Source organism: Sinorhizobium sp. BG8 (assembly GCF_016864555.1).
In the GTDB taxonomy this organism is placed as follows: Bacteria; Pseudomonadota; Alphaproteobacteria; order Rhizobiales; family Rhizobiaceae; genus BG8.
Genome location: NZ_CP044011.1, coordinates 1,565,172 through 1,622,842 on the forward strand (window position 1 = coordinate 1,565,172; position 57,671 = coordinate 1,622,842).

Annotated in this window: 45 protein-coding genes and 1 pseudogene (2 of these 46 cut by a window edge); 27 read left to right on the forward strand and 19 right to left on the reverse strand. The window is 64.1% G+C overall.

Annotation, left to right across the window (positions count from 1 at the left end; translation table 11 throughout):
* The 15 genes from F3Y30_RS07250 to F3Y30_RS07320 all read right to left on the reverse strand — a co-directional run.
* On the reverse strand, nt 1-1,630 hold the 5' portion of the coding sequence (locus tag F3Y30_RS07250) for a hypothetical protein (RefSeq protein ID WP_203425803.1). The gene continues 794 nt to the left of window position 1, outside the view; 1,630 of the gene's 2,424 nt are visible here — the first part of the coding sequence; its start codon is at nt 1,628-1,630; the stop codon falls past the left edge of the window.
* Between the two features lie 10 nt (nt 1,631-1,640).
* Nucleotides 1,641-2,018 carry a GPW/gp25 family protein gene (locus F3Y30_RS07255; protein WP_203425804.1) on the reverse strand — a complete coding sequence of 126 codons (378 nt, stop codon included), beginning with the start codon at nt 2,016-2,018 and terminating at the stop codon, nt 1,641-1,643.
* Nucleotides 2,019-2,021: 3 nt separating this feature from the next.
* Nucleotides 2,022-2,309 carry a hypothetical protein gene (locus tag F3Y30_RS07260; RefSeq protein ID WP_203425805.1) on the reverse strand — a complete coding sequence of 96 codons (288 nt, stop codon included), beginning with the start codon at nt 2,307-2,309 and terminating at the stop codon, nt 2,022-2,024.
* A gap of 9 nt (nt 2,310-2,318) precedes the next feature.
* Nucleotides 2,319-3,032: a phage baseplate assembly protein V gene (locus F3Y30_RS07265; protein ID WP_203425806.1), complete on the reverse strand. Its 714-nt coding sequence runs from the start codon at nt 3,030-3,032 to the stop codon at nt 2,319-2,321.
* Between the two features lie 12 nt (nt 3,033-3,044).
* Nucleotides 3,045-4,178, reverse strand: a complete 1,134-nt coding sequence (locus tag F3Y30_RS07270) for a hypothetical protein (protein WP_203425807.1) — start codon at nt 4,176-4,178, stop codon at nt 3,045-3,047.
* Nucleotides 4,178-4,462, reverse strand: coding sequence for a hypothetical protein (locus tag F3Y30_RS07275; protein WP_203425808.1), 285 nt, complete (start codon nt 4,460-4,462; stop codon nt 4,178-4,180). Before F3Y30_RS07275 ends, F3Y30_RS07270 begins: the two co-directional genes overlap by 1 nt.
* 9 nt (nt 4,463-4,471) lie before the next feature.
* The gene (locus F3Y30_RS07280; RefSeq protein ID WP_203425809.1) at nt 4,472-5,119 is read right to left on the reverse strand and encodes a hypothetical protein; all 648 of its coding nucleotides are present in this window, start codon (nt 5,117-5,119) and stop codon (nt 4,472-4,474) included.
* A gap of 11 nt (nt 5,120-5,130) precedes the next feature.
* Entirely contained in the window at nt 5,131-8,586 is a 3,456-nt protein-coding gene (locus tag F3Y30_RS07285) for a DUF4157 domain-containing protein (protein WP_203425810.1), read from the reverse strand.
* Nucleotides 8,583-8,819, reverse strand: coding sequence for a hypothetical protein (locus F3Y30_RS07290; protein WP_203425811.1), 237 nt, complete (start codon nt 8,817-8,819; stop codon nt 8,583-8,585). Before F3Y30_RS07290 ends, F3Y30_RS07285 begins: the two co-directional genes overlap by 4 nt.
* Nucleotides 8,816-10,642 carry an ATP-binding protein gene (locus tag F3Y30_RS07295; protein WP_203425812.1) on the reverse strand — a complete coding sequence of 609 codons (1,827 nt, stop codon included), beginning with the start codon at nt 10,640-10,642 and terminating at the stop codon, nt 8,816-8,818. The genes F3Y30_RS07290 and F3Y30_RS07295 overlap by 4 nt, the downstream gene beginning before the upstream one ends.
* Before the next feature lie 87 nt (nt 10,643-10,729).
* Nucleotides 10,730-11,986 carry a DUF4255 domain-containing protein gene (locus tag F3Y30_RS07300; protein ID WP_203425813.1) on the reverse strand — a complete coding sequence of 419 codons (1,257 nt, stop codon included), beginning with the start codon at nt 11,984-11,986 and terminating at the stop codon, nt 10,730-10,732.
* 2 nt (nt 11,987-11,988) lie between these two features.
* Nucleotides 11,989-12,444 carry a hypothetical protein gene (locus F3Y30_RS07305; RefSeq protein WP_203425814.1) on the reverse strand — a complete coding sequence of 152 codons (456 nt, stop codon included), beginning with the start codon at nt 12,442-12,444 and terminating at the stop codon, nt 11,989-11,991.
* A gap of 269 nt (nt 12,445-12,713) precedes the next feature.
* On the reverse strand, nt 12,714-13,562 hold the full coding sequence (locus tag F3Y30_RS07310) for a hypothetical protein (RefSeq protein WP_203425815.1): 849 nt from the start codon (nt 13,560-13,562) through the stop codon (nt 12,714-12,716).
* A 29-nt stretch (nt 13,563-13,591) separates the two neighbouring features.
* Nucleotides 13,592-14,119: a phage tail protein gene (locus F3Y30_RS07315; RefSeq protein ID WP_203425816.1), complete on the reverse strand. Its 528-nt coding sequence runs from the start codon at nt 14,117-14,119 to the stop codon at nt 13,592-13,594.
* Between the two features lie 11 nt (nt 14,120-14,130).
* Nucleotides 14,131-16,182: a phage tail sheath C-terminal domain-containing protein gene (locus F3Y30_RS07320; protein ID WP_203425817.1), complete on the reverse strand. Its 2,052-nt coding sequence runs from the start codon at nt 16,180-16,182 to the stop codon at nt 14,131-14,133.
* A gap of 722 nt (nt 16,183-16,904) precedes the next feature.
* On the opposite strand from F3Y30_RS07320, the gene F3Y30_RS07325 reads away from it, so the two are divergent.
* The 4 genes and pseudogenes from F3Y30_RS07325 to F3Y30_RS07340 all read left to right on the forward strand — a co-directional run bounded on the left by F3Y30_RS07325 (nt 16,905) and on the right by F3Y30_RS07340 (nt 22,261).
* Nucleotides 16,905-17,162, forward strand: a complete 258-nt coding sequence (locus F3Y30_RS07325; RefSeq protein WP_203426515.1) for a YMGG-like glycine zipper-containing protein — start codon at nt 16,905-16,907, stop codon at nt 17,160-17,162.
* A 292-nt stretch (nt 17,163-17,454) separates the two neighbouring features.
* Nucleotides 17,455-19,004: pseudogene (locus F3Y30_RS07330) on the forward strand (AbgT family transporter).
* A gap of 48 nt (nt 19,005-19,052) precedes the next feature.
* Nucleotides 19,053-20,264, forward strand: a complete 1,212-nt coding sequence (locus F3Y30_RS07335; RefSeq protein ID WP_203425818.1) for a M20/M25/M40 family metallo-hydrolase — start codon at nt 19,053-19,055, stop codon at nt 20,262-20,264.
* Nucleotides 20,265-20,425: 161 nt separating this feature from the next.
* A complete protein-coding gene (locus F3Y30_RS07340) occupies nt 20,426-22,261 on the forward strand; it encodes an SLC13 family permease (RefSeq protein ID WP_203425819.1) in 1,836 nt (611 codons plus the stop codon).
* Nucleotides 22,262-22,304: 43 nt separating this feature from the next.
* On the opposite strand, the gene F3Y30_RS07345 is transcribed toward F3Y30_RS07340, so the two are convergent.
* The gene (locus F3Y30_RS07345; protein WP_203425820.1) at nt 22,305-24,029 is read right to left on the reverse strand and encodes a hypothetical protein; all 1,725 of its coding nucleotides are present in this window, start codon (nt 24,027-24,029) and stop codon (nt 22,305-22,307) included.
* Nucleotides 24,030-24,591: 562 nt separating this feature from the next.
* Between F3Y30_RS07345 and F3Y30_RS07350 the strand changes: the two genes are divergently transcribed.
* From F3Y30_RS07350 to F3Y30_RS07380, 7 genes are read left to right on the forward strand one after another with little or no spacing between them, the layout of a single operon-like run.
* Entirely contained in the window at nt 24,592-25,104 is a 513-nt protein-coding gene (locus F3Y30_RS07350) for a Na+/H+ antiporter subunit E (RefSeq protein ID WP_203425821.1), read from the forward strand.
* On the forward strand, nt 25,097-25,357 hold the full coding sequence (locus F3Y30_RS07355; protein ID WP_203425822.1) for a monovalent cation/H+ antiporter complex subunit F: 261 nt from the start codon (nt 25,097-25,099) through the stop codon (nt 25,355-25,357). Before F3Y30_RS07350 ends, F3Y30_RS07355 begins: the two co-directional genes overlap by 8 nt.
* 5 nt (nt 25,358-25,362) lie before the next feature.
* Nucleotides 25,363-25,692, forward strand: a complete 330-nt coding sequence (locus F3Y30_RS07360) for a hydrogenase subunit MbhD domain-containing protein (RefSeq protein ID WP_246752900.1) — start codon at nt 25,363-25,365, stop codon at nt 25,690-25,692.
* Nucleotides 25,607-25,951 carry a monovalent cation/H(+) antiporter subunit G gene (gene mnhG, locus F3Y30_RS07365; protein WP_203425823.1) on the forward strand — a complete coding sequence of 115 codons (345 nt, stop codon included), beginning with the start codon at nt 25,607-25,609 and terminating at the stop codon, nt 25,949-25,951. The genes F3Y30_RS07360 and mnhG overlap by 86 nt, the downstream gene beginning before the upstream one ends.
* The gene (gene mbhE, locus F3Y30_RS07370) at nt 25,948-26,646 is read left to right on the forward strand and encodes a hydrogen gas-evolving membrane-bound hydrogenase subunit E (protein ID WP_203425824.1); all 699 of its coding nucleotides are present in this window, start codon (nt 25,948-25,950) and stop codon (nt 26,644-26,646) included. Before mnhG ends, mbhE begins: the two co-directional genes overlap by 4 nt.
* A 19-nt stretch (nt 26,647-26,665) precedes the next feature.
* A complete protein-coding gene (locus F3Y30_RS07375; protein WP_203425825.1) occupies nt 26,666-27,034 on the forward strand; it encodes a sodium:proton antiporter in 369 nt (122 codons plus the stop codon).
* Nucleotides 27,028-30,123, forward strand: coding sequence for a proton-conducting transporter membrane subunit (locus F3Y30_RS07380; protein ID WP_203425826.1), 3,096 nt, complete (start codon nt 27,028-27,030; stop codon nt 30,121-30,123). The genes F3Y30_RS07375 and F3Y30_RS07380 overlap by 7 nt, the downstream gene beginning before the upstream one ends.
* A 110-nt stretch (nt 30,124-30,233) precedes the next feature.
* On the opposite strand, the gene F3Y30_RS07385 is transcribed toward F3Y30_RS07380, so the two are convergent.
* Nucleotides 30,234-31,382: an alpha/beta fold hydrolase gene (locus F3Y30_RS07385; protein ID WP_203425827.1), complete on the reverse strand. Its 1,149-nt coding sequence runs from the start codon at nt 31,380-31,382 to the stop codon at nt 30,234-30,236.
* A gap of 686 nt (nt 31,383-32,068) precedes the next feature.
* On the opposite strand from F3Y30_RS07385, the gene F3Y30_RS07390 reads away from it, so the two are divergent.
* From F3Y30_RS07390 to F3Y30_RS07425, 8 genes are all read left to right on the forward strand, one after another.
* Entirely contained in the window at nt 32,069-33,175 is a 1,107-nt protein-coding gene (locus F3Y30_RS07390) for an efflux RND transporter periplasmic adaptor subunit (protein ID WP_203425828.1), read from the forward strand.
* Nucleotides 33,172-36,261, forward strand: coding sequence for an efflux RND transporter permease subunit (locus F3Y30_RS07395; RefSeq protein ID WP_203425829.1), 3,090 nt, complete (start codon nt 33,172-33,174; stop codon nt 36,259-36,261). Before F3Y30_RS07390 ends, F3Y30_RS07395 begins: the two co-directional genes overlap by 4 nt.
* 152 nt (nt 36,262-36,413) lie before the next feature.
* Nucleotides 36,414-36,911: a DUF1269 domain-containing protein gene (locus F3Y30_RS07400; RefSeq protein ID WP_203425830.1), complete on the forward strand. Its 498-nt coding sequence runs from the start codon at nt 36,414-36,416 to the stop codon at nt 36,909-36,911.
* 164 nt (nt 36,912-37,075) lie between these two features.
* A complete protein-coding gene (locus F3Y30_RS07405; protein WP_203426516.1) occupies nt 37,076-38,113 on the forward strand; it encodes an AI-2E family transporter in 1,038 nt (345 codons plus the stop codon).
* Between the two features lie 321 nt (nt 38,114-38,434).
* Nucleotides 38,435-38,791 (forward strand): hypothetical protein, encoded by a 357-nt coding sequence (locus F3Y30_RS07410; RefSeq protein ID WP_203425831.1) that lies wholly within the window; start codon nt 38,435-38,437, stop codon nt 38,789-38,791.
* Nucleotides 38,791-39,936 carry a helix-turn-helix domain-containing protein gene (locus F3Y30_RS07415; protein WP_203425832.1) on the forward strand — a complete coding sequence of 382 codons (1,146 nt, stop codon included), beginning with the start codon at nt 38,791-38,793 and terminating at the stop codon, nt 39,934-39,936. The genes F3Y30_RS07410 and F3Y30_RS07415 overlap by 1 nt, the downstream gene beginning before the upstream one ends.
* Before the next feature lie 186 nt (nt 39,937-40,122).
* A complete protein-coding gene (locus F3Y30_RS07420; protein ID WP_203425833.1) occupies nt 40,123-41,244 on the forward strand; it encodes an efflux RND transporter periplasmic adaptor subunit in 1,122 nt (373 codons plus the stop codon).
* Nucleotides 41,245-41,247: 3 nt separating this feature from the next.
* Nucleotides 41,248-44,436, forward strand: a complete 3,189-nt coding sequence (locus F3Y30_RS07425; RefSeq protein WP_203425834.1) for a multidrug efflux RND transporter permease subunit — start codon at nt 41,248-41,250, stop codon at nt 44,434-44,436.
* A 17-nt stretch (nt 44,437-44,453) separates the two neighbouring features.
* On the opposite strand, the gene F3Y30_RS07430 is transcribed toward F3Y30_RS07425, so the two are convergent.
* Entirely contained in the window at nt 44,454-45,104 is a 651-nt protein-coding gene (locus F3Y30_RS07430; RefSeq protein ID WP_203425835.1) for a TetR family transcriptional regulator C-terminal domain-containing protein, read from the reverse strand.
* Between the two features lie 237 nt (nt 45,105-45,341).
* On the opposite strand from F3Y30_RS07430, the gene F3Y30_RS07435 reads away from it, so the two are divergent.
* The 5 genes from F3Y30_RS07435 to F3Y30_RS07455 are packed head-to-tail and all read left to right on the forward strand — an operon-like array spanning nt 45,342 to nt 52,685.
* Complete coding sequence (locus F3Y30_RS07435) at nt 45,342-47,444, forward strand: FAD-dependent oxidoreductase (RefSeq protein ID WP_203425836.1); 2,103 nt, start codon at nt 45,342-45,344, stop codon at nt 47,442-47,444.
* An 8-nt stretch (nt 47,445-47,452) separates the two neighbouring features.
* The gene (locus F3Y30_RS07440) at nt 47,453-48,760 is read left to right on the forward strand and encodes an MFS transporter (protein ID WP_203425837.1); all 1,308 of its coding nucleotides are present in this window, start codon (nt 47,453-47,455) and stop codon (nt 48,758-48,760) included.
* Entirely contained in the window at nt 48,757-50,775 is a 2,019-nt protein-coding gene (locus tag F3Y30_RS07445; RefSeq protein ID WP_203425838.1) for a CocE/NonD family hydrolase, read from the forward strand. Before F3Y30_RS07440 ends, F3Y30_RS07445 begins: the two co-directional genes overlap by 4 nt.
* Before the next feature lie 55 nt (nt 50,776-50,830).
* On the forward strand, nt 50,831-51,775 hold the full coding sequence (locus F3Y30_RS07450; RefSeq protein ID WP_203425839.1) for an ABC transporter permease: 945 nt from the start codon (nt 50,831-50,833) through the stop codon (nt 51,773-51,775).
* A gap of 1 nt (nt 51,776) precedes the next feature.
* Entirely contained in the window at nt 51,777-52,685 is a 909-nt protein-coding gene (locus F3Y30_RS07455; RefSeq protein ID WP_246752901.1) for an ABC transporter permease, read from the forward strand.
* Here F3Y30_RS07455 and F3Y30_RS26265 read toward each other — a convergent pair.
* Entirely contained in the window at nt 52,679-53,614 is a 936-nt protein-coding gene (locus tag F3Y30_RS26265; protein WP_246752902.1) for a hypothetical protein, read from the reverse strand. The genes F3Y30_RS07455 and F3Y30_RS26265 overlap by 7 nt on opposite strands.
* A 73-nt stretch (nt 53,615-53,687) precedes the next feature.
* Here F3Y30_RS26265 and F3Y30_RS07465 point away from each other — a divergent pair, with 73 nt between their 5' ends.
* The 3 genes from F3Y30_RS07465 to F3Y30_RS07475 all read left to right on the forward strand — a co-directional run.
* Nucleotides 53,688-54,704, forward strand: coding sequence for an ABC transporter ATP-binding protein (locus F3Y30_RS07465; RefSeq protein WP_203425840.1), 1,017 nt, complete (start codon nt 53,688-53,690; stop codon nt 54,702-54,704).
* 45 nt (nt 54,705-54,749) lie between these two features.
* Nucleotides 54,750-56,306 (forward strand): ABC transporter substrate-binding protein, encoded by a 1,557-nt coding sequence (locus F3Y30_RS07470; protein WP_203425841.1) that lies wholly within the window; start codon nt 54,750-54,752, stop codon nt 56,304-56,306.
* 70 nt (nt 56,307-56,376) lie between these two features.
* On the forward strand, nt 56,377-57,671 hold the 5' portion of the coding sequence (locus F3Y30_RS07475; RefSeq protein WP_203425842.1) for a trimethylamine methyltransferase family protein. It continues 238 nt past the right edge of the window; 1,295 of the gene's 1,533 nt are visible here — the first part of the coding sequence; the start codon lies at nt 56,377-56,379; its stop codon lies beyond the right edge, outside the window.

Below are 57,671 nucleotides of genomic sequence, written 5' to 3' on the forward strand. Positions count from 1 at the left end.
CCTCGCGTGGCATGCGCCCATAGATATCGTCGCCGAAGCGCAGGTTCGGAGTGCCGTCGTCATCGACCTCGGTCACGAAGTGCTGGTCGTAGGGCGTGCTGTCGAGCAGATCCGATACCGTCGACCAGGTCTCGTCCTCCTGACCCGCAAAGGACAGGACAAGTTCCACGGCAGGTCCGTTCGCGGTGTGGGTGACGGGTGCGGCAGGCACGCCAAGGGTGGCAATCGGATAGCGGCCTCCGCCTTCGGCAGGAAGGCCGAGTTCGTCGCGCCCGGAGTCGAGCGAGATGGTCAGGCCGTGGTCGGCCGCAACGATGTTGCCGCGTGCCACTGTCACCGGGTCGATCGGAAGGAGATCGCTTCCGACGGCGGAAACCTGGATCGCCTCGGGCAGCGCTTCCGAAACGCTCCATTCCACTCTGAGGAGCGGGAGGGCAGCGTCCGCGATGTTGAGACGTGGAGCAAGAAGATCCGTCAGCGCTTCGTCCGTCGTGTCCGATGTTTCCACGAGCTTTACCACCCACCTGTTCGACGGGTTCGCATCGACCGGCTCTCCAGTGCGGGGGCTTCTGACCTCTTCGAGAAGCAGCAGGTCGGCAGGGCCGAGCGACGGGCGCACCGCCCGGCCGTCCGCTGCCAGATGGAAGAGATAGAGCTCGGTGGTGCCGGCGCCGATGCAGCATTCGGCATTGCCGAAGGTATGGATCCGCAGTTCGTTGTGCTCCGGCAGAACCGCAAGGTCCGTCTCTGTTTCGAAGAGCACGACCTCGGAGAAGGCCGGATCGGTAGAAAAGCCGGAATCGGGCCGGATGACGTTCCCCGGCAGGCCGGTCGATCCGACGAGAGGCCGATCGATCCGGGTGCACATCCGCGTGCCCGCATCCACCGTGCCGGCGGCGATGCAGTTGAGATGAACGAACGTGCGGGCGTTGCCGCCGTCGTGCATGCGGTAGTCGATCAGGCGGGTGTGCCGCTTGACCGAGACCCGGTGCAGCGCCGTATCCAGATAGGCCTCGGTTGCTGCCGCGTCCTGGAAATAGCTGAGATAGTCTCCCGCATAGGCGAACAGCTCGACCAGCGTGACGCCGAGATCGGATGGAAGGCGCTCCGTCCAGTTGGGATTGCGCGCGCTCACGAAGTCGAGAAGCATGCGCCTGAAGCTCTGGTAGTCACGGGCGAGGTAGTCGAGGGCGGGTTCCTCTGCCGGGACCGCCCCGCAGTTGCAGTCCTCGCGGCAATCGAATGGCGAAGGGCATGCGGCCTTGAATCCGAAGCTTGCTTCGCTGAGCTGTTCGTCGACCTCGGGGTGCTCCACCCTTACGACATAGGTCGAGAAGTCGCCCTCCGCGCTCAACATCAGCGTGACCTGCTGCGGGGCTGCGGCCGGCAGCAGGATCGACTCCACCTCGATGCCGGTCACGCGAATTCCGCCCGAGATGCTGAAGTGGCTCTTCTCCAGCGGTGGCGCTGCAGGTCGCGCCTTGACGAAGGTGATGGTCAGCTGCCGCGTGCCGGGTGTCCGCGTGTATTCGACGAAGTCGATGCCGTTCAGCGGATGGGCCGCACTGCTGAGCATCGGCCTTCGCCGGTCCTCTCCGCAATCGATCAGGCCCTGCCGCCATCGCGCCATCGCCGCCTCCTCAACCTGTCGTTTGTCGCACGAAGCGTTCGAACCGGCGTTCTCCGGTATCGATCCGTGCGTAGGTTATGTCGATTTCAAGGGTGGCCTCGCCGGCCTGCACGTCCACGGCCTCGACCGTGATGACGGTATCGAGCCACCGGATCAGCGCGCCGTGGACCAGCGCCTCGACGGCCGCCACCAGCGCGTCCGAGGAGGGGGCGAAGAGGAGCTGCTTGAGCCCGCTGCCGAAATCGGGCCGGTTCACCCGCTCGCCCGGTTCCGTGAACAGGACGAGCTTGATCATGTCGCGGATGTGATCGTCATCGGCGGTGGTGGCGGTGCGCCCTTGCACGTCTATGCCGAAGGGGAAGTCGAGGAAGGTGGACGTAGCGCTCATCGCTCATACCACCTCGATGTTGTTGACGCGTATGGTCGTGCCGCCGATCGCCGGAAGGAGCTTGAACGCCTCCGGATGGGCGGAAAGATGCAGCGCCACGCCACGGGCAATCGCGACGAACATCCGGCGCCGCGCCCGGACCTCCCGGTCGGTGTTGGAGGTCGAAAGCGGCTCCATGTCGTCGAGTTCCAGAAGCTTGTTCAGTTCCTTTTCCATCGTCTCTGCCATGGAATTGACAAACGCCGAGACGTCGGTGGGATCAGCAGAGAAATTGCCCGGTTTGATGGCCATGACGAGCTCCTAGTCCAGCGTGACCTTGGTGGAGAGCAGGGACGGCGGAGGCGGCATCATCTGCACCACCGAGGGTGCCGGCGTCACCGGCAGGATGCCTGCCGCCATCTGTCCGACGTGCATGTGCGTGTTGAAGATCGTCACCAGCGTGTTCAGGTAGGTCATGAGCTGGTCCCCATGGACTGCCGGGTGGAAGGCAACGGCGCTCCCCTCGAAGATCTTGGCGGATTCGAACACGACCTTGGTGATGCCGCGCAGCGTCACCGACGATTCGCGCACGTTCAGAACGATCTGGTTCGCCCCCGCGGGATCAGAAAGGGTGATGGTCTGCGTCTTGTCGTCGAGCGCGATGGTGAGGCCCAGCTCGCTTCGCCACACCTTTGTCATCGGGTCGGCGGGCGAGGCCGGCGGCGCCATGGGGGCTTCACCCAGCCCCCAGTAGCAGCCGGCGAAAATCGGCCGGGAGATGTCTCCCCCTTCGAACTCTATCCATACCCCGGCGCCGATCGGGGGCAGGGAGAAGAAACCGGACGTCGTTCCGCCGTAGGGAGCGCAGGGTGTGGCCCAGCCCGTCTCGAAATCCTCGAGCAGGGAGGGGATGCGAGCCTTGATGCGACCGAGCTGATTGGGGTCGTTCACGTCGGTCGCAATGCCCCGGTACTTGCCGTAGAACGGCTCGTAGTGCGAACGGTTGCGTTCGGCGGCGGCAGGGAAATCGTTCACGTCTCACTCCTCTCATGCAATCGCGGCGAAGGGGTCGATGAAGATCTCGGCACCGGTCAGCCCGACGGCATTGCGCCAGCCGGTAAAGCTCTGGGCGTAGTCGTCGCGCGAAATCCGGTGGGTGACGGAATCGACATAGTAGAGGCCGCTGTTTTCCCGCCCGGCGCCGCGTACGAGGACCGTCTCGCCGCAACGCAGCGCCCGGGCGAACTTGATGCCGTCGATCTCCCCGCTGCAATTGACCGCACGGCTGGAGGCCGTGGCGTGTGCCATCGCGGCGGACTGGGCCTCCTGAGGGCTTGCCGCATCGGTCGCGGCCATCCGGTCGACCGGAGGCGGCAGGATGCGGAGGAGGCTCGGCTCAGCACCCATGGGCATTTCGGTGGCGATGGGTGCACGATAGGGGAGCGGTGCCCGCGTCTTCGGCTCCGAGGTGAAGCCCTGCATCGAGGTCGGGCGTTGCATGTCGTTGTAGGCGTTGAAGGAGCGCAGGTTGGTCTGCCGTCCGAAATCGATCGAGAGAACGCCCTGCGGTACCGGCAGGGTGAGCGGCGGACGGAAATGCCCCATGTCGCGGCCGCTCAGCGGCTCGGGGGCGATGAAGAGGTCATAGCCGTTGCGCCCGGCAAGTTGGGCGAGGTAGACGGAATCCGAACTGCGCTGCGTCGTGGTCGTATCCAGCATGGTGCGCTGCGGCGGCGTCGGGATCACGTCGGGTATGATGCCGTAGCTGGCGAAAATTGCGGCGGCAACCACGCTGTCCGGGCAGTTGGGCCAGGTCTTGGGCGCGCGCCGCTGCCCCAGCAGCGTGCCGAGAGCGTCGGCCGCGACGACCTCGAGGATGGAACGGCCGGGGTCGTTGCTGCCGAGGAGCCGCGCTTCCGTGACATAGGCATTGACGAGCGCGAAGGGTATCGGCAGGCCAAGCGCCAGCCGGATCGTGAGCGGCGTGTTGGGACGGAAGATCGGAAGGGCCACCGCGTCGTAGTCGCCGAGGAAATCCCGGCTGAGATCGAAGCTGAGCCGCACCATCGATGCCCGGCCGACAGCCGTTTCAACTTCGATCGAGCTCAGCGCTTCGATCAGCAGGCGCGGCAGGGGAGCCTTGGCAATTTCGACCAGGAAGAACGATGGCAGGAGCCTCATCACAGATCTCCCGGTGAGGGCACGGCGATGATCGTGCCGGCCTGTTCCGTCAGGTCGACCGGGCGCATCACCCGGTTCGCGTCGCACAGCTGCCAGAACCTTTCTGGATCGCCGAGCGTTGACGCGCTGGCAAGGTCGGGCCGGTCACCGGTGCCCACGACATAGCGCTGGCTGGCGATTGTCGCCGGTATGAAGCGCATCCGCTTGTAGCGTATCACGCGTCCGTCGGCGCCGATGTGCTCGGCCTCGGCTATGTATTCGTAGCGGCTGCCTCGGAAGAACATCGTTACCTCCTATGGGACCAGAGCCTGAAGACCGGAGCGGGCCCCGAACGTGTCCTGCGCTGCCATGGCCTGTTTTTGCGTGAGCGAGGCGAGATAGACGAAGTAGCCGGGATCGGCGACGCTGAGGTCGCGGTAGGTCAGCACCTTGAGCGTCAGGTCGGCGCGCGCACGGATGGGGTTGAGAGCCTGATCGAAAGCTTCCTCGCGCACCGACAGGCTTTCGAGCCGAACAGGCAGGACTCGGTGCGGCCCCCAGACGAGAAAGGCCATGGGGGCATTTTCGGCCAGGATGAAGGCGCCGCCCGCAAGCGCGATGATCTCGTTGGCGAGGACCGCGGAGTAGGGCGGATAGACCAGTTTTTCCAGCGCCGCGAGGGCGGGATGAAGACCGCTCGCGACAGTGGTGGCGTTTTCCGTGGGCTTCTCCAACTGGTCGGCCGCATCGATCTCGACCGAGAAGGTCAGCGTCTCGTCGGGCGGCCCGTTCAGCCGGCGCGCGTCGCCCCGCCCGCCGCCCGAGGCCGAGCGCGCGGAGATCGAGCGCGTCACCTCGTCCGGATTGTACTGGAACGCGACGACGATCGGCAGCGGATCGGGCGGCTGGAACGCGACGATCCCGCCCTTCTGCACTTTCGGCCATCGCGGCGATGCGGTCATGGCAGTCTCCCTCAGGGTTTGGCGCTGGGTGGTGGCGCCTTCTTCAGCCGCGCCGCCTTGATGACGTTCGAGACCGCCTCGGCCATCTCGCGCGGCCAGTAGGTGTCCTTCCAGTATTCGAGGATGCGCTGGGCGGTCTCGTAGGTGTAGAGCGGCGCTTCCTCGGCCGGATTGTTGCCGGTGAGCTTGCGGTTGGCCTCGGCATAGGCCGCGTAGAAGGCGTCACTCACCACGCTGGCAACTGCGCTGCCGAAGGCCTTGGCGGTCGGGTCGACCACGTAGCCCCTCGCACCGATCGCGGCCACGATCGCGTCCACGGTCTCTTTGCGCATGGCCGAGTCAAACACGTAGTGGCCGGCGAAGGAATGGCCCTCCGTTCCCTTGCCCTTGCCGGCATTACCCTCGAATTCGCGCAGCGCGAAGTTGCGGCTGGTATGGCCCACCGTCGTATGGCCCCACACATGCGCGTTCTCGACCTTGGCATCGACCAGCGCATCGCGCACGATCGCCGCCATTGATGTCTTGCCGCCGGATTCGAAGGTGCCCTTCCGCCACTTTTCGTATTCCGTCTCGCCGAGGTTTTCGGTCGGCCCCTTGGCGGAAGAGCAGGTGTAGAGGATGATCCGCACGGTGCTGGAGAGATAGGGAGCGATCGTCTTGAAGATGCCCGGCGCGTTGCTGCTGGTTACCGAGAGGCTGCACCAGCTTTCAGTTCCGTGTGCGAATACCGCGAGCGCGCGGATTTTGCCGGGGGCGGCGGCCGTTTCCGCTGGCAAGCCTGGAGCGGCTGGCACCTTGGCGAGCGCCGCATTGACCAGCCCGGCGATCTTCGGAACTGTTTCCTTGATCGCGTTCGCGCCGCTGATCGCCTTGCCGAACACCAGCGATCCGGCGGTGAATTTCGCATCTTTGATGCCGATCGCGCGCTCGCGGCCGGCGAAGTCGGCGGCGCGCCGCTGCGCTTCCGGCTCGTCCTGGTCGTAGAAGGCGAGGTCGTAGCCGGCGGAATAGCTGGGTTCGCGCAGGCGGGTGCCGACTTCCAGCTCCGGGTCGGCGACCGCGGGCTTCGGGTCGCGCCGCACCGTGCCTTCGGCCTGCTGCTGCAGCGTGTGCGCCAGCTCGTGCGCGAGCAGCCGCCGTCCGGCCACCGTTTCTGGCCTGTATTCGCCGGAGGCGAAGCCGATGTCCTGTCCGACCGTATAGGCGCGAGCGACGATGCGGTCGGCCGCGCGGGCCGCGGCACCGCCGGTATGCAGGCGGACTGCCGAGAGGTCGCGGCCGAAGCGGGGCTCGAAATAGGCGCGTTCCGAAGCGCTCAGGGGGGCTCCGGTCTGTCTTGCGAGAGCGCCGGCCGCGGCTTCCGCACCACTGCCTCTGTCCGCTGCCGCGGCCTTGCGCCGGACGGTCGCGGAAGGTATCGCCGAAGGAGACGCAATCCCGGCGCTGTGGCCGGCAAGCACGCGGTCGGCGGCCCGGTCGGCCTCGCGCTCGGCGGGGTCGTTCACAGCACCCAGCCGTGCCTTGCGCTGCACGGGCGGAACCGCTGCCGGCTGGGTGCGGCAATGGCGGGCGCAGGGCATGGCGCGGGTCGACGTCATCGCCGCCTTCCTCCCCCTGCTATCTGGTTTCCTCGCATCGCGCTCACCTGCTGTAGACGAAATTGAGGCCCACTCGGGCGTAGTGAAGCTTGTCCTTGTCGTCGCTGAAAGCCTGGCCAAGCGCCGCATCGAGCTCCAGTCCCATGCGGCGACCCTGGCGCATTTTGTTGAAGATGCCGATTCTGGCTCCGACTTCGCCGTAGGCCTCCTTGTCCGGCCAGACGATGCCGCCCACGCCGGCGAAGACGCCGATCTTGGCACCGGGGAATGCCGGGTGCGTCTGTGCGGAGAGACCGATGCGGGCTCCGACGAGCAACGCGGATCGCTTGTCCTCCGGGACCCTGAGGTAGAGGGCGTGCAGGCCGGCCTCGAGATTGAAGCGGCGGCTTGTGTCGATCGGCAGCGCGGCGTCCAAGCCTCCCTCGACGGCGAAGCCTGTGCCGAGATTGCCGGTGAAGGCACCCCTCCGAGCGTGAACCGCGCCTCGACGGGGAGACTGCGGGCACGTTTTAGGTCCACCGTGCAGCCCGCGCCGAGTGCAGCCTGCACGAAGACTTGCGCGAAGCGGAAATGCCGATCGTGGAAGGCGGAAAGGCGACCATAGGTCTTCTGAGACCCCATCCGCGTAAAATCGGTCCGGACACGCTCATCGCGAGCCCAATCCGGATTGGCGGTGCGGTTCGCGGGGTTGTTTTCCCGGTACTCGTCGTTGGCGCCGAGCCTCTGGTGGCCACTCTCGTGCACCGTGGTACCCGGGTTGAAGTCTGGCGCGCAGATCGTACCTGCGTCCGCTCGCCCGCCGCGATTGACGACGTTGATGGTGACGTCCGGACTGGTCGTGGTCTGGCTCACCTCGACGCGGATCGGGATATCGCGCCCAGCGCAGGGGTTCTTGCAGCCGGTAACCCTCAGCTTGAACCAGCCATTCAGTCCATCGCGCGTTTCCTTGACGGCTTCCCGTCCGATCTCGGCAAGGCGCGCCGCGCTGACAAGCGGAGCGGCTCCCGCCCCGCCGCGCGTGCAGATGTCTCCCGCGCCCGATGTCGCGGCGGCGACGAAGTTCATCCCGAAGGGCAGGCGCACGACGCAATTCTTGGGATCGTAGATGACGTTGACCGTCTCGTCGCTGATCGTCTGGGGACCCGCGCCCCCGATAGCCGGGGCGACCTCCCGCTTCCGGACGCTGCCGGTGATCGTCCCGTCCGCCTGCGAGGTGGGGCCGGAGGCGATCGAGTCGAGAAATGCGGTACTGCCGCCGCCGCTGGTGTCCACCGCCGCGAGCCCCGCCTGGCGCCGGATGGTCCCGTCCGATTGCTGCACGACATGGGCAAGTTCGTGCGCGAGGAGCGTGTCGTCGCGTTCGCCGCGGGCGAAAGCGATCGAAGAGCCGATGGTATAGGCTCGCGCGCCGATGTTCTCCGCGGCCCGTTGCGCCCCGGCATCGTGGTGGATGCGCACGTCCGAGAAGTCATGATCGAAACGAGGTTCGAAATAGGCCCGCTGCCGGGCACTGAGCGGGACACCGCCGGTACTGACCGCCGCGGCCGCCGCGTCTATGGCAGGCTGTGCCACCGGACCGGCGCCCTTACGCCGCAACGTACCTTCCTCGGCCTCGCAATGCGCGCATTTCCGGCGAACGGTGTGCTTCTCCTCTTCCTCGCACGCCGCGCACTTGCGCTGGGCAACCGAACCGGCCCTGGAAAGGACATTGGCACTGCCACCCGCCAGAACGACGGCCGCCGCGCGATCGGCCTCGTGCTCGAGCGGATCGTTCTCGGAACCGAGTTTCGCCTTGCGGTGGATGATCGCCTTGGGCTTGGGCTGCGGCGCCTTGCCGGCGGGCTGTGCCACGGGATGGGCAAGCATCATCGTTTGACCCTCCCAATGGCACGGGTGATTTCCCGCCGGACAGCCGCCGCCAGCTGGTGAGCGTTCACGCCTTCGCCGACGTGAACGCTGATCTTCGGGATGCGGACGTGACTTTCCGGCCCAAGGCTCTGACTGGCCTGCGAGATCCCGTCGGTGACGGCACGTGCGAACTCCCGCCCGCCTGCGGCAGCCCCGCGGATCGACCCGAGGTGGACCTTCGGAGCGTCGCTCATGACCACCCTCCGAAGTCGCGATCGAGCTTGCGAAACTCCGCCCGTGCAGCCTGCTCGATGTGTTTCATGCTGACGACGCCGTCCCCGGCGGCGGCAAGATAGGCGGCGTTGATGGCGACCACGGCGATGTTGCCGCCGGTGAAGTCGAGCCTGGACAGTGCGGCATAGTCGAGCCCTTCGGTCGGCGTGCCGGCCGGGAATGCGCGTCGCCACATCGTCTCGCGCAGCGCTGCATCGGGCGAGGGAATGTCGACGACATAGCGCAGCCGGCGCAGGAAGGCGGGGTCGAGATTGTTCTTCAGGTTGGTCGCAAGGATCGCGAGGCCGGAGAAGGCCTCCATCCGTTGCAGCAGGTAGCTGATCTCGAGGTTTGCGTAGCGGTCGTGGCTGTCCTTCACCTCGGTCCGCTTGCCGAACAGCGCGTCCGCCTCGTCGAAGAACAGGACGCAGCCGCCGGCTTCGGCCGCATCGAAGACCTGCCGCAGGTTCCGCTCCGTCTCGCCGATGTATTTCGACACCACGCACGACAGGTCGATCCTGTAGAGGTCGAGCTTCAGGGCACTGGCTAGCACCTCGGCGGCCATGGTCTTTCCGACGCCGCTCGGGCCGGCAAACAGGGCCGTGGTGCCTTGTCCTCGCACGAGCGATCGCGCAAACCCGCCACGCCCGAGCACGCGGCTCTTGAAGCGAACCTGCGCCTCGATCGCATGCAGGAGGGCGACGACATCGTCCGGCAGGACGATATCCTCCCAGGAAAGCCGGGGCGCTATGCGCTCGGACAGCCCCGCGAGATCCCTGCCGGCAATCTCGCGGCAGGCTTCCCACAGGGCCTGTCCGTCGAGTGTCGGGTCCGCGGCAAGCCGGGCGATCTCCTGCGGTCCAAGCGCAAAGTGCTCCGCGAGCTCCTCGATGCCGGGGATCAGCCGGTGGACGCTCGGTCCGAGAAGCGAATGCCAAAGCGACATCCGGTCGACCGTGGTGAGCGAGCGGCAATTGCCGGTGGGGACATGAGTGGCGGTGTTCAGCGGACGCGTGCCGACGATGATCGTGAAACCGGCAAAACCATGCAGGAGGTCCTCGGCCGCAAGCCTGCCCTCCGCTTCATCGCAGTCGACCAGTACGGCAAAACGGCCGAGCGCCGCCTCGCGCTCAAGGACGGCGACGAACTCGCGCCTCTGCTCCGGATCGGAGGGGAAGAAGTGGGCGCGCAACGTGCGGATCCCGAGCCCGAAGCGACGGGCAAGCCCCGCCGCGGTTGCATGGCGCCCGCTTCTGCGCTGGCCGACCAGCGCCGCGCAGGGCCGGTCTCTGTCCACCGCCTCGCAAAGCCTTTCGATCATGTGGACGTTGTGCTCGGGAACCGGTCCATAGTCGCACACCTCGAGCGCCTGCTCGATCTCGGCAACGGTCTGGTCTTCCCCCAACAGCAGCCGCACGATCCGCTCGTCGGTCGTGAAGACCGATTGGACAAGCAGTGGGCTATCGGAGCAGCGGATCAGCCGGAAGCGGCGAAGGGGAGCGTCCGGGCCGAACCGGGCAAGAGCGAGGATGCGCGCTTCCAGCGGTTCGATGGCTCCGAACATCGAGAGCGCCATATGGATGTCAATCTTGCCGACGCCCGGAACGACTTGCGCTGCACAGCCGAGCAACAGCACGTCGCAGTCATACGGTGCGAGCGAAAAAAGCGCGGCCAGACGGTCGATGCTCGCGGGTTCGCCCGCCGCGGCCTGCCTGGCCCGCGCCGCATCAAAGGCGCTTCGGAGCGCGTCGTGGTCGTCGGCATCGGTCAGGCGCGCCGCGATCCAGGCAAGCCCAAGTTCCATCGTCGCGGCGTTGGCGCCGAACCAGTCTGCCGGCCCCCTTCCGTTCCCTTCGGTTCCGCTTCGATGACCGTTCTCAGCATGCCTTCCTCACGCGTGTTCATAGATGAGCTCGGGGCCGATGCTGCGCACACCGTCCACGAGAACCGCCACGGGGTAGTCGCCCGGAGCCTGAAGATCGAACCCGGCGACCGGCACTTCGATGCGCGTCGGGGTCGGCGGGTCGGTCGGAGCCGCGCTCGGCGGCTTCACGATGCGCCGCGATCGGTCCCCCAGCACGACCTCCACGATTTTCGCTGCGCGATGCCACAAGCGCGTGCCGTCGAGCCGAAGCACCCGTGCTCCGGCAGGCCCGAGCACAGTCAGTACCGTCAGGTTCGGGACGAGTTGGAGAAGCACGGTGTTCGACCTCAGCCGTCGTGTCGCGCTGCCGGTCGTGCCGCGGTCGAGGGCGCCGGTGATCGTGTCGTTCTCAACCTCGACGACGATATGCAGTTCGAGCGGCCCGGGCTGCAGTCTGGAGTCATCGGGCACGACGAACTCGTAGCGGCCGGTGGACGATGCCGGCAGGGGCACCGGATCCAGTGTGCCGAGGACCGCGAAGACCGGTACTCCCCGCGCACCCTCGGTCTCGATGACAAGCGTCGCCCCGATGGCAGCGCGGATGTCGCCGATCGGTCCGTTTGGCGGCGGAAGGACAAAGGCGGCCAGGATCGCCGGCGCGCGACGCACGGTCGCGGAAATCGCACGCCGCTCCACGGGGGCGGGACGCGTGCGCGGGGAAACAGTCTCGATCTGCACCACGGTCGCCTCGTAGACGACAGAACGACGGAAGTTCGCCTGCGGCATCGCCGACCACACGCGACTGAGGTCGTCCAGGGTCATTGGATGCAGCACGACCTTCAGCCGCTCGAACTCGTCTGCAAGCAGCACATCGATCACCGGATCGCCGATACGTTTGCTGCCGACATTCTTGGTCATGACGAGTTCATCGATGTGAACGCCGAATTCATGCAACACGCTCATCGCGTCGCCCAGCAGCGTCTGCGCGTTCAGGTCGGAGTCGATCGCGTCCTCGGTGGCGCTGTAGGTGGACAGCAGGAAGCGCAGGTCCAGCGACAATGGCGGCCGGCCGGGGCTGCCGGGATGAGCCCTGCCGGGGATGTCCTGATTCTTGAGACCGCCGTTTTCGAGAACCTGGTACAGGTAGAGATTGACGCGGCGGTCGACGCCCTGCGGCGTCACGTCCGGCGGAGCGAGCGTTACCTCGGCCGCCGTCGTCATGCGGTCGAGCAGCAAGTGGCGCAGGGTCCGGCTTACGGCAGCGATGGCTTCGTGCGTTGCCATCTCTACCGCCTCGGTCCCAGGCGCCGCTGCTCGTAGCCTGCAAAGCCGCGCGTGCGTTCAGGTTCGCTTCTGGTGTTGGGTTGAGGCGGCGCGATCACGATCTCGATGTGGCCGATCTCGATGGTGGTGCCGTTGGCCGGGATCGAGGCGTCCTTCTGCGGCGACTGCGCCGGCTGGCGGGATCGCATTGCGGAGGGCGGCCCCTTCGGCCGGGTCTCCTCCGCGGCGATCAAGGCCACGACGTCGACGGCGTCGTCGACCGTGTCGGGAAGGGGAGTGCCGTGGGGCTCACGCGCGACGATGGCGGCGGGGTCGTGCTCGCTCGTCATCGGCTTCGGCGAAACGGCCTGCTCCATGCGCGTCGAGACCGGGAGGGCGGTCGGACTTGCTGCCGGCGATGACCGGACGATCGCCTCCGACGGGGGCAGTATCAGGCCTTGCGCCTCGATCGCGCGCACGGCTGCCCTCGTTGCCTTCTCGACCGCCGGGGCGTCTTGTTTCGTGTGTCGATCGAGTGTGGGGGCAGGGGGTGGAGTCCTTTCTGCCGGGGGGCGATGACGCTTCGATACGGGCGCCTCCGCCACGGCTTCGCGCGCCGGGCCTGGGATGGGGACCGCGCGCGGTAGCGGCTGGGCAAAGCGCGGGCGGGCGGCGACGGTCGCAAACTGCGCCTGACCTGCCGCGGATGGTCCCGCGCCCCGGATCAGCAGAGAGCGGAGGAAACCGGTCATGCCTGTTCCTCCTCCTCGATCAAGGCGAGATAGTCACGGCGGCGATTGCCCGTGAGAGCGAGGATCTCCCGTTCGGTCCAGTGATAGGTTCGGGCAAGGCGATGCACGTCGAGCAGGATGCTCTGGCCGTCCATCAAGGCACCTCGCAGGATGGTCATCGCATCGATCAGAACCTCGATGCCTGCACCGCATGCGGGGCAGGCGAAACGGACAATGCCTTCGGCCGCCAGGTCCGCATGCCGCACATACTCCCCGAAGGCCGCAAGCATTTCCTCGTCCGGTTCAACCGCCTCGACCGGCTGGCCGTTACACGTCGCCCCAACCATGCAGCGGCGTAACAGGAGCATTTCTGCGTCATCACGACCTTCGGATGCTGCCGAAGCGAGGTCGGCCTGGTCACGGCCGGTCGGCAGGCGAAAGCCGATGCGCCAGGCGGCATCGTCGCGTTCATAGTCAAGGTGATGCAACGCCTGCGCAGGTGCCTGATGTGGCGGCGCGACCTGGGCTGCGATGTCCAGTTCGCACACCTCTTCGCATTGCCAGCAGGTCGCGAGCACGTCGATCCTCGACCCGAGGCTCGCCCTGTAGAGTGCGAAGAGCAGCCGTTCGCGATCTCCGACGGTCAGGTCGGCCATGTCTTCGGTTGTCAGCGGGGAGAGCGCACCGATGGCGCCGACCGACGTCGCAAGCAGCCGCGTCGCCACGTCGGCGTTGCTCTGCTGCGCCATCACGCTGTCCCTCAGGTCGGATTCCGCGCGGCCGGTCAGCGGCGCCACCTTGCTTGAGCGATGGAAGACCCCGTTGCGAAACAGTCCCTGCGCGAGTTCGACCTCGATGGTGTCCATCAGAACTCTCCTGGATCGCGGGTGATCGACTAGCCCGGCGGGAATGTGAAGGACGGCTCGCTCGGTTCCGTTACGGCGATGTCACGCTCCCAGCCCTCGTTTTCGAGCTTCAGGGTCTGGATCGCCACCGCATTGGCATTCGCGTCCAGGTCGGGAAGTGCCTGGTACTCCGAAACCCAGCAACGGAAGACATTGTAGGAAATGACCTTTTGTCCCGCCTCGTTGAACAGGTCGATGATGATGTCCTTGCGGAAGTCGGCAAGCGAAAGCTCGGCACCGGGGCCGGCACCGAAATTCCATACCTTGTTCGCCCATTGCTCGAACTCGAGGTCGTGCGTTACGCCGCGTTCAAGCGTGATTGCCTCGTATTTCGTCCGGCCCGGTGACTTTCGGCTGGTGGACGGATCGCCACCCTCGCGGTGCTCCACGACCTCGGTGGAGCGTTTCAAGGCGCCGACCTTGCTGATGCCGGCCACATAGCGACCATCCCACTTCACGCGGAACTTGAAGTTCTTGTAGGGGTCGAAGCGGCGGGGATTGACTGTGAACTGTGCCATCTCGGATTTCCTCAGGCTTCAGGTCGCCGCACGATCTGGTGGATCTTGATGATGACGAATTCCGCCGGTTTCAGCGGTGCAAACCCCACCTCGATGTTGACGATGCCGTTGTCGATGTCCGATTGCGTCGTTGTCTCCTTGTCGCATTTCACGAAGAAGGCATCGCGTGCCGTCGTGCCCTGGAATGCGCCCTGCCGGAACAGGTCGTACATGAACGATCCGACATTCATCCGGATCTGCGCCCAAAGCGGCTCGTCGTTCGGTTCGAACACGACCCACTTGGTTCCCCGGTAGAGGCTTTCCTCGATGAAGAGCGTGATGCGACGAACCGGGATGTATTTGAAATCCGAGGCGATGAGGTCCGCGCCATCGAGCGTCCGGGCACCCCAGCAGATGTTGGAGTAGATCGGAAAGGTCCGCAGCGCATTCACCCCAAGGGGGTTCAGCGTTCCATTCTCGAGATCCGTCATCTGGTACGCGAGGCTCTCGACGTTGCGCAGCCGCGCTTCGGTGCCGGCCGGCGCCTTCCATACGCCGCGTGCGCCGTCGGTGCGCGCCCAAAGCCCGGCAATCGTGCCGGAGGAAGCGACGGAACGCGCCCGACCCTGGTTCAGCGGATCGGCAAGGACTGTGCGCGGGTAATAGACCGCGCCGTTGGGATGGCGCAGGCTTTCGTTGTCGGAGAGCCACGCATGCATCTGGTCGACGAGCCGCACCGCCTCGGGAATATCAACGATCAGCATGGCGCGCCGGTCGCTGACATAGGCCTCGGCCGCGGCATAGAGGGACCGCGCTTCGGACGCGTCGAGCCGAGCCGCATCGGGGAGGCACAGGATGTTGAACAGATCGACGTCTTCCAGTGCCCACAGTCCGGTCCGAGCCCCGGCGTTCCCCTGGTACACGGCGAGCGGCACGGCATAGGTTGCGCCGTCCAGTACGGTTCCGTCGTCACCGCCGTCGAGCGCATAGGCGGCGCCCGGTGTCGGCAGATGCTCCGTAGCATTGGCGGCGGCCGTGGCCGGCTCAAGTGCGTAATTGGCGACGTCGGCGCCGGAGAATACGAACAGGGTGTCGGCGGCAAACGTGCGCGGTCCGACGCCCGGCGTTACCACGAAATGCCGCGGCTGGGCCGCAGTGCCGTCGCCGATGATCGCAACGGTCGCGCCGGAAAGGTAGGTCTGCAGTTCGGGTGCGAAGCGTGGCGCGACGGCGCGGATGGCCGTCTGCAAACGCTGCGCCCAGTTGACGAAACTCGCCTGGGTCTGCCTTTCCGTCGCTGTCGGGTTCGGTGGAACGTCGGGAGCGATGGTGAGCGCCTGAGCGGCCGCGCCGGAACCCGCGATCGTGATCGACAGGCCGTCGAGATCCGCAAACACCGGCCGCGTGCCGCCGAGTTCGCCGCTCACCATTCCCGTTGCCTGGGGGCGGGGGAAGGGGGCAGCCGGCACGACGCCCGCGGCAAGCGCGAGCTGGACCAGGCGTGACCCCTGGTTCACGACGTCGATGACGTTGTTGGCGGTATTGGGTTCGGTGGTGAGATTGTTGAAGGCTTCGCTGGTGACCACGGCGGCCGTGGCTCCGGCGATCCTCAGCTCGCTGACCACGAGATTGAAGGTCGCGTCGTCATCGGTTCCGTTGTGCGTGATGGCGATGCGCAGGTTGTCGCCCCAGGCTCCGGGATTGACCGCGGACTGTCCGCGGATGCGCCGTCCCGCGGTCACGTCGATCAGGTCCGATCCGTCGAGGGCAGGCAAGGTTACCGTCGAGGCCGCGATCGCCGTCGCCCCGCCGCTACCGTCATGGCCAACCCGCACGAGATAGGCGTCGGTGCCCCCGTTCAGGAAGAACTGCTGGACGGCATAGGACGTTTCACTGTTGCGCTCTATCCCGCCGAATTCTCGTTCGAAATCGGATTGGCTGAGCACATGCACGGCCTCGTCAAGCAAGCCGCGGCTGAATGTTCCGATGAAGGCTGTGATCGAAGTGGCGACACCCGCAACGGGGCGCAGGCCGCTTGGAATCTCTTCAATATACACACCTGGATAAGTGGGACGTACGGGCATCGTCAGACTCCGACTCGAGCGTTGGGCACGCGATACGCGTCGTGCGACGGAAATTTCCGGCGAACGGAAGTATTAGGGGGAGCTGTTGATTACGAGAGACAATATTAGTCCAATTCAACCGATGGTCAATACTCAAGTGTAACGACGCCGTATCTCGTATTGATTGTGGTGTATCTTCAACGTGATGCGGCGGAAAATTCGAGCAATATTTTTCGTTAACTTCCGCTGGGTAACAAAATTCTACTTTGAATTGATCTCGTTTCGAGACTATTCATCTCGATCCGGGCGAGGCTGCCGCGGTCGAGCGCAATACGCCGAATGGCGGATGGTGTCAGCTCTGCCTTGCACTTTGGGTGACACGGTCGCAGAGCCGGCCGCATTTCGCCTTCCCGCCGCATATTGGAGACAGATACCCAACCGATCAGTTGTTCGAAGAACTGCGGACGGGTGCTCAAAATGTGTTCAAGACATCATCCTTGAAGCAGCAAGAGCATCTGGCGGAATCGTCGCCATGTGCCCGCCGCGCCAACGTTTTTTCGACGCCGGCATGTCTTTCCGTTTTCATGGCGAGGTCGAGAAATTTGAACTCAGAGCTTGGTTTTGGGATTCTATGCCGATCACAGACAGTCGCCGGCAACATAATACTTAAAAAAACGACGCTAGTGGCTTGCGTTACCGCGGCCCGATTTGCTGACCTGACATAGGGGAGAGTAATGAGAGCAATCAAGGAGGTTCTGCTGTTTTCGTTGGTGGGTCTGTCGCTTGCAGGCTGCACGGCAACGGAACGGGGAGCGGGCATCGGTGCCGCATCCGGCGCCATCATCGGTGGCGCGGTGACCAACGACGTCCGTGGGGCCGCCGTGGGTGCGGCGATCGGCGGCGTTTCCGGCGCTCTAATCGGCAACGTGGCCGGTCAGCCCGGTCAGTGCTACTACCGCGATCGCAACGGCCGTCGGTATGTCGCGGCCTGCCCGCGCTGAACGGCCAGGCGACCAATAATGACGGTCGGCTCCTTCGTGGCCAGCGCGTCCGGCGTCTTTGACACGCCGGTGGGGCATGCTGACCGCGCCTTCCTGCTCGCAACGCTGAGCCTCTCTATTTCACATTGCGTTCCGTGTCGGACATGGGCTCGCGGGGCGCGGTGGACGGCAGCGGGTCGATGTACGGGAGACATCGGGCAAGGCTCGTCCGCCTTTCGCAGTGCGTAAAATCTAGACTCTGGTTCCAGCGATCTCTTGGGACGCAGTGCTTCGGCTCAATGGGAGACAAGACATGGCCACCGCCAGCGCCGCACCAAAGACCACGATGCAAAGATTTCTCGACGGCGTCGAGAAAGTGGGAAACATGGTTCCCCATCCCGTGGTCATCTTCCTGATCCTTATCGGGATTGTGATTGTCCTGTCGGCTCTGCTCAGCGCTTTCGGGGCGGCGGTCACCTATGAGCGCATCAATCCCGACACCCACGAGATCGAGAGCGCCACGACGGAAATCCGTAGCCTGCTGAATGTGGAAGGCATCCGCTTCCTCTACTCCTCGCTTATTCCGAACTTCATGAGTTTCACGGCCGTGGGCCTGATGATCGGCGCCATGATCGGTGCCGGCGTCGCGGAAGAGTCGGGCCTTGTGACGGCGCTGATCCGCAAGCTCGTCATCGTTTCCCCCGGTGGGCCCTGACCTACATTCTCGCCTTTGTCGGTATCCTCGCGAGCATCGCGGCGGATGCAGGCTATCTGGTGCTGATACCATTGGCGGGCATCGCCTACCTGGCCGTCGGGCGACACCCGCTCGCGGGCTTGGCACTCGGCTTTGCGGCGGTCGCCGGCGCCTTCACGGTGAACATGCTGATCAAGCCTCTCGACGCCGTCCTCGTCGAATTCACCAACGATGCCGCGCGGCTCGTCGATCCCAACCGCTCGATCGGCCTTGCTTCGAACGTCTGGTTCTCCATCGCATCGGTACTGTTCCTGACCTTCGTTGTTGCCTTCATTACCGACCGGATGATCTCGCCGCGCCTTGGAACCTATGACCCGGAAAAATCGGCCGAAGGCGTTTCCCAGGACCATGGCGCCGCACTTTCCGAGCAGGAATCGCGTGGGCTGCGCTACGCTCTCTATGGCCTGATCGGCCTCATCGTGGTGTTCCTGCTGCTGACGGTGCCGTCGGGCGCGCCACTGCGCAATCCGACCACGGGCGAGCTCATCGGCAACTCGCCCTTCATGAACGGGCTTATCGCGCTTATCATGCTCATGTTCCTGGTGACCGGCTGGACCTACGGAATCGGCGCCGGCACGCTGAGGACACTCTCGGAAGTCATTGCGGCCATCGAGAAATCGATCAAGAACATGGGCGGCACGATCTTCCTGTTCTTCGTTCTCAGCCAGTTCGTGGCGTATTTCACCTATACCAACATCGGTACCGTCATGGCGCTCAGCCTTTCGGGTGCCCTGCAGGCCGCCAACATCGGGCCGTTGCCGCTGCTGCTCGGCTTCATCGTCGTGGTGGCCATCATCGATCTGCTGCTGACAGGTGCCATTGCCAAGTGGGCAATCTTCGCTCCGGTCTTCGTGCCGCTCCTGATGAAGCTCGGCGTCGAGCCTGAAGCGGTGCTTGCAGCCTACCGGGTGGGAGACTCGCCGATGAACGCGATCACGCCCCTCAACGCCTATTTCGCACTCGTCGTTGGTTTCGCCCAGAAATACGACAAGTCCGCCGGTGTGGGCACGATCGTCTCCCTGATGCTCCCCTACGTCGTCTGGATGTTTGTGCTTTGGACGGCTCTCTTCGCGGTCTGGAAAATGCTCGGCCTGCCGTGGGGACTGTGACGGCCCCGGTCTCGGGCAGATGAAAACTCAAAGAAACGGAGGGACACCATGAACAGCAGTACCATCCCCCTCGACGTCGCTGCAGCGGAAGAACATCTCATGCGATTTCTCTCCGTCGAAGGCGTCACCGGCCATGAGGCCAACATCGCCGCTGCCGTCACAGACGCGCTGAAAAAGATCGGCGTGCCGGAATCGGCCATCCGGTTCGACGACGCCAACAAGCGCATTCCGCTCCCGACCGAAACGGGCAACCTGATCGTGGATCTTCCCGGAACGCGTCCGGGACCGCGGCTTCTGTTCTCCACGCATCTCGACACGGTGCCGCTGTGCGCGGGCGCCAAGCCGCGGCGGGAGGGCGACCGGATCGTTTCGGACGGCACCACCGCACTCGGCGGCGATGCCCGCACCGGTGTTGCACTCCTCGTCGTGCTTGCCGAAACCCTCATCAAGAACAAGCTCCCCCATCCGCCGATTACTCTCCTGTTTACAGTGCGGGAGGAGAGCGGGCTCCACGGTGCGCGGGAGTTGAAACCCGCCGATCTCGGCGGCGCGGTGATGTGCATCAATGTCGACGGCCAGCTCGCGTCCGATCTGATCGTCGGTGCCGTCGGTCAGGAGAACTGGGAGGTCGAGATCACCGGCCGCGCGTCCCATGCCGGCGTTGCACCGGACAAGGGGATCTCCGCCACGCTGGTCGGGGCGATCGCGCTGACCGAGGCGCAGCGTGCCGGCTGGTTCGGAAAGATCATCAAGCCCGACGGCCGCGGCACGAGCAATGTCGGCATCTTCGGCGGCAAGGACAACAAGCCGGCCGGTGACGCGACGAACGTGGTCACGGACTTCGCGTACATCAAGGGAGAGGCACGCAGCCCCGAGGCTGCCTTCGCCACCAAGATCGCCGAGGGCTACAAGCAGGCATTCGCCAAGGCGCAGGGCGAGGTGAAGGATCACGAGGGGGTGACGGCCGAGGTGAAATTCACCCACAAGGCTTCCTACCCGCCCTTCGAGCTGGGCAAGGACAGCCCGGTGGTCAAGCGTGCGACGAAGGCTCTCGGGATACTGGGTATCGAACCTGTCTACGTGTTCTCCAACGGAGGACTGGACGCCAATTGGCTCGACAAGCACGGTGTTCCCACGATCACTATCGGCGCCGGCCAGGCCGAGATCCACACCATCAAGGAATATGTGAATCTCGCGGAGTACGAGAAGGGTTGCCGGCTCGGGATCCTCATGGCGACGCTCGATGAAGCGGCCACATGAGTTTTCATTGCCCCGCCATGCCTTCCGCGGTCCCGCGCTTCGCCGCGCGGGCCGCGGCACGCGTTTGCGTGCACCGAGGCGGCCGGGCCTGTTTCCATCAGCGAGTACACGGTCGAGTGATCCGGGCGGATTGAACAGGGCTAGATGAAGGAGCAGAGCGATTGAGTCCGATAGCCTACATAGCCATCATCATCGTCGTCGCCGTCGTCCTGTTCGTAACGAACAAGGTGCCGGTCGTCATTGTCGCCATGCTGACCTCGTTGGCATTGTGGGCGACCGGCGTCCTGACGCTGGGCCAGGCGCTCGGCGGCTTCGGCGACCCGGCGGTCATCTTCATTGCCTCGCTCTTCGTCATGAGCACAGGGCTTGAGGTCACCGGCGTGACCGCCTGGGCCGGCCAGCTCCTGATCCGCGGCGCGGGCGAGGAAAGCCGCACGCGCCTGCTGTTGTTGACGATGTCTCTGGTCGCGCTGCTCACGGCTCTGATCAGCGTCAATGGCGCTGTTGCGGCGCTGCTGCCCGTGGTGGTGGTCATCGCCGTCCGGCTGAGGCGGAATTCCTCGCAACTGCTGATGCCTCTCGTCTTCTCCGCCCATGCCGGTTCCATGCTCGCATTGACGGGAACGCCGGTAAACGTGCTGGTTTCGGATGCGGGGATCGATGCCGGCGTCGGCGGGTTCAATTTCTTCGAGTTCGCGCTCGTGGGCGTGCCGCTCTTGGCAGGGACGATGGCGATCATCATCCTCTTCGGCAAGCAGCTCCTGCCCGAACGCAACGGCGCGACGATGCCTGCCGATTTCAGCCACCACGCCAAGACGCTCGTCGAGCAATACGGCCTTGCGAGCGGCGTATACCAGATGCGCGTGCGGGCAAGCTCGCCCTATGTGGGCAAGCCACCGGCCGAGGTCGATCTTGCGGCATATCCCGGGCTGCAGCTCGTTTCCATCCAGGAAGGCGATACCGCCGGGCCGTTGCGCCGGCAGCAGGTCGCGGAAGGGGACCATTTTCTGGTGCGCGGCGAAGCGGAAGCCGCCGCCGCCTTTGCCGCCACTATGCATCTCGCCTTTCGCGACAAGGCGGAGTCCAGCCAGGGACAGGATACGCTGTTCAACCGCAGTTCAGGGCTCGCTGAGGTCGTCATTCCGCCGCGCTCGGGACTCATTGGCGAGACCGTCTTCCCCGGTATGGTGACCGAAAGCGGCGACCTCATCGTGCTGGCCGTGCAGCGCGCAGGAACGGAAATAACGGCTCGCCAAGCGACACAGGTGGCTGGCGGCGTCGTGCTGCAGGCGGGCGATACCATGCTGCTCCAGGGAACATGGAAAGCCCTTGATGTTCACCTGGATGATCCCGATGTGCTGGTCGTCAATTCGCCTGAGCTCGTCCGTCGTCAGGCGGTTCCGATGGGGCCGGGTGCACGCCAGGCCGTGGCTATCCTGCTCGGGATGGTGCTGCTCCTGGCGACGGGTATCGTTCCGCCCGCGGTGGCGGGCCTTCTCGCTGCCGGTGCGATCATCCTGACCGGGATCATGAGTGTCGAGCAGTCCTATCGCGCGATCGGCTGGACGACCGTGATCCTGGTCGGCGCGATGATGCCGTTGTCGACCGCGATGGTGGAAACCGGAGCCGCAAAGCTGATGGCGGAGCACCTCGTGAACCTCGTCGGCGATGCGGGGCCCGTCGCGCTGCTTGCCGGGCTTTTCATCCTCACGGCCATATTGGGGCAGCTCATAAGCAACACGGCGACTGCCCTCATCGTCATTCCGATCGGTGTGGCGGCTGCGACCGCCATGGGCGTGTCGCCGCGTCCGGTTCTCATGAGTACGGCTGTCGCTGCAGCGGCCGCGTTCCTGACGCCGATCGCGACGCCCACGAACCTGATGGTGATGGGTCCGGGCGGCTACGCCTTCAGCGACTACTGGAAGCTTGGGTTGCCGCTGCTGATCTGGTTCTTCGTCGTCTCCGTCTTCATCGTGCCGCTGATCTGGCGTTTCTGAAGATAGGTCCTCCAAGACCGGTGCCGGTTTCCGGAGACATCGTTCAATTGGACTTGACGAGACCCGAGAACCCGGCGACCGCGAGCAGGCTCAATGCCCAGCCGACGACGGACTGGAAGAAATAGTAATTGAGGGTGAAGGATCCGTTGGGCTTGGAAGGATCAGGCCGCCAGTATTCCTTTTGCCCGATCGCCAGCACCGGCAAAAGCACATCCAGCGAGTACATGACCGAATTGAACTCGGGATAACTGGACGCTTCCGGCTGATCGCGGAAGCAGGAGAGCTGGTTTTGCCCCGCCGCTGCTCGCCCGGGCACGGTTTGCCCCGTCGAGGGCATGTACCGGCTCTCGGTCTGTTCCAGTGCGCACGTCGTCCACTCGAGCGAGCGAAGCACCACCGGGCTGTTGGGCTTGATGGCGCCGTTGCGTTCGGCAACGGCGAAGACCACCACGCCCACCACCCAGAAGAGCAGGAGCCACAGCAGCGCAAGGAGAGGCTGGCGCCCGTAGCGCAACGTCACCGCGAGGATGCCGTCGCTCGCCGCCAGTACGGCGCGCAGCAGAGGGTTGCGCGCCCGCGCCCGTCGCGCCCGCCGCTGCAGCCGTTCCTTCGCGATCAGGACGGCGCGCGCATCCTCGTTGTGGCCCATCTCTCGAAGCACCATCGAAAGCTGCTCGTAGGGCTGCGGCCAGAAATCCGCTTTCCACCGCTCCGGTGTCAGGCGGGAAAGCCAGTCGATCCGGCTGGCCGCATCGACCGGCCCGCCGATGAATGCGCCGTACTGGCAACGATTCAGGAGCAGGTCGCCGGCCTTGGGCCAGCTTGCCTGGTCGTCGTCGATCGCGCCGATCGAGGTGGCCGTCAGGTCGAGCGTCCCCGTAATCGACGCCTCCTGCCTGAGGAAGAAGGCGCCGTCTATCGTCGCCCGGTCGAGCCTGAGCGCATAGCCGTCGGCTTGTGAAAGCGTCGAAGAGGTGCAATCGACGTCTCCCCCGAAACGCGCGCCGAGCAGGCGCGTTTCGCCTTTGATCGTCGCGCCCCTCATCGCCAGGTCGCCTCCGGCCACGATCCCGTCGCCGTTGAGAGCGACCTCGCCGGGCCGTTCGATGCGTGCGCCGACAGCGTTCACGTCTCCTCCGAGCCGTGCTGACGAGAGGTTGATGCCTCCCCGCACGTCGGCGCCGCGCAGCAAGAAGCCGCCGCGCGCTTCCAGTCCGGCGGCGTCGATCGCAATGCTGTTGGGAGAGATGATCGAGACCCCGTCGGCCTCTATGCTGCCGCCCGACCGAGCGCCGGCGAGACGGATCTCCCCGTTCACGGTCGCTCCGCGTATCGAGATGCAGCCACGGGCTTCCAGCCGATCGGCCTGCAAGCCAGGCAGCGCCGAGCCGTCGAGAAACAAGTTGTCGATAATGGCGGAACGCAGGATCGGAGGGGAGTCGAACCGGCAATCCTTGAGGCCTATGTCGCGGGGTATCCTGCATCCCTCGAGGTCGAGAATGCCGGTCACCCAGGCGCCGCTGAGCCTCAGGCCCTTCTCGTGGGATCTGTAGTCGTCGCTTCCGAGCATGAGGAAGCGCAGGAGTTCCGCGCGCACCGTGCGCTCCGCATCCTCCGTCTCCGGGCGCAGGCCGTCACCCAGCCGGTCAAAATCTCCGAGTTTCAGATGCGCGACGATCTTCGCTTCGGCTGCGCTGAGCGGCTGAAAGCTTGCAATGCTGGATGCGACGGGGATGACATATCCGGCGTCGGGGGCTTTCTCGTTCATCGGCTCGGCGTCCGTTCGGGTCCGGTTGCGGTCCGCTTGGGCAATCGAGGAGCTTGGCGAGACGGAAACTGGATCGCAACGGACCATCCTGTTCCGGAGTGGGCAATCGAGGCGTCTGTGCTCATGCCGTTGTACCTCTGCCATCGCAATCGGCCGGATCCGGTCCGAACCCCGAAGCGCCGTATGCAATCTTGCGACGAGCGCTTTCATCGGGTTCCCGACCGAGCCAGCAGGTGCCATCGAGGCTGCTGCGGGCCGATCCAATCCGGCGAGTGCGCCGTCGATGCGACCGCGGCCGACGTCCGTCCGGCTGGTCGACACCACGAGCGATTGATTTCTCCGTTTTCAACGCCGGTCAAGAGTTGTTGTCCGTTTCGAGCCGACCCGGCGCGTAAAAGCACGGCGCCGCAACCGCTTATCGGACCCGGAGCATAGTTTCTGGATTCAGTGCCGATCACAGCCTCGCGAACACGATGCTAAGATACGCTTTGCCTGCCGTGATTGCCCGCCCAATTACCATGTCAGCTTTCGAGAGCCTTCGCGGATGACAGAAAACCACGGAATGAATGAGCGACGTGCATCCGGGCTGCCGCAAGGCTTCTTCCTGCTATGGATCTTCCTGCTTGCCGTGTGGCTGATCATCAACTCATCGATCGCACTGCCGGTCGTTGTGACCGGTACTCTCGTCTCGCTGGCCCTGTCTTTCATCTTCATTCGCCGGGGTGACGTGTGGCGGATCGAGGCCACGCCACGCAAGGTCTTTCACTTCCTCGCCTACACGGGCGTGTTCTTCGTCGAGCTGGTGAAGGCGAACATCAACATGCTGCGCTACGTCTATGCCCCGCGCATCGACATTCGCCCCGGCATCGTGAAGGTCAGGGTGCGGCTCAAGTCGCCCATCGGCCGGCTGGCGCTGGCCAACTCCATCGCCCTTACGCCGGGCTCCCTTGTGATGGACATCGATGGCGACGCGCTCTTCATTCATTGGCTCGACGTCAAGACCATCGACCCGGATAAGGCGACCCCGATGATCGTCGGCCCGTTCGAAGAACATCTGGGGGCGGTTTTTGGCTGAGACAATCCTTCAGATCGCCGTCGTCCTGATTTTCCTTAGCATCGTGCTCGGTGTCGTTCGGCTGATCATCGGCAGGACCGTCATCGACCGCGTGGTCGCAATCGACATGCTGACGGTCGTCACGATCTCGCTGATCGCGCTCTACGCTCATGTGTCGGGTCGCTTCGTCTATATCGACGTCGCGCTCGTCTACGGGCTCCTGAGCTTCCTCGCGGTTCTCGCCATCGCCCGCTTCCTGGAAAAGGGACCGTAACCGCCATGCTGGAACTGCTGATCCTGTTGGTCTGTGGCAGCATTCTGGTGAGCGGCGTGCTCGCGGTCGTGCTCGACAACCTCATGGCCGCGATGATCAGCGCCGGGCTGGCGAGCCTGTTTGCAGCGGCCTCCTATGTCCTTCTCGCCGCTCCCGATGTCGCGATGGCGGAGGCTGCCATCGGCTCCGGCCTCGCCACGCTGATCTTCCTCTATGCGATCCGCAAGACAAGCGGCGGGGGAGCGACGCATGACCGAGCTGATCGGAAGCATCGTCGTCCTCGTCGGCGCGTTCTTCCTGTTTTCCGCAGGGCTGGGTCTGCTGCGCATGCCTGATGTCTATACGCGCATACAGGCCGGCACGAAGGCCTCCACCCTCGGCAACATTCTGGTTCTCGCGGGACTCGGCATCATCCATCCCGACTGGGCGCTTAAGCTGCTCATAATCGCCTATTTCGTCCTGATGACCAATCCACTGTCCTCGCATGCGCTGTCGCGGGCAGCCTACATGATCCGTACGCCCATGGCGCGGTCCACGGTAGCGGACGCCCTCGCCGACAGGGACAGGACCGCCTCCCGGGAGAAGCGCCGATGAGCCGCCTTCTCAACCTCTTCGCGGTCGCGGTGTTCGCTGCCATCTTCTTCGGGCTGGTCGCCGGCTATGGCGAACGCCAGACCCTGTCGCCCCTGGCAATCCACTATCTGACGCAGGTTCCGGCGGATCTCGGAGCCCCGAACGTGGTGACCGGCATTCTGATCACGTTGCGCGGTTTCGATACGCTTGGAGAAGTCGCCGTGCTTTTCATGGTGGCGGCGAGCGTCGGCGTCCTCCTTGCGGGCAAGCCGGACGACAGGCGGCCCGGGCAGGAAGGGAAAGCCGACCAGGCACGTCGACCGAGCGAACTGGTGCGCAACGGCGCGGAGGTGGTGCTTCCGCTTATCTTCCTGTTCGGTGCCTATGTCATCATGCACGGACATCTTTCGGCAGGCGGGGGCTTCCAGGGCGGGGCGATCGTGGCCTCCGGCGTCATGCTGTTCATGCTCGCCTATCCGGACGGGCGGGTCCACCACGGGTTTCTCAGCATCACGGAATCGCTCGCGGGTGTTGTCTACGTTTCCATCGGCATACTGGGCATCATTCTCGCCGGTGGCTTTCTCGACAGCCACATCCTGCCGCGCGGCGAGTTCGGGGCGTTCGTCAGCGCGGGCGCCATTCCGATCATATCTGCCCTGCTCGGGATCAAGGTCGGCGCCGAATTGAGCGTCATTATCGACCGGTTCCGCAGTTGACCAGCAGGGGAGGGGCACCATGGAACTGCCAATTTCGCACATCCTTCTCGCCACCGGCTTCACACTCGTGCTGATCGGCTTCTGGGGCATTCTCAAGCATCGCAACATCCTGCGGATCATCATCGGCTTCTCGCTGATCGATACCGGCATGCACATCGTCCTGGTCGCTACGGGCTACGTCACCGGCGGAACGGCGCCGATCATCGACGAGGCTCTCGAGAAGGCCGATGCCGTGCGGCGTGCGGTCGATCCCATTCCTTCGGCGCTGGTGGTGACGGCGATCGTCATCGGCTTCTCGGTGACCGCGATCATGCTCTCCTTCGCGATCCGCCTACACGAGACGAGGAAGACCCTCTCGATCGACGCACTGACGGAGTCGAAATGGTAGAAGGCCTGCTCCAGCCGCTGAACATCTTCCTCCTCGGCCTTGGCGGCGGCTTTCTCATCCCGTTGCTCTACCGTATCGCCAAGCCGTTGCCGGCCGTCGGTTTCGTGGTGGCGCTTGCGGGGATGACGGCGATTTCCGCGGTCTGCCTGTGGCGGCTCCTGCATGGCGGGCCGACCATCGAGATTTTTACCGCAGGCAGCATGCCGCCGTTCTCGATCAATCTGCGCTTCGGCCGCTGGGAGGGTTTCTTCTCCCTCTGCGTCAATGTCGTCGCGCTCCTCGGGGCCTGGCACCAGTGGGACCGGTTGCGCACGAGCTATCCGGCTCTGCTGCTCTACCTGATCCTGGTCATGGGCATCAACGGCATGGTGATGACCCGCGATCTGTTCAACCAGTTCGTATTCCTCGAGATCATGTCGATCGGTACCTACGGTCTTCTCGGGTTCGAAAGGAAGCCATCGGCGCTCGCAGCGAGCTTCAAGTACATCATGGCGACGGTGATCGCCTCGTCCTTCTTCCTGCTCGGCGCCGGCCTTCTTTACCACGTCACCGGCACGCTCAATATCGACGAGATGATTGCGAACCGGACGCTGATCACGGGCCCCATCGGCACGACGGCGCTGCTTTTCGTGCTCGCCTGCCTGATACTCGAGCTGAAGCCGTTCCCGGCCAATGGCTGGGGGCTCGACGTCTACGAGAACGCGAGTGGCGGTCTTGCCGCACTCGTCTCTGTCGGCGTGTCCGCTGGCGTGTTTTTCGCGCTCTTCAAGCTGCTGCCGCTCTTTACGGACCACCTCGGCATCCTCGCCTTGTCGGGAGGAGTTACCTTCCTCTTCTCCAACCTGATTGGCCTCCGGCAAACCAGCGTCCAGAGAATGCTCGGCTATTCCTCGATCGCGCAGATGGGGCTCCTGATGTTTGCCCTTTCTCTGCTGACCCAGCTTGGCGCCAACCAGGCCCTGCCGCTCGTCGTTGGCGGCCTGTTCATCAACCACCTCTTTGCCAAGGCCGGCCTGTTCTGGCTGGCTGGCATCGTCGAGCGCGACGAGATTAACGGTTGGGCCGCTGTCGCCGGCAATCGTTGGGTGCTTTCAGTCCTGGCCATGCTCCTCGTGTCGATTGCCGGCCTGCCGCCTTTTCCGGGCTTTTGGGCGAAGTGGGAACTCGTCATGCGGGCGACAGCAGGGCAGCAGTTCGTCTGGGTCGCCGTGATCCTGATCGGCTCGCTGCTCGAAGCCGCCTACATGTTCCGCTGGTTCAGGATGGCGAGGGGCTCCCCCGGCACGCAGGCTACGATCCCGGCAGAGCCGGGCCGGCTTGTGCCGGCCATGACCGCTGCAGCGCTCCTCTTTGCAAGCGGCTACGTCATGGCGAACCTCTCCGGCACCGTGTCGCTCCCGCTCGTCATACCGCTTGGCATCGGCGCCGCCATCTTCCTCTTCGACCGGCTTCCCGGGCAGGCTAAATCTGTCCTCATGCTGCTGTCGGTTGGCCTTGCCGGCTGGTGGATCGTTCGCGACACGACAGGCATCAACGAGCTCTTCGCGGCCACCCTGCTTGCCGGCGGACTGGTCGTCGGCTTTGCCGGACTCTATCGCGAGGACGCGCGCCCGGGCTTCCATGCGTTGATGACGGTCTTGCTCCTGTCCATCGCCAGCCTGCTGCAAGCCTCAACCAGCCTCGAATTCTTCTTCCACTGGGAGATGATAACCCTCTCCTCCTATTTCCTGATCGCGCAGGGTCGCAACGCCGAGTCCCATACCCTGCCGTTCCTGCTGTTTTCGCTCGCCTCGGCCTATTGTCTGGTGGCGGGCTTCGCTCTCGCCGCAAGCGCGAACGGCACAACCGAGCTCGCAGCGCTCGAGACCGCCGGCCGCGCCGCCGTGCCGGCTTTCGTGCTGCTGGCCGTGGGTTTCCTGATCAAGGCGGGGGCCGTGGGCTTCCACGTCTGGCTGCCGGGAGCCTATGCGGAGGCCGACGACGACATGTCAGCGATGCTCTCCGCCGTCATCAGCAAGGTGGCTGTGTTCGGCCTGTTCATGGTCACGTACCTTGCCATCCGATCTGAAGCCGGGCTTTCGATGGCCCACGTGATGGGGTGGATCGGCGTCCTGACGACGATCGGCGGTGCCGTGATGGCTCTTCAGCAGACTGACGTGAAGCGCTTGCTCGCCTATTCGAGCATGAGCCAGATCGGCTACATCGTCACGGCAATCGCGCTCATGAGCCATCTCGGCTGGGTGACGGCCCTCTATCTCGTCGCAAACCATCTGATGGTGAAGGGCATCCTTTTCCTTGCCGTCGCCGGCGTGATCCTGCGCACCGGCACAAGACTGCTCGACCGGACGGGCGGCCTCGGAGCGAAGATGCCGTTCACCTTCGCTGCCTCCATCGTGGCACTTGTCTCGATGTCGGGGCTGCCGCCACTGGCGGGTTTCGGCGGCAAGTGGCTTCTCCTCAGCGCCATGGTGGACAAGGGCTGGCTCGCGCTCGCGGTCCTCACCGTGCTCGCGACCTTCATAGGCTTTCTCTACATGTTCCGCCTCGGCTACGCCGTCTTCCTCGGTCCGCCGCAAATTCCGCAGGGCAGCATTCGCGAGGCGCCGCTTGCGTTGCTCCTGCCGCAATACGTTCTGCTTGCCGGAATCCTGGTCCTTTCCTTTTATCCCAAGCTGGTCATGGATCCCGTATCGGCCGCGATCGATCCATTTTTCGCCTCCACGCTGGTGTGGCAGGGCATGTCCCTGGAAACCATCTATGGCTACTGGAACCCCATTCCGGTCATGGGGGCTGCCGCCGCTGCCGCCGCAGTTCTTCTCGTGCTGTTCCTGCTCGCCTACAAGATGGGGAGGGGGGCGTCGCTGCCCACGGGGGTCTCGCACTTCTATGCGTTCCACCGCTCCGTTCTTGCGCCGCTCGTCACGCCGCTTGCCAACTGGCTCTGGGCCGGCGTCTGCGATCTTGTCCTGGGCGCGGCGGGATTGGCCCGGAGGGTCTACACCGGGAACGGCCAGACCTATGCGCTGCAGGTGCTCTACTACGTCATCGCCCTCTATGCGCTCGACGTTTTCGGCCTCCTCCGCAACTAGGATCCTTCCGCGCCGGATGGAAACAATCCCGCCGACTTGCTTAGTGCTTCTTCGATGAAATCGGCCATTCTGGCATCACGGCCGGCCGATCGGCGTTCCCGAGGGAGGGATCACCGTGCAACCACCGCACTCGCCACGCCGCCGATAATTCGCGCCGGCAGGAAGATCACCAGCGATGCCGCACCCTCGATCACCGACGTACCGTCGGCGAGCATGGTCTGGCTCGCCGGGATCTGATCGTCCGCAAGGACGCTACGCATCAACTCGTTGTTGTTCACCACGTCGATCATGGTCTGCGAGCTGGCAAAGACGTTGTGCCGGCCGCCGTCGAGGTCCGAGGCATCGATGACCGCAATCTCCTTGGCCTGCAGCATGGCGATGTCGGAACCGCTGCCGACCCGCGGATGACCGCCCGCCAGCCGCCTGGAAATGCCGAGCGCGCGGTCGCGCCGCGAGACGATGATCGTGAAAGGTCGTGGAATCTGTCCCATGTCCTCCACCTGCGTCTGGAAGACGTCGACGTCGATATCGGGTGCAGCGAGAACCACGCCGCCCAGTCGGTCCAGAACCCAGCGGCGGCCGGTGATGGCGAGGTCGCGTAGCGCCTCCGTCACGACATAGGCACCCATCGAATGCCCGACGAGCACGATCCGCCGCGCCTTCGTCCGCGCGGCGATCTCGAGGGTCTCGGCAAGGCCTCTGCGTGCAACGAGGGCGCTGTCGCGGTCGAAGACGTAGAGCGGAATTGCTCCGCCCGAGGGCCAGGCATAGTGAAGCGAGACCGACTTGATGTTGTAGTCATAGGTAATTTGGGCGTTGCGGAAGATACTGTCGGCGAAGTTGTTGTTGTAGCCGTGAACGAAGATGAAGATTTCCTGGTTCTCCGGCGCGCGCTGCGCAAGCGCCGCATTGAGCGCGGCAATGAACCGCTCCCTGTCCTTGATCTGCTGGTAGGTCACTGCCGTGAAATGGCGCGCCGGATCGGGGACGCGGCCTGTCTTTTCCACGTGGCCGGGCACGTGGGTCTTGGGTATGCCGATGTCGAACTTCGCGAAGTTGAGCGTCGGTGACCGTCCGGCCGAATAGGGCAGGGAAAGATTGTCGGAGCGCATGCGTGTGGTCGCGACATAGATCGGAACGATCGCCGCAGGCTCGGCTGCATTCGAGGCCACGGGTAGGCCGAGCGTTGCACGGGGTCCGCCACAGCCGGCAAGGCACGTGAGCATGATCAGAAATACACACATTCGCAGTGGAGACATGACCAAGCTCGGATTCCTGCACGCGCCGCCAATCTATGAACGGCAAACCATGTTGCAGACAACCTCTCCGCTTTGCTTTTGCCCGACTTTCGCGCCGGGGACGAGGCGAGTGTGTTCTTGCCGCCACGCAGAATGCGCGAATTCTCCCGTAGTTCTGGGCCCTCTGCAGACCTTGAGAAAGATAAACCGCCGAAGCTTCCGCTGCCGAGGAAGAATGGGCTGGTTCAATCCGGAAAAGTCCAGCGTTTCAATTCGCTATAAGAAGAGCTCTTGCAGCTGTTGACTGAGAAATTCCGGACGCTTTGCCTGATTGCGGGATTCTATGCTGATCACATCGCGTCTTGAACCGCACTATAGTCTCGACGTGAGCGCGACGTTTCCGAACTCCGGGAGATGGCGCGCGAGACGGATGCAGGCGTGTAGGGGAGCATTGTGACTTGGCCGGTTCAGGGCTTTTGTTGTTCGCGTTGGCCATCATGACAGTCGGATCGATGATCGGCGGTCAAAATCCTCCCGTTGCCTTGCACCTGCGTCGCGGACGCCTCGCCGTTCGGCCCGTGGATGCCTTTCCACGATGCGCCCTCTCGCCACAGACCCACCGAGCCTGTTCAGTCCGACAGGTTTCTTCAACGATCAACGCGTGGCAGTGAGCCGTCGCGCCGGGAAACTATTCGGGGAAGCCACCCATGAACCTACGCCTTGCTGCATCGAGATCCAGCGCCATCATCGGCGCGTCGGGCGCGGTTCTGGCCGCATTTCTCCTTGTCGGTTGCCAGGGGGAGGACGAGGTCGCGGAGCTGCCGCCGAGACCGGTCAAGACGATCGCCGTTTCGTTCAATCCGGAAGATACGTTCGGATCGCTCGTCGGAGAGATCCGGCCGCGCACCGAGACCAACTTCGGTTTTCGCCAGGGCGGTGAGATCCGCGAGCGCGACGTCGAAGTCGGCGACATCGTAGAGCCGGGGACCGTTCTCGCCCGTCTCGACGAAGAGGATGCACAGGACGCGCTGCGCAAGGCGGAAGCAAATCTCTTCGCCGCCCAGGCGCAGCTCCAGAACGCCGAGACCGAACGGGCCCGTCAACAGCAGCTCTATCCGCGAACCTCGACGCGCCAGGCTCTCGAGAGCGCGATCGCGCAGGCAAGCACGGCACAGGCCGGCGTGGATGCCGCCCAAGCCGGGCTGCGGATCGCCCAGACCAATGTCGACAACAGGGTGCTCAAGGCAAATGCGGCAGGCGTCGTCACCGCGGTCGGCGGCGAGGTCGGGCAAGTCGTCGGTGGTGGCCAGATGGTCGTGCGCGTCGCCCAGCTTGGTGACCGCGACGCCGTGTTCCAGGTTCCCGAAGCCACGATCCAGACCACCGGCGGCAACGCCCGCGTCGACGTGCAGCTGCTCAGCAACCCGAATGCCAAGGCGACGGGAACGGTCCGCGAGATTTCGCCGACGGCGGATCCGGTCACCCGCAATTTCACGGTCCGCGTCGGGCTGGATTCCGCGCCGGACGATTTCCGCTTCGGAAGTGCCGTGCGCGGCACGATCCGGCTTGCGGGCGCACCGGCAGCCCGGTTGCCCATCACCGCATTGTTCAGCCAGGGCAACCAGTCGGCAGTCTGGATCGTCGATTCAGCCGATAGCACCACCAAGCTGGTGCCGGTGGAGGTTCACCGCTTCGACACGAGCGATTTCCTCGTCACCAAGGGGCTGGCGAGTGGAGACAACGTCGTCGTCGCCGGCGTCCAGCAGCTTCGCCCGGGCATGGCGGTCCGCTTGCTTGAAGGAAGCTCAGAATGAAGGGCGGCTTCAATCTATCGGAGTGGGCGATCCAGCGACAGAGCCTGGTGATCTTCCTCGTGCTGCTCAGCGCTGTCGCCGGGATCATCGCCTACATCAATCTCGGGCGGGACGAGGATCCGGAGTTCACCTTCAAGACGATGGTCGTTTCCGCCGCCTGGCCGGGCGGCACGATCGAGCAGACGGTGGACCAGATCACCGACCGTCTCGAACGTACGCTCGAGGAGGTCCCGCATCTCGACAACCTGCGCAGCCTCACCTCCGCCGGGCAGTCCGTCATCTACGTGACGCTGGACGATGCGACGCCGCCTGATCTGGTGGGGGAATCCTGGTACCAGGCTCGCAAGAAGGTCGGCGACATGGTGTCGACGCTGCCCGCCGGCGTGCGCGGCCCGTTCTTCAACGACGACTTCGGCGACACGTTCGGCATCATCTACGCCTTCACGTCCGACGGCTTCAGCGACCGGGAAGTCCGTGACTGGGCATACGAGGCGCGCAACCGCCTGCTGAAGCTCGAGAATATCGGCAAGGTTCAGCTGCTGGGGACCCAGGACGAGACGATCTACATCGAGTTCTCGACCGAGCGGCTGGCGAGCCTCGGTCTCAGCGCCTCGACGGTGATCTCCACGATCCAGGCGCAGAACGCCGTCCTGCCTGCCGGCCTCATCACATCCGGGCAGGATCGGACGATCCTCCAGGTTTCCGGCAGTCTCAGCGACGAGAACACCATTCGCGCCCTGAACATTCCGACGACCGCGGGCTTCGTGCGCCTCGGGGATATCGCGAGCGTCGTGCGCGGGACGGTCGATCCGCCCCAGCCGCGCTTCCGCGTCAAGGGCAAGCCGGCCATCGGCATCGCTATCTCCATGGCCTCGGGTGGCGACATCCTGCAGCTCGGTCAGAATATCGACGCGACAATGCTGAAGCTGGAGAACGATCTGCCGATCGGCATCAACCTGACGCACGTCGCGAGCCAGCCAACCGTCGTCAAGACGGCGATCCGCAGCTTCACGACGTCGCTGGGGCAGGCAGTCGTCATCGTTCTCGGCGTGAGCTTCCTGGCGCTTGGGCTACGCGCCGGGCTCGCCGTCGCCGTGTCCATCCCGCTCGTCCTGGCGCTGACCTTCCTGTTCATGGACATCACCGGCATCGCCTTGCAGCGCGTTTCGCTCGGCGCGCTGATCATAGCGCTGACGCTGATGATCGACGACACGATGGTGACGGTCGAAACCATGATGGCGAAACTCGAACAGGGCTACGAGCGCGTCAAGGCGGCAGCACATGCCTATACATCGACGGCATTTCCCATGCTCGCGGGCACGCTGGTCACGATCGCCGGCTTCATTCCGGTCGGCTTCGCAAGCTCGTCCTCGGGCGAATATGCGCGTTCGCTGTTTCTGGTGATCGGCTTCGCGCTCATCGTCTCGTGGCTGGTCGCCGTGCTGCTCACGCCCGTCGTCGGCCTTGCCGTTCTCAAGTCCGGGACCGGGGGTGGCACAAAGCAGGACGGAGCGCTGATCCGCGGTTTCAAGAACTTCCTGCGCACATGCATGCACATGCGCCTCGTCGTCATCCTTGCCACCGCCGGCGTTTTTGTCTTGGCACTTCTCGGTTCGTCGCTGATGAAGCGACAGTTCTTCCCACCATCCGACAGGCCGGAACTGATCCTGCAGCTTACCCTGCCACAAAGCGTGTCGCAGGAGGCGACCGCCGCGGAGGTTGCCAAGGCGGAAGAGATACTTGCCGCCGACGAGGACGTGGCGGACTGGAGCTTCTACATCGGTTCGGATCCGATCCGGTTCTATCTGTCCATGGATCTTCAGCCGCCGGCGCCTTCCCGCGCGCAGGCCATCGTGATCGCCAAGAGTGTCGGCGCCCGTGACGCATTGCAGAAGCGCCTCCAGCAAGCTCTGAATGAACGGTTGCCCGACATCGTTGTTAGGGTCTCGCCGCTCGAAATGGGGCCGCCGGTCGGCTGGCCCGTGCAGTATCGAGTGAGCGGACCCGACATTCCGGGTGTCCGGGCGGTTGCCTGGCAGGTCGCCGACGCCCTCAGCAAGATGCCCGGAGTGGTCGAGCCCAACCTCGACTGGAACGAGCCTATCCGCAAGGTCGTGATCAATGTCGACCAGGATCGCGCCCGGCTAGTCGGCCTCAATTCGTCGGTCATTGCCCAGACGCTATTTGCCACCGCGTCCGGCATCCCGATCACGCAGGTCAGGGATTCGATCTATCTCGTCAATGTCGTGGCAAGGGCGACGGGCGAGGAACGCGTCGACATCAGTACGCTGCGCTCGCTGCAGATCCCCGTCGGACCCAACCACACGGTACCGCTCTCCAGCATTGCGTCGATTGAGTACCAGGTGACCCAACCTCTCATCTGGCGGCATGAGCGATCCACGACCATAACCGTCCAGGCGGACACGGCGGAAGGCGTGATGGCCGCCGGTGTCGTCGACGCCGCGTCCGGCAAGATCGAAGAGCTCCGCCGCGCCAACCCGAATTACCAGATTGAGGTCGGAGGTGCGGTCGAGGGAGCTGAGGAGGGGTTGGCCTCGGTGGTCGAGATGCTTCCGGTCATGGCGATCATCATCCTTATCGTGCTGATGTTCCAGCTGCAGAGCGTGCAGCGTCTGTTGCTCGTCGTCAGCGTCGTGCCGCTGGGGCTGATCGGCGTCGTTCTGATCATGCTGATTACAAACACGCCCGTCGGCTTCATCGCGGTTCTCGGCATGATCGCACTCATCGGCATGATCACCCGAAACTCCGTGGTGCTCATCGACCAGATCGATCAGAGGATGGAGGAGAAGGGCAAGTCATGGCAGGGGGTCATCGATGTCACGGCCCAGCGCCTGAGGCCGGTGTTCCTGACGGCTGGTTCGACGGTCCTCGGGATGCTTCCGATCATCCGCGACCCGTTCTGGTCGCCCCTCGCATTCACCGTCATCGGAGGCCTGGTCGTTGCCGCGGCACTGACGCTCGTCTTCCTGCCGGTGCTTTATGTCCTCTGGTTCCGCATCCCTGCGGAGCCCGAACCGGCCAAGGTCGATGCGGCGGTACCGGAGCCCGTCGCGGCCGGCGGCTAAGCGGTGGCTCGGAGGTCGTGTCGCGCTCGCGGCAGCAAGAAAGAGACGCAATGCAAAGCCCCGGGACTGCATGCTAGTTCCTTCGCTGCATTCCTCGATATGATCTGGTTTCAACGTTCTACGCATTGAATGCTTTGTCCCTCGGAGGTGTCATGTCTGATCTGATTGCAATCGTCTATCCGACCGAAGAAAAAGCCGAAGAGGTGCGCAAGCGCCTGTTCGAACTTCAGAAGGAGTATCTGATCAAGGTCGGTGATGCCGTGATCGCCACGAAGTCGGAAGACGGAAAGGTGAAGCTGAACCAGCTCGTCAACACGACCGTCGCCGGCGCTGCCTCGGGCAGCTTCTGGGGGCTTCTGGTCGGCGTCCTGTTCCTCAATCCGCTGCTCGGCGTCGCCGTCGGTGCCGCCTCCGGGGCGCTCGGCGGCGCCCTGACCGATGTCGGGATCAACGATGACTTCATGAAGGATCTCGCCGGAAACCTGCAGCCTGGCAATGCTGCCCTGTTCGTCCTCGTCAAGGAAATGACCGCAGACAAGGTGCTCAAGGAAATCTCCGGCTATGGCGGCGTGGTCCTGAGGACCTCTCTCGACGAGACCAAGGAGCAGGTCCTTCGCGACGCATTGCAGAAGGCAACTGCGGCCGGATAGCCCGATCTCCCGATGCGTCTTCCGAGCGGAATGGGTCGCGGCCCTTTCCGCTTGCGCAAGTGCTGGACGGCCGGGTCAGGGAAAAAGCCTCTGCCCCGGCGGCAGAAGTCTGGCACAATGCCCAGGGATTTCAGGTGAACTTGAAAGCAATTGCAGCGGTGAGCATGACGGGGACGGGCGGCGGTCGAATGGGTGTTTCATTGGTAGCAGGCATCCTTGTGCTCGCCCTTTTCTACGTCGCGCAGTCGATCTTCGCGCCGCTGATCTTCTCCCTCATGGTCATCGCGCTGGTCTGGCCTTGCCAGGCCATACTGGAACGTCGATTGCCGAGGCTTCTGGCACTCCTTGTCACGCTCGTCGTCACCATGTCCGTCATCATCGCCATCGGCTCATCGGTGGCCTGGGGGTTCGGAAAGCTCGGCCATTGGCTGTTTCTGAACGCCGACCGCTTCCAGGCGATCTACGTCGACTGGACGGACTGGCTGGAAGAGCATGGAATTGCCATCGCAGGGCCGCTTGCGGACCGCTTCGACGTCACCTGGCTGGTGGGCTTCGTCCAGAGCATGGCCGGGCGGGTGAACAGCTTCGCCGGTTTCGCGCTGCTCGTTTTCATCTTTGTCATGCTTGGCCTGCTCGAGGTCGAGGACTTCAACAGGCGCCTTCGCGTGCCGGCTGCCCAGCCCTACGGCGAGCGCATCCTGACCGCAAATCGCATCGTTGGCGCCAAGCTCAGGCGGTTCATGGTCGTCCGCACCTTCGCCAGCATTCTCACCGGCATCGTGGTCTGGATCTTCGCGCTGGTCGCGGGGCTGGAACTTGCAGGCGCATGGGGAGCGATCGCGTTTGCGCTCAACTACATTCCCTTTCTCGGCCCCTTCGTCGCGACCGCGCTTCCCACGCTCTTCGCCATCGCCCAGTTCGACTCGTGGCAAATGGCGGCCGTGGTCTTCCTGAGCCTCAACGTCATCCAGTTCATCATCGGGAGCTATCTGGAGCCGCGGCTCACCGGAGCTTCGCTGGCGATATCGCCCTTCGCCGTCATATTCGCCGTGTTCTTCTGGAGCTTCATGTGGGGCATTTCGGGCGCTTTCATCGGCGTGCCGATCCTGATCGCGTTCATCGTTTATTGTGCGGGCGTACCGTCTTCCCGGTGGATCGCAGTCCTGCTTTCCGGCGGCTCCAAGCTTGATCCGGACAGCTGAAGCAGACGCGCGCATGGCATGCTGCAACGCGACCTCGCGCCGTTGCGGCCCGTTCGCGTGTCCAGAAGTAGATTAGCATAGTTTGAAATTAGGTGCATCTAGGGGTTGAGAAAGAGGATCTAAACGGTTAGTCTTGTTTTCGTGGAAAATGGTTATTGGAGACAACGCGCTGCCATTTTCTAAAGCAGTTCTGAAGCAGAAAAGAGAAACATTTAGAAATGTTCGAATGAAGCGCCTGGCGATTGGATTCTTTAAAGTATCCATTTAGGATCATTCTGGCGTAAGCATTATCCAGTATTTGCCTTGACAGGAAAAGTACGAATGAAGTTTGCGGTTTTATCGACTGAAGATCTGAATACATTGGTGTTTTGCAGTCTGGAATCGCGATCCCTTCTTTTGACAAATGTCAAATTTCCCAACAGTTCCCCTCCGCGAGAGCGCTCGGAATTCCACGCTCAAGGCTTACTCAGGGTGGAATCCTCGATGGCGCAGGACAACGTAACCTTGACGATGGCGCCGGTCTTGTCCACCATGCAGGGCCGTGAGAAGGCCGTGCCGTGGGAGAAAGGGGAAGCTCTCGACGCGCTGTCAGGAGTCGATTCACAAACCGTAAACAAGAACATTCCGGCACTCTCTGACGGATCGGGCACAGCCATCACCCGACTGGAGGCGATGTGATGAGAACCAATCAGGCCATGAGTAAGGCTGCGGGACTCGACGGCAGTCTGAACTACGAGACATTTCCCGTTTTGGACCGCCATCTGGCGGATCCGGAACCCTCTATGGACAAGGCACCGCCTTTGCCGTCCTTCGAATTCTCGACGGAGGGGTTGCCGCGATCGGACCAGTTCGACGCATGGCGCAATAGTTTCGCCCCCATGCTCGAACTGACACCGTTCGACGATACGGCGACCGATTTCCGCGGGAGGCAAAAACTCTGGGATCTCGGCAGCCTCATCTTTGCGCAGATCAAAACGGATCGCCTGGCGTTTGCCAGCCTGCCCGGACATGTGCGCCGGGAGCCTGTCGACCACTGGGTGCTGACCCTGCTGCAGACCGGAACGATCCGCACCGAGACCCCGAGAAACGCGTTCAAGGCGGCCGCAGGCGATGTTCAGGTGCACTCGCTCGGCCGGGATTTTTCCGGCGAGACGTCCAGAAGCGAAATGCTCATGCTGTTCGTGCCGCGCGATTTTTCCACCGAAACGGCAGCAACCCTTTCTGCGGCGGAGTTCTCCACGCTTGCGACCGGCATGGGGCGGTTGTTCTCGGACTATCTGATTGGTGTCGCCAACCGTCTGCCAACGCTGACGATGGCGGATCTGCCAGGTCTCGCGGCGGCCACGCGTGCGATGATCCTTGCATGCGTGTCTCCGTCCGCCGATCACATCGAGGCGGCCGAGGGGCCGATCGCGACAATTCTTCTGGAACGCGCGCGCCAGTTCGTCCAGAGCAGGCTGCTCGATCCGAAGCTCGAATGCGAGTCGGTGCGGCGCGAACTGGGTATTTCGCGCACGAGGCTCTACAACCTGTTCGAGCCCTTCGGCGGGGTCATGCACTACATCCAGCATCGCAGGCTGATCAGTGCCTATTCGGCGCTGTCGGATCCCAACGATCGCCGTCTCATCTTCGAGATCGCCGAGCAGCGCGGCTTCAGCGATGGCGCGGAATTCAGCCGCGCCTTCAAGCGGGCATTCGGCTACAGCCCGAGCGAGGTCAGGAAGCGCGGCGGGGGAGGGATTCCAAATCGTCCGGCAAGAAACGATGAGGATTGCCCGTCGGAGGAGCGTCTGGGCCTGCTGCTGCGCCGGTTGCAGGGATAGGGCATGCGAGCATCTGGCGGTGTTGCCCGAACCAACGCATCGTCCTGCCCCTATTGCAAACAGAATAACAGCGCCATACGCTGACATGATCTCGGGAAGCATCGGAATGAGCATGCTTCCATTTCTTCGCCCGCAGTAAAAGTGACAGAAAATACAGAGCCAAGCAGTATCGTCTGGAGACGTTGCATGGGGAAGTCGAAAGTTCTGGTTGCTGCCCTTGCGTTCCTTTTCTGTGCGGGCCCGATCTTGTCCGGCCCGGCTTGGGCCCAGGCCCAGGCGCAGCAGGCTCCCTCCGTCATCGTGGCGCCGGCAAAGATCATGGACCTGCGCGAAACCGCCGATTTCACCGGGCGGGTCGTCGCAATCCAGAAGGTCGGGATCCGTGCCCGGGTTTCGGGTTTCCTCGAGACCGTCAACTTCAAGGAGGGGCAGAAGGTCCCCACCGGGACGGTCCTCTACGACGTGGAGGATGGCGCGTACCGAGCCTCGGTGCAGGAGATCGAGGGATCGATCGAAGCGGCCGAGGCAACCAGGGACCTTGCCGTCATCGAACGCGACCGCGCGAACAGGCTGCTGGCCAGCAACACGATTGCCCAGGCTCAGGTCGATGCTGCGAAGGCCCAGGTCAACAAGGCCGAGGCAGATCTCGTCCGCCTCCGCGCCACCAAGGATCGCGCCGATCTCGATCTGTCCTACACGCGGATCGTTGCCCCGTTTGAAGGTGTGACGGGACTTTCCACCGTCGATGTCGGGGCTCTAGTCAGCCCGGATTCCGGCGCCCTCGTGACGCTCACGCGGCTCGATCCGATCTATGTCGAGTTTTCCGTCGCCACCTCGCTTCTGCTCACCTATCGCGAACAGGTCCGCAGCGGCCAGATCTCGGGCGGCGCCAATGTGACCATCGTGCTGCCGGACGGCACGACCTATCCCTCGAAGGGTATGGTCAACTTCATTGCCAGCGATGTGTCGCAGGGCACCGACACCGTCATCGTGCGGGCGGAGTTCCCGAATCCTGATGGGATTCTGCTCGATGGCACGCTGGTGCGGGTCGTGCTCGAACAGACCGACAAGCAGGAGGTCCTGGCCATTCCGCAGCAGGCCATACAGCGCGACCAGCAGGGCGCCTTCGTCATGGTGGTTGGCGCCGACAAGAAGGTCGAGCTCCGCCGGGTCGATGTCTCGCGTACCGCGCGAGGGCAGGCGGTGATCGCCAAGGGCCTGAAGGAGGGCGAGCAGGTCATCACCGAGGGGGTCGGCAAGGTGCGACCGGGCATAACCGTCGACGCCGCTGCCGTGACGGGCGGCTAGACCATGATCTCAGAGATCTTCATCGACAGACCCCGTTTCGCCGCGGTCATCTCGATCGTCCTGACCCTTGCCGGCCTGATCGCGCTGACCAGGCTGCCCACCGCGCAGTTCCCGGATATCGTACCCCCGCAGGTCAGCGTGACCGCCAGCTATCCGGGGGCGGGCGCCGAGGTGGTCGAGGCGACCGTCGCGCAGCCGATCGAGAGCCGGATCGTCGGCGTCGACGACATGCTCTACATGAAATCGACCAGCGGTGCGGACGGGTCCTACAGCCTGACCGTCACCTTCGCGGTCGGAACCGATCCGGACATCGCGACCGTCAACGTGCAGAACCGCGTGTCGCTCGCCGAGGCGGGCCTGCCGACCGAGGTCAAGCAGAGCGGCGTCAGCGTACGCAAGAAATCGTCCGCCCTGATGCAGGTAATCGCCATCCATGGCGACAAGGAAGATTTCGATTCCCTGTTTTTGTCGAACTACGCGACCATCAACGTCCTCGACACGATCAAGCGCGTCCCTGGCGTAGGCGACGCCTCGCTGTTCGGCGCTCAGGACTATTCGATGCGCGTCGTACTCAACGTCGATCGGCTCACCAGCCTCGATCTGACGCCGACCGACGTCGTCAACGCGCTGAGGGCGCAGAACGTCCAGGCTGCGATCGGGCGCATCGGCGCCCAGCCGATGACCGACGATCCGCTGTTCCAGCTGAACCTCCAGACCCAGGGCCGGCTCTCCGATCCATCCGAATTCGAAAACATCGTCCTGCGGGCAAATCCGGATGGCTCGTTCGTGCGCATCCGCGACGTGGCGAAGGTCGAGGTGGGCGCTGCCAGCTACGATTCGACCGCGCGCTTCAACGGCAAGCCGGTCGCGATGATCGGTACCTATCAGGCGCCCGGCGCAAACGCTCTTGCGGCGGCGAGGGGCGTTCAGGAGGCGATGAACCGCCTTTCCCAGGCCTTCCCGCCGGGACTGACCTACACCATCTCCTACGACACTTCCCAGTTCGTGGAGGCAAGCGTCGAGAACGTCGTTCACACGCTTATCGAGGCGTTCGTGCTCGTCATCATCGTCGTGTTCCTCTTCCTCGGAAACTGGCGCGCGGCGCTGATCCCGCTGATCGCCGTTCCGGTGGCGCTCATCGGCACCTTTGCCGTGATCCTCGCGATGGGCTTTTCGCTCAACACGGTCTCGCTGCTGGCTCTGGTGCTTGCGATCGGCATCGTGGTGGACGACGCGATCGTCGTGGTGGAAAACATCGAGCGCGTGATGGAGGAAAATCCCGGCATGCAGGCGCCGGAGGCGGCGCGCCTCGCCATGGGGGAAATCACCGGCGCGATTGTCGCGATCACGCTTGTCCTGTTGTCCGTGTTCGTGCCGGTCGCCTTCATTCCGGGCCTGAGCGGCCAGCTCTTTCAGCAGTTCGCCGTGGCGGTTTCCGTGTCGATGGTGTTGTCCGCCATCAATGCGCTGACCCTCTCACCCGCGCTTTGCGCGGTTCTCCTGAAGCCGCACCACGGCCCCAAGCGAGGAATTCTGGGCTGGATTTCTCGTGGCATCGACGCAGGGCGTGACGGCTATGCCTATGTGGCGGGTGGCATTGCCCGCCGGGCGGTGATCGGCCTCTTGCTGCTGGCCGCTGCCGGCCTCGCGAGCGGCTGGCTGTTCCGCATCGTGCCAACGGGGTTCCTGCCCGCCGAGGACCAGGGCGCCTACTTCGTCGAAATGCGCCTGCCCGAAGGCGCGTCGGTCAACCGGACGGATGAGGTCGTCCGCCGGGTGCAATCGATGCTTTCCGAAATCGAGGGGGTCGCGAACGTCATCACCGTCACGGGCTACAGCTTCCTGGACGGTCTTGCGAAGTCGAACAGCGGCTTCGCAGTGGTGACTTTGAAGCCCTTTTCCGAGCGGAAGGACAGGTCCTCGTCCGTCTATGCGGCGATCGCCACCACCATGGCCAAGGGGGCGGCCATTCGCGAGGCGCAGGTCTTTGCCTTCAATTTTCCGCCGATCATGGGGCTGGGTACGGGCTCCGGCTTCGAGTACCAGCTGCTGGACCTTCAGGGGCGCCCGTCGGCTGATCTCGCTGCCGTGGCAGGGGGGCTCATCATCGCGGCGAACCAGAATCCGCTGCTCGGCCCCACCTTCAGCACCTTCTCGGCGAGCGCTCCTCAGCTCTACCTCGATCTCGACCGCGACCGGTTGCAGGCGCTGGGCGTCTCGGTCAGCGATCTCTTCGCCACGCTGCAGGGCACGCTGGGATCCTTCTATGTCAATGACTTCAACCTGTTTGGTCGCAGCTGGAAGGTCACGCTGCAGGCTTCCCAGGCCGATCGCGCCTCGGTGAACGACATTTGGCGCCTTCACGTGCGAAACTCGTCGGGCGGCATGGTGCCCGTCGCATCCGTGGCCCGCATCGAGTACATCGTCGGCCCGCAATCGATCGTACGATACAACAATTACCGCTCGATCACGCTGAATGGCCAGCCCGCGCCGGGCGTTTCCTCCGGCCAGGCCCTGGCGGCGATGGCGGCCCTGTCGGCGGCGACGCTTCCGCCCGGCTACAGTTACGAGTGGACGGGTACCGCGCTTCAGGAACTGGAGGCCGCGGGCCAGACGACCGTGATCCTGGCGCTGGCCGTCCTCTTTGCCTACCTCTTCCTCGTCGCGCTCTATGAAAGCTGGACAATACCCATCCCCGTCCTGCTTTCGGTGACGGTCGGCGTGGCCGGTGCGCTGGTGTCGGTCATCCTTGCCGGTCTCTCGTTCGATATCTACGCCCAGATCGGCCTCGTCGTACTCATCGCGCTTGCCTCCAAGAACGCTATCCTGATCGTCGAGTTCGCGAAGTTCCAGCGAGAGAAGGGGGTAAGCATCGTCGATGCCGCCGTCGAGGGTGCTCGGACACGTTTCCGCGCGGTGATGATGACGAGCTTCGCCTTCATCATCGGGCTGGTGCCGCTGGTGATTGCCCAGGGTGCCGGCATGCTGAGCCGACGGGCAGTCGGTACCGGCGTTGCGGGCGGCATGCTTGCCGCGTCCCTGGTCGGCATCTTCATCATTCCGGCGCTCTACGTGGTCTTCCAGTGGCTGCGCGAGCGCGGCCACAAGCTTGCCGGCCTCTCCCTTTCGCGGGAGGCCGGGGAGCCCGCCGCTGCCGCCGAGAGCGAGAAAGCGGATGCGCCTACGCACTGACAGGTTTTCGAGCCAACTCAGGCGTAGGCGCCGCGTCTCAGGCCCTCGATCCAGTTGCGGCACAGCTGCACGCCTTCGTCCGGCCGGAAGGCGGCGGGATTCAAGCACCACGCCAGCCAGAGGCCGTCGAGCAGGGCAGTGAAGGCGATCGCCGTAAGCCGGATGTCGCCGACGGAAAAATTCTCCGCCTCCGCCAGATTTGCGATCAACCCTTCCACTGTCGCGACATAAGCGGAATATTCCCCCTGCTGGGAGACGCTCATGCGGGGCGAATGCAGGATCAGGCCCCAGAACACCACCCACACACCCAGCACGTCGCGATCGAAGAGGAGCGGCGAGAACGACGCCTCGATGAAGGCCTCGAGCCGCGCCTTCGGATCGCCGGGAGCGTCGTCCACGGCCTTCATGATGCTGGCGAGAATACCGTCCGACATGATGTCGAAGGCATAGGCGACGAGTTCGTTGATCTCGCCGAAGTGATGGGTGATGAGGCCCTGGGTAACGCCGGCTTCAGCAGCGATCTGGCGAACGGAGACGCCGGCATTGCCGTGCTTGACGATGCAACGCAATGCGGCCTCGCCAAGTTGCCGGCGGCGCTCTTCTGGCGTCTCGCGGCGAAATCTTGCGCGTGACCGCGGCGCCTGTCTCGTGCCGTTCGTCTTTCTCATTCAACCTGCCTGTCCGGGCTCGCGCGTCCGCCGATTTCAAGCGGGAACCGCGATGCGCTTTACATCGATGAAATGCATATCTCTTTTACTTTATCGATGCAACCTATTAAAAATAAAGAGATTAATTCGTTATTATACGATCTTATAATTTCTCTTGCGCTTCATTTTTTTCATGCCTATCCTGCCTTCATAAACGACCCGCCGAAAACGATGCGGGCAGGGAACGAGACCTCAGCCATGACCCGCGACAGCCGCTATGACGTGCTTTTCGAACCCGTGAAAATTGGCCCGGTGACCGCGCCGAACCGGTTCTACCAGGTGCCGCACGCCAGCGGCATGACCAACGCCCTTCCGAGGGTCCGCGCGGCATTTCGCGAGACGAAGGCGGAGGGTGGCTGGGGTGTGATCTGTACGGGGGCGTGCTCGATCGATCCCTCGTCGGATGATGCGCCGCTGCCGTTTGCGACCATATGGGACGCCAATGACATCCATGCCCATGCACTGATGACTGACGCCGTCCATCGCCATGGCTCGCTTGCCGGCGTCGAGCTGTGGCATGGCGGCGCCTCGGTCATGAACCGCGCCAGCCGGCTGCCGCCGCTTTCGCCGTCAGGCATTCCATGGATGGCGACACATGTCGGCTTCATGGGTAATCTTCGCCCAAAAACCATGGACAAGGCCGACATCAAGGCCGTGCTGAAGTGGCAGGCGGAGGGCGCGCGGAAGGCCAGAACTGCCGGTTTCGACATCGTCTACGTCTATGCCGGCATGGGCTATCTCGGGTATGAGTTCCTGCTGCCGGAGTACAATCATCGAACCGACGAGTACGGCGGCCCGATCGAGAACCGCGTGCGTTTCGTCCGCGAGTTGCTCGACGTCACCCGCGATGCCGTCGGCAAGGATTGCGGCGTGGCGCTCCGCGTCAGCCTCGAGGAACTGCGCGGCCGCCCCGGGCGCAACCAGCCCTCCGAGGCCCACGAGCTCATCGAGATCCTTTCCGATTATGCCGACCTCTTCGACGTGAAGATGGATTCGAGCCCGACAGACTGTTCCGCCTCGCGCTTCACCGGCGAGGGCAGCCATGAGCCGGTCATCGATTTTGTAAAGAGGATGACGAACAAGCCGGTCGTCGGCGTTGGACGCTTCACCTCGCCCGATACCATGGTCTCGCAGATCCGCCGCGGCGTTCTCGATTTCATCGGCGGAGCGCGTCCCTCGATCGCCGACCCTTTCCTGCCGGCGAAGATCAGGGAAGGGCGGATGGAGGAGATCCGCGAGTGTATCGGCTGCAACATCTGCATCTCGAGCTGGCACGATGGCGTGCCCGTCCGCTGTACGCAGAACCCGACTGCAGGCGAAGAGTGGCGGCGCGGCTGGCATCCCGAGCGTGTCGAGCCGGCAGTGAAGAAAGAGAAAATCCTCGTCATCGGTGGTGGACCAGCGGGTCTCGAATGTGCGCTGACGCTCGGGAGGCGCGGACACGAGGTCACGCTTGCCGACGCCGGCAAGGCGTTTGGCGGGAGGCTTGCATTCGAGACCCGGTTGCCCGGTCTCGCCACCTGGGGCCGCGTGGTGGACTACCGCCTCGGACGCCTGAACGAGATGACGAACGTCTCCATGTATCTCGAAAGCGAGCTGGGCGTGGACGAGATCGTCGATCTCGCGCCCGGCCATGTGGTTCTCGCCACCGGCGCGAAATGGACCCGCATGCTTTATTCGTCGATGGAAATCCCGGTCGGCACGCTTGAGCATCCCGAGGTCTACACGCCTGACGATATCGCGGCCGGCCGGCTGCCGCAGGGCCCGACGCTCGTCTTCGATTTCGACAACTACTACTACGGCGGAGTGCTGACGGAATATCTTGCATCGAAGGGCGTGCCGGTCTCCTACGTCACGCCCGCGGGCCAGGCATCCGCCTGGACGATCATGACCAACGAACTGCCGCTGGTACATCGGGCGCTGGCGTGGCGCCAGGTACCGGTGACGACGCTCGCCATGGTCACCGCCTTCGATGGTGAGAAGGCGACGCTGGCGCATGTCTTCACCGGCGAGGAGACGACTGTCGAGTGTCGTTCGCTGCTGATTGTCGGCTTGCGGCTGCCGCGCACGGAACTGCAGGATGCGCTTGCCGCAAGGCGGGCAGATCTCACAGCCGCGGGCATCCGGAGCGTGACGGCGATCGGGGATGCTCTGGCGCCGGGCGCCATCACCCATGCGGTCCACAGTGGCCACAAGTATGCGCGCGAGCTCGGCGCGATCGGCCTGGTCCAGCCCTACAGGAGAGATACCCCCATTGTCGATCGCGAGCCCGGCTTCGAGCCGCGCGCGGCCGCGGAATAGAGGCGGCGATGAGCCAGTCCCCCTCGAGCGTGTCACGGTTTTCCATTGCCTCGCCGCTTGCCGGGGGTGCCCTGCACGCGGTCGGTTCGGGATTGTTCCACACGCTGTTGCCGCTGCGCCTGGTGCAGACGGGGCACAATGCCGATGCGGTCGGGCTGGTGGTGATGGCCGAGGGCGCGGGTTTCCTCGTCGGTTGCATCGCATCGGTAAAGCTGGTGCGCTCCGTCGGCGAAGTCCGGGCCTATGCCGCCTTCTCCGCTTCCTCGGCGGTCCTCATCCTGGCGCTGGGCGCGAACCCCAGCCTTGCCGCGATCATGGCGATCCAGAGCGTCGTCGGCTTTGCCAATGCGGGGCAGGCGGTCATCATCGAGAGTTGGCTGAACGCCATGGTCCCGAACGAGGGCCGCGGGAAGACCCTAACCCTCTATGTGCTGGTCCTGGGGCTCTTCTATGGTCTGGGTCAGTTGCTCGGCCGCGAGGTGGATCCGGGCGGGCAGGCGATGCTGATGATCACCGCCGCCTTCTACGCACTGGCGCTCGTCCCGGTCACGGCTATCTGGGTCGGGGAACCGCAACTTCGTGCGCCCGTCGGCATTCATGTGTTCCGGGCCTTCAGGACCTCTCCACTCGGCACGCTCGCCTGCCTGATGACCGGGCTGGTCTCCTCCACCTTCTCGAGCATCGGGCCTCTCTACGGGCTTGGGCTCGGGTTCACGCAGGACCGGATCGTCATCCTCATGGCCGCCGTGCAACTGGGCGCGCTCTTCCTGCAGTTTCCTCTCGGCTACCTCTCGGATCGCCTCGATCGCCGTGCGATGATGCTGTGGCTGGCGGTCGTTCTTGCCGTCGTCTGCGCCGCCTTCCTGCTTGTCGACGGCCAGACGCCATTCTGGCTGCTCCTCGTCCTGTTCTCTGTCTTCGGCGGTATTGCCGAAATCTTCTATCCGCTGGGCGTCGCGCATGCGAACGACCGTGCCAAGCCTTCGGAGTTCGTGGTTCTGTCCTCCAACCTCCTGCTCATCTGGGCGCTCGGAGGTACCTTCGGTCCGCTGGTGGCCGCAGCCGGCGTGGAGCGGCTCGGTCCCAGCTCCTTCTTCTGGTACGCGATGGCGCTGACGCTGGTCTTCGCGGCCTTTGCGATCTGGCGCCGCGCCCTTGAGCCCAAGGTTGCGATGCGCGACGAATTTGTGGCCTACCCGCAGACATCGCCCGTCCTCTACGAATGGGCGCACAGGGAAGATGGGGAACCCGCCGGTGATGAACCGGCTGGCGATGAACAGGCTCCATCGGCCGAAGACGGGGAGAAGGACAAATGACGACTGTCGTCGAAACCTTCCCGCGCACGGTGACCTGCCTCGATCCGATGTTCATCCCGATGTCGGACGGCACCCGGCTTGCTGCCACCATCTGGTTGCCGCAGGACGCCGAAGCAAATCCCGTCCCCGCGATCCTCGAGCTGATCCCCTATCGCCGGCGCGACGGCACCGTCTTCCGCGACACGAAGATGCATCCCTACGTGGCCGGCCACGGCTTTGCCTGTTGCCGGGTGGATATACGCGGCTCCGGGGATTCCGAAGGCATTTTGTCGGACGAGTACACCGAGCAGGAACAGAACGACGCCTGCGAGATCATCGCATGGCTCGCCGCGCAGTCCTGGTCGACGGGCGCCGTCGGAATGACAGGGATTTCGTGGGGAGGCTTCAATGCCCTCCAGGTCGCCGCCCGCCAGCCGCCGGCATTGAAGGCGATCATCGCCCTTTGTTGCTCGGACGACCGCTATGCTGACGACGTCCACTATTTCGGCGGCTGTCTCCTGACCGAAGACGGCATGTGGTCCTCCCTCATGCTGGCCATGAGCGCGCTGCCGCCCGACCCGCAGATCGTCGGGGAGCGGTGGCGGCAGATGTGGCGCGAGCGACTCGAAGCCACGACCTGCTGGTCCTCGACCTGGATGTGCCACCAGCGCCGCGATGCCTACTGGAAACGTGGGTCGGTCTGCGAGGATTTCGCGAAGATCAGGATTCCGGTGTACGCGATCAGCGGCTGGGACGACACTTATTCAAACGCGGTGCCGCGACTGCTCGAAGGGCTCTCTGTGCCGCGCAAGGGGCTGGTCGGTCCATGGACCCACGCCTATCCGTTCCTTGGCAATCCCGGACCCGCAATCGGCTATCTGCAGGAAGCGATCCGCTGGTGGCGGCATTGGCTGGAAGGCGTCGACACCGGGGTCATGGACGGTCCTTTCTACACCGCCTGGATCAACGATCCGCACGCGCCGGCGCCTTTCTACCCGGAACACGCTGGCCGCTTCGTGGGCGAGCCCTCCTGGCCTTCGCCAAACGTCAAGACCGAGGTCTTCCACCTCAATGCCGGCGGGCTCGGAAAGGCGGCGGAAGGCGGTCGCGACCTGCTGCTGCGTTCGCCGGTGACCGCGGGCCGCGATTGTGGTCGCTATGGCGGCTACGGCGGCACAGTTCCCGACATGCCAGTGGATCAGCGCCGGGAAGACGAACTTGGCCTCTGTTTCGACACGCCGCCGCTGACGGAGGATCTCGAGCTGCTCGGCGCGCCGTCAGTGCAGGTCAAGGGCGTCAGCGACAGTGCCGGGGGCTTCATCGTCGCAAGGCTCTGCGACGTCGCGCCGGATGGAACCTCGACGCTTGTCACCTGGGGGGTACTCAACCTCGCCCATCGGCACGGACATGACGAGCCCGAGCCGCTTCTTCCGGGCGAAACCTTCAAGGCCCTTATAGAACTCAACCACGTCGGTCGCCGCTTTTCGGCGGGAAGCCGGCTCCGTCTCGTGCTCAGCAACCAACACTGGCCGATCCTGTGGCCGTCGCCGGAGATGCCTGCAATCACCCTCGAAAGCGGAGCCTCGCGTCTGTCACTTCCCGTGCGCGGGCCGGTGGCGAACGAGATCCCCGTGGGCTTCGAACCGCCGGAAATCTCGGCGCCCGTTCCCTCTGTGGAACTCAATGGCGAGGAGCACAGCCGCGAGATCGAGGTCGACGGCGAGACCGGATGCCAGACGATCACGCTGACGAGCGACGAGGGCCGCCATCACCTGACGGACAGGTCGATCGTCACGGCCTCACGCGTCGTGGACCGCATGTCGATCATCGAAGGGGATCCTCTTTCCGCCCGTCTCGAGACGGGCTGGGACCTCAGCATCAAGAGCGGCGAGGCCGATATCGAGACGCGCTCGCATCTGGCCATCAGCACGCAGGCCCATCGTTTCCGGCTTTCCTGGCGGCTGGAGGCATTCGAACGTGGTAGACTGGTCTTCGAACGGGGAGGGGACGAATGGATCCGTCGCGATCACATCTGACCGGCCGCGCCGCGATAGTCCCTGCTCCCTTGCGCGCACAAGCAAGGAGCCGCCGATGATCGTCTTCCTGATCCGACGCGCCGCGCTCGCCGTTGTCATCCTGCTTATCGTCGCGGTGCTGCTGTTTTCGATGATGCACCTCATTCCCGGCGATCCGACGGTAGTGGCGCTCGGCCCGCGCTCGACGCCGGAGATGCGCGAGGCCTTCCGCGAGATGATGGGGCTCGACCGGCCCATCATCGAACAACTGGGCCTCTTCCTCGGCCGCCTCGCCGAAGGGGACCTCGGGCAGGACGTCTGGAGCCGCCGCCCGGTCCTGACGATGATCCTCGAAGTGCTTCCCCATACGGTCACGCTGGCGCTCGCGAGCTTCGCCTGGGCGGTCACCCTGGGTGTCTTCCTCGGCTGCGTCGCGGTCGTCTATCACGGAAAATGGGCGGACTGGCTGATTGGAATGGTTTCCGTCGGCTTCGTGGCAATTCCGTCCTTCGTGGTGGCGCTCTATTCGCTGCTGATCTTCGCCGTCAGCCTCAACTGGCTGCCTGCCATCGGGGCGGGCGAGCCGGGCGATCTCGCCGGCCAGATACGGGCGCTGATCCTGCCCTCTTTCGCCATCGGCCTCGGCTGGGTCGGCTACGTCTCACGTCTCGTGCGGGCCGCAATGATCGAGGCGATGGGCGAGGACTACGTGCGCACGCTTCGTTCCTTCGGCGTCAGCGAGAGCCGCATCATCTATCGCTACGCGCTGAAGCAGGCCCTGCTCGCCGTCCTTTCCGTCATCGCCATCGGCTTCGGCGGGTTGCTGACCGGCTCGGTCTTCGCCGAAATCGTCTTCACCCGGCCCGGTCTCGGCAAGATGACCTACGATGCGGTCGTGACCCGCAACTATCCGCTGGTGATGGGCACCGTGCTGGTGACCTCCGGGCTGTACGTCACCTGCATGATTATCGCCGATCTCGTCACGGCATGGCTCGATCCCCGCGTCAGGAGCGCTCTTTGACATGGCGATGACGATGTCGGGCATAGAGGCAGAAGCACACGCCGGAAAGGAGCCCGGCTGGCTGCGTGGGACGGGCCGCGTTCTGGGCCTCGTCTTTTTCACTCCGCTCGGCGGGATCGGCTGTACGCTGGTGGCCCTGATCGTCCTCACCGCGCTCTTCGCACCGTGGCTCACGCCCTACAATCCGACCGCCATCAGCGTCAAGGAGCGCCTGGCCGACCCGTCCTTCGCACACCTCCTCGGCACCGACCAGCTTGGCCGCGATCTCCTGTCGCGTATCATCATGGGCACGCGCACGGCTATGACCGTGGCACTGACGGCGCTTTCGATCGCCCTTGTCGCGGCTTTGCCGCTCGGGCTCATCGCCGGCTACGGCCCCCGCTGGCTCGATGCACTGCTGATCCTCGTTTTCGACAGTCTCAGTTCCCTGCCGATGATCATGCTGGGACTGGCGATCGTCGTCCTCATCGGGCCGGGCGTGTCGACGGTCATCCTGGTGATCGTGCTCTATTCCGTCCCAAGCTATGCGCGACTGGTGCGTACCCAGACGCTGAGCCTGAAGTCGCGAGAATTCATCAAGGCGGAGCAGGCGATGAATGCCTCGACGCCGCGCATCCTGTTCCGCCATCTCCTGCCCAATGTGGTGGGCCCGCTTCTCATTCTCGCCTGCCTCGACATCTCGACCGTCATCACCCTCGAGGCCGGCCTTTCCTTCCTGGGCCTCGGCGTCAAGCCGCAGATCCCGAGCTGGGGCAACATTCTGAGCGACGGTTTCGCCGTCATTCGCAACACGCCGCTTCCGGTCATTGCCGGCGGTGCGCCGCTCATTCTTGCGACGATCGGGTTCACCTTCTTCGGCGAGGCGCTACGCGATGCGCTCGACCCGAAGCTCTCACGGGAGCGTCACTGATGAATTCCAGCGCCGGAGCCGCAGCAAGGGTATCGACCGAGGATCCGGCTCCGGTTCTGGAGATGAGGAACCTTTCGGTGACCTATGGCGGTCTCGTCCCCGCGGTCGCAGGCGTCGATCTTCAGATCCGCCCGGCCGAAGTCATGGGGATCATCGGCGAAAGCGGCTCGGGCAAGTCGACGCTCGCCCACAGCATTCTCGGATTGCTCCCGCCCGCGGCGGGTGTGAGCGGCGAGCGTTTCCTCCTCGACGGCCACGACATGCTGGGCGAGGGGAAGGAGGATTACGCGTCGCTGCGGGGCCCTGCCGCCGCCATGGTATTCCAGAACCCGATGACCGCCTTCAGTCCGCTTCATACGCTTGGCAGGCAGCTCACGGACCTCCTCTGGCGGGACCGGCGTCAATCGGCCGACGAGAAGCGGGAGCGCATCATTGCAGTGCTGAGGGAAGTCGGCCTTCCCGACCCTGCCGGCAAGCTGGATGCCTATCCCTTCCAGTTTTCGGGCGGCATGCTCCAGCGCGTGGCGATCGCCGCGGCGCTCCTGATGCGCCCCGCGCTTCTCATCGCCGACGAACCGACCACTGCGCTTGATGTCACCATGGAAGCCCAGATCCTGCATCTGATGCGGGAGCTTAAGGAGACATCGGGCGTATCGATCCTGATGATCTCGCACCACCTTGGCGTCATCGCAGAGATCTGTGATCGGGTCGCGGTCATGTATGCGGGCCGGATTGTGGAGGAGGGAAGCGTCGGGGAGATCTTCGCGAACCCGCGCCATCCCTATACCCGGGCGCTCTTTGCCTGCGAGCCCGCACTGATCGGCGGTGGCGTTTCGAGGCTTCCCGTCATCGGCGGCGAGGTGCCGCGGCCCAGCGGTGCAGGCTGCGGGTTCGCCGGTCGCTGTCCGGTCGCGGAGGCCCGATGCCACTGCGAGACGCCTCCTTGGGTCCCGCTCCCGGATCGGGGGAGCCCCATTTTTCCCGTTGCCATCGGAGCGCACCATGACATCGCTGCCGGCCATGATCGAAACGAAGGGGCTTTCGGTCTCCGTGCGGACCGGCCGGTGGCTTCCGTTCAAGGCGTCGAAGTCGCTCGATATCCTGATCGACGTCTCCGTTGCGCTCCGGCCCGGCGAAGTCACCTGCATGGTCGGCGAGAGCGGATCGGGCAAGACGACGTTCGGTCGTGCGCTCGTGGGGCTCGTTCGGCCCTCGGCGGGGGAGATCCTGCTCGATGGGGCAGCACTGCCGGACTTTTCCAGTCGCAGCTTCCGCAGGGTCAGAAGCCAGGCAGCTCTTCTGTTCCAGGATCCGGTCACGTCCTTCAACCCCCGTCAGAGGATAGGATCCATCATCGCCGAGCCGCGCCGTATCGCATTCGCCGGCAGCACGCGCAGCGAGGACATCGCCGCGCTTGCGCAAAAGGCTGGCCTCGCGAGGCCGCTGCTCTCACGCTTCCCCCATGCGCTCAGCGGAGGGCAGGCGCGGCGCGCGGCGGTCGCCCGTGCCCTTTCGGTCGTGCCGCGGCTCATCATTGCCGACGAACCGACGGCGGGTCTCGACGTTTCCGTCCAGGGCGGCGTCCTCAACCTGTTCCTGGACATCCGGGACGAGTTCCGCACGGCGTTCCTGGTCATCACCCACAACCTGTCGGTGGCACGCCATATCGCCGACCGGATCGTCATCCTCTATCTCGGCCGCGTCGTCGAAAGCGGTCCGGCGGCGGCGATCTTCCGCAATCCTCAACACCCCTATACGCGGGCCCTGCTCGATTCCGAGCCCGTTCCCGATCCCTCGAAGCGCCGCCAGGAGCCCCCGGTCATCGGAGAAGTGCCGAGCCTTGCCGCCCGTCCAGGCGGGTGCGAGTTTCATACCCGCTGCCGTTTCGCGCAGGCGCGATGCCGGGTCGAGCCACCGCCGCGCACCAATGTCTCAGCAGATCATGAGGTGGCCTGTCATTTTCCGCTCGCAGAGGTGAAGCCGGCAGCTGTCCCGAACCTTCGCCTCGTATCGAGGTGACCGAGCATTAGACGATCAATCATAAAAAACAGAGGGATCAGAAGAATGAGCGCATTTTCGATGAACAGAAGGCAATTCGTGCTCGGAGCGGCTGCCGGCATGTCCGCGCTTGCACTGCGTCCGGGCCTTTCCTACGCGGTGGAAGGTGACACGCTGGTGGTCCGCGGCGCGTCCGACATCGAAATTCTCGATCCGGCCTTCCAGAACGGCCTGCTCGAGGAGGAGGTCGGGCGCTGCCTGTTCGTGTCGCTGAACCGGCTGAACGACGTGCGCGACGGTGCCGGCTGGACGCCCTATGCGGCAAGTGAACTCACGGAGAAGTCTCCGACCGAGATCGAGTTCAAGTTGCACGACTGGCTCGTATGGACCGGTGATTTCGGACCGGTAACGGCCGAGGACGTCAAGTACTCGTTCGAGCGCGTCGCAAATCCCGCCAACGCTTCGGCCTGGGCCTATGCCTTCGATGCCCTGAAGGAGGTCGAGGTCACCGGCGAGAGGAGCGGCATCATCCGCCTGAAGTCGCCTTCGTCGCCCTTCTGGGTAACGACGTTGCCCTATTACATGGGCCACATTGTCTGCAAGAAGGCGGTCGAGGCCGCAGGCGGCAAGTTCACGACCGAGGTGCCCGCAAGTGCCGGCCCCTATGTGATCGAGAAATGGGTGCTCAAGCAGAGCCTGTCGCTCGTGCTCAATCCGGCATGGAAGGGACCGGCGCCGACCTTCGCGAAAGTCAGGTTCGAGATTATCAGCGACGACGAGGCCGCGGCGCTCGCGTATGAATCGAAGGCGATCGACTACTCCAAGATCAGTCTCAACACGCTTGCGACCTATCGAGACACGTTGCCCGAGAAGAGTTCCCTCATCCAGATGGATGGCAACCGCTTCGTGTGGCTGGCGATCAATCTCAACAATCCCAAGTTCGCCGACGAAAAGGTCCGCCGCGCGCTGCAATATGCCCTCGACGTTTCCCAGGTGATGGACGGGTCCTATTCCGGGCTCGCGGCTGCGGCAACCGGCGTGGTGCCGCCGTCGATGGTCGGCCATCGCGACGCCATCCTCTATCCCGCCGATGCCGGCAAGGCGCAGGCGCTTCTCGACGAGGCGGGCATATCGGGCCTGACGATCGAGCTTGCCGCTCAGAACGACAAGACCAGCCAGCTGACCTGCCAGATCGTGCAGGCGCTGTTCGGTGCGGTCGGGGTGACCGTGGATATCAAGGCCTATGACGATGCCGTCTACTGGACGCTTGGCGACAAGTCCGCGGGAGACACTTGGAAGAACCTTGAAATGGTGCTGATGAACTTCGCGGGCGGCGTCGATCCGTCGGAAAACCTCACCTGGTTCCGCCCCTCGCAGATCGGCGCCTACAACTGGGGCCAGTTCGACAGTCCCGAATTCGAGGATCTCTACCAGAAGGGAATGGCCGAGACGGATCCGGAAAAGCGCGGGGTCATCTACCGCAAGATGCAGGATCTCATGGAGGAATCGGGCGGCTTCATTTTCCTGACCCACGAGACATTCGCCGCGGTCGTGCGCGAGGGCCTGAAGCCCTACATCATGGCCGACGGCTATCTCTACATTCCGAAATTCACCAGGGCGTAAGGCGCACCGCCTGGCGTGCCGCCGCGTTTCCAGCGGCGGCACGGGCAATCCTGTACCAGAGGAGTTTCTTATGGCCCGCAGCATGGCAAACCGGCGCGAGCGCCGCATCGCAGCAGGAGCAGGCGTCCGGCAGATGCGCTTCGGCGGCGTCGTCAATCGTTACCCGCCAATCACCGTCATGAGCACGGACGAGATCGAGGCCATCCATGTGGCATCCCTTCGTCTGCTCGCCGAGACCGGCATGGAGGTCCTGCACGCGGAGAGCCGGACATTGCTGAAGGCGGCCGGAGCGGATGTCGACGAAAGCACGCTGCGCGTGCGCTTCGATCCTGCGATGGTCGAGGAGAAGATCCGTACGGCACCGTCGGGCTTCACGCTTCAGGCCCGCAATCCCGCCAGAAACCTCAGGGTCGGCGACGGGAGCGTAATCTTTGCGGCCACCGGTGGACCGGCATTCGTGCACGACATGGACCGCGGACGGCGCGCCGGGAACTACGCCGACATGTGTGACTACATCCGCGTCGTGCAGAGCCTCAACGTCATACACCAGGAGGGCGGCTGCCCCTGTGAGCCGACCGACCTGCCGCCGGAAAGCCGTCACCTCGACTTCTACCACGCAGCCATTCGCCTCACGGACAAGAACTGGCAATGCTGGGCGCTCGGCGGCTACCGGGTGGAGGATGCGATCGAGATGCTGTCGATCACGCTCGGCCAGTCGCGCGAGGAGCTGAGACGGAACCCGGCCACGCTGACCATCATCAACTCCAACTCCCCCCTCAGGCTGGATATCCCGATGGGCGAGGCGCTGGGCGCCATGGCCCGGGCCGGCCAACCGATCGCCCTGACACCTTTCACGCTTTCGGGCGCGATGAGCCCGATCACCATTGCCGGCGCTCTCACCCAGCAGAATGCCGAGGCGCTGGCGCTGATCGCGCTTGCCCAGATCGTTTCGCCGGGCGCACCCGTACTCTACGGCGGCTTTACGTCGAACGTCGACATGCGGACCGGTTCGCCTGCCTTCGGAACGCCCGAATATGCCAAGGCGCAGATCGCTTCCGGCCAGCTCGCCCGCCGCTACGACGTGCCCTTCCGCTCCTCGAACGTCACGGCATCAAACGCCGTGGATGTTCAGGCGGCTTATGAAAGCGGCATGTCGCTCTGGAGCACGATCATGGGCGGGGTGCATCTCATCGAGCATGCGGCCGGCTGGTTGGAGGGCGGCCTGACCGCTTCCTTCGAGAAGCTCGTGCTCGACGCGGAAATGCTGCAACTGATGCGCAGCTTTCTCGATCCGGTGGTTGTCGACGAGGCGACCCTTGCCGTGGACGCGATCAGCGAGGTGGGGCCGGGAGGACACTTCTTCGC

Coding starts and splice junctions, on each gene's coding strand:
- F3Y30_RS07255 (WP_203425804.1), bottom strand. CDS start 2,018: ATGAGCGCTACGTCCACCTTCCTCGACTTCCCCTTCGGCATAGACGTG.
- F3Y30_RS07260 (WP_203425805.1), bottom strand. CDS start 2,309: ATGGCCATCAAACCGGGCAATTTCTCTGCTGATCCCACCGACGTCTCG.
- F3Y30_RS07270 (WP_203425807.1), bottom strand. CDS start 4,178: ATGAGGCTCCTGCCATCGTTCTTCCTGGTCGAAATTGCCAAGGCTCCC.
- F3Y30_RS07275 (WP_203425808.1), bottom strand. CDS start 4,462: ATGTTCTTCCGAGGCAGCCGCTACGAATACATAGCCGAGGCCGAGCAC.
- F3Y30_RS07280 (WP_203425809.1), bottom strand. CDS start 5,119: ATGACCGCATCGCCGCGATGGCCGAAAGTGCAGAAGGGCGGGATCGTC.
- F3Y30_RS07285 (WP_203425810.1), bottom strand. CDS start 8,586: ATGATGCTTGCCCATCCCGTGGCACAGCCCGCCGGCAAGGCGCCGCAG.
- F3Y30_RS07290 (WP_203425811.1), bottom strand. CDS start 8,819: ATGAGCGACGCTCCGAAGGTCCACCTCGGGTCGATCCGCGGGGCTGCC.
- F3Y30_RS07295 (WP_203425812.1), bottom strand. CDS start 10,642: ATGGAACTTGGGCTTGCCTGGATCGCGGCGCGCCTGACCGATGCCGAC.
- F3Y30_RS07300 (WP_203425813.1), bottom strand. CDS start 11,986: ATGGCAACGCACGAAGCCATCGCTGCCGTAAGCCGGACCCTGCGCCAC.
- F3Y30_RS07310 (WP_203425815.1), bottom strand. CDS start 13,562: ATGGACACCATCGAGGTCGAACTCGCGCAGGGACTGTTTCGCAACGGG.
- F3Y30_RS07315 (WP_203425816.1), bottom strand. CDS start 14,119: ATGGCACAGTTCACAGTCAATCCCCGCCGCTTCGACCCCTACAAGAAC.
- F3Y30_RS07320 (WP_203425817.1), bottom strand. CDS start 16,182: ATGCCCGTACGTCCCACTTATCCAGGTGTGTATATTGAAGAGATTCCA.
- F3Y30_RS07335 (WP_203425818.1), top strand. CDS start 19,053: ATGAACAGCAGTACCATCCCCCTCGACGTCGCTGCAGCGGAAGAACAT.
- F3Y30_RS07345 (WP_203425820.1), bottom strand. CDS start 24,029: ATGAACGAGAAAGCCCCCGACGCCGGATATGTCATCCCCGTCGCATCC.
- F3Y30_RS07350 (WP_203425821.1), top strand. CDS start 24,592: ATGAATGAGCGACGTGCATCCGGGCTGCCGCAAGGCTTCTTCCTGCTA.
- F3Y30_RS07360 (WP_246752900.1), top strand. CDS start 25,363: ATGCTGGAACTGCTGATCCTGTTGGTCTGTGGCAGCATTCTGGTGAGC.
- mnhG (WP_203425823.1), top strand. CDS start 25,607: ATGACCGAGCTGATCGGAAGCATCGTCGTCCTCGTCGGCGCGTTCTTC.
- mbhE (WP_203425824.1), top strand. CDS start 25,948: ATGAGCCGCCTTCTCAACCTCTTCGCGGTCGCGGTGTTCGCTGCCATC.
- F3Y30_RS07375 (WP_203425825.1), top strand. CDS start 26,666: ATGGAACTGCCAATTTCGCACATCCTTCTCGCCACCGGCTTCACACTC.
- F3Y30_RS07380 (WP_203425826.1), top strand. CDS start 27,028: ATGGTAGAAGGCCTGCTCCAGCCGCTGAACATCTTCCTCCTCGGCCTT.
- F3Y30_RS07385 (WP_203425827.1), bottom strand. CDS start 31,382: ATGTCTCCACTGCGAATGTGTGTATTTCTGATCATGCTCACGTGCCTT.
- F3Y30_RS07390 (WP_203425828.1), top strand. CDS start 32,069: ATGAACCTACGCCTTGCTGCATCGAGATCCAGCGCCATCATCGGCGCG.
- F3Y30_RS07395 (WP_203425829.1), top strand. CDS start 33,172: ATGAAGGGCGGCTTCAATCTATCGGAGTGGGCGATCCAGCGACAGAGC.
- F3Y30_RS07400 (WP_203425830.1), top strand. CDS start 36,414: ATGTCTGATCTGATTGCAATCGTCTATCCGACCGAAGAAAAAGCCGAA.
- F3Y30_RS07405 (WP_203426516.1), top strand. CDS start 37,076: ATGACGGGGACGGGCGGCGGTCGAATGGGTGTTTCATTGGTAGCAGGC.
- F3Y30_RS07410 (WP_203425831.1), top strand. CDS start 38,435: ATGAAGTTTGCGGTTTTATCGACTGAAGATCTGAATACATTGGTGTTT.
- F3Y30_RS07415 (WP_203425832.1), top strand. CDS start 38,791: ATGAGAACCAATCAGGCCATGAGTAAGGCTGCGGGACTCGACGGCAGT.
- F3Y30_RS07420 (WP_203425833.1), top strand. CDS start 40,123: ATGGGGAAGTCGAAAGTTCTGGTTGCTGCCCTTGCGTTCCTTTTCTGT.
- F3Y30_RS07425 (WP_203425834.1), top strand. CDS start 41,248: ATGATCTCAGAGATCTTCATCGACAGACCCCGTTTCGCCGCGGTCATC.
- F3Y30_RS07430 (WP_203425835.1), bottom strand. CDS start 45,104: ATGAGAAAGACGAACGGCACGAGACAGGCGCCGCGGTCACGCGCAAGA.
- F3Y30_RS07435 (WP_203425836.1), top strand. CDS start 45,342: ATGACCCGCGACAGCCGCTATGACGTGCTTTTCGAACCCGTGAAAATT.
- F3Y30_RS07440 (WP_203425837.1), top strand. CDS start 47,453: ATGAGCCAGTCCCCCTCGAGCGTGTCACGGTTTTCCATTGCCTCGCCG.
- F3Y30_RS07445 (WP_203425838.1), top strand. CDS start 48,757: ATGACGACTGTCGTCGAAACCTTCCCGCGCACGGTGACCTGCCTCGAT.
- F3Y30_RS07450 (WP_203425839.1), top strand. CDS start 50,831: ATGATCGTCTTCCTGATCCGACGCGCCGCGCTCGCCGTTGTCATCCTG.
- F3Y30_RS07455 (WP_246752901.1), top strand. CDS start 51,777: ATGGCGATGACGATGTCGGGCATAGAGGCAGAAGCACACGCCGGAAAG.
- F3Y30_RS07465 (WP_203425840.1), top strand. CDS start 53,688: ATGACATCGCTGCCGGCCATGATCGAAACGAAGGGGCTTTCGGTCTCC.
- F3Y30_RS07470 (WP_203425841.1), top strand. CDS start 54,750: ATGAGCGCATTTTCGATGAACAGAAGGCAATTCGTGCTCGGAGCGGCT.